The organism is Vibrio pacinii DSM 19139 (assembly GCF_000711795.1).
In the GTDB taxonomy this organism is placed as follows: Bacteria; Pseudomonadota; Gammaproteobacteria; order Enterobacterales; family Vibrionaceae; genus Vibrio; species Vibrio pacinii.
Genome location: NZ_JONH01000002.1, coordinates 288358 through 346028 on the forward strand (window position 1 = coordinate 288358; position 57671 = coordinate 346028).

Annotated in this window: 52 protein-coding genes (2 of these 52 only partly in view); 21 read left to right on the plus strand and 31 right to left on the minus strand. The window is 45.9% G+C overall.

Annotation, left to right across the window (positions count from 1 at the left end; all coding sequences use genetic code 11):
* The 15 genes from BS19_RS03545 to BS19_RS03615 all read right to left on the minus strand — a co-directional run.
* Nucleotides 1–1554, minus strand: the 5' portion of a protein-coding gene (locus BS19_RS03545; protein WP_038173371.1) for a SpoIIE family protein phosphatase. 144 nt of this gene lie to the left of the window's left edge; 1554 of the gene's 1698 nt are visible here — the first part of the coding sequence; the start codon lies at nt 1552–1554; its stop codon lies beyond the left edge, outside the window.
* 17 nt (nt 1555–1571) lie between these two features.
* A complete protein-coding gene (locus BS19_RS03550) occupies nt 1572–1871 on the minus strand; it encodes an STAS domain-containing protein (protein WP_038173372.1) in 300 nt (99 codons plus the stop codon).
* A gap of 46 nt (nt 1872–1917) precedes the next feature.
* Nucleotides 1918–3072, minus strand: a complete 1155-nt coding sequence (locus tag BS19_RS03555) for a methyl-accepting chemotaxis protein (protein ID WP_038173373.1) — start codon at nt 3070–3072, stop codon at nt 1918–1920.
* Between the two features lie 28 nt (nt 3073–3100).
* Entirely contained in the window at nt 3101–4138 is a 1038-nt protein-coding gene (locus tag BS19_RS03560; RefSeq protein WP_038173375.1) for a protein-glutamate methylesterase/protein-glutamine glutaminase, read from the minus strand.
* The gene (locus tag BS19_RS03565) at nt 4135–4782 is read right to left on the minus strand and encodes a chemotaxis protein CheD (protein ID WP_038173376.1); all 648 of its coding nucleotides are present in this window, start codon (nt 4780–4782) and stop codon (nt 4135–4137) included. Before BS19_RS03565 ends, BS19_RS03560 begins: the two co-directional genes overlap by 4 nt.
* Nucleotides 4783–4791: 9 nt before the next feature.
* The gene (locus BS19_RS03570; protein ID WP_038173377.1) at nt 4792–5643 is read right to left on the minus strand and encodes a CheR family methyltransferase; all 852 of its coding nucleotides are present in this window, start codon (nt 5641–5643) and stop codon (nt 4792–4794) included.
* Nucleotides 5628–8024 carry an aerotaxis transducer Aer2 gene (gene aer2 / locus BS19_RS03575; protein ID WP_038173379.1) on the minus strand — a complete coding sequence of 799 codons (2397 nt, stop codon included), beginning with the start codon at nt 8022–8024 and terminating at the stop codon, nt 5628–5630. The genes BS19_RS03570 and aer2 overlap by 16 nt, the downstream gene beginning before the upstream one ends.
* 68 nt (nt 8025–8092) lie before the next feature.
* Complete coding sequence (locus BS19_RS03580; RefSeq protein ID WP_038173380.1) at nt 8093–8557, minus strand: chemotaxis protein CheW; 465 nt, start codon at nt 8555–8557, stop codon at nt 8093–8095.
* Nucleotides 8554–9069, minus strand: a complete 516-nt coding sequence (locus tag BS19_RS03585) for a chemotaxis protein CheW (protein ID WP_038173578.1) — start codon at nt 9067–9069, stop codon at nt 8554–8556. The genes BS19_RS03580 and BS19_RS03585 overlap by 4 nt, the downstream gene beginning before the upstream one ends.
* Nucleotides 9070–9123: 54 nt before the next feature.
* Nucleotides 9124–11187 carry a chemotaxis protein CheA gene (locus BS19_RS03590; protein WP_038173381.1) on the minus strand — a complete coding sequence of 688 codons (2064 nt, stop codon included), beginning with the start codon at nt 11185–11187 and terminating at the stop codon, nt 9124–9126.
* A 52-nt stretch (nt 11188–11239) separates the two neighbouring features.
* On the minus strand, nt 11240–11599 hold the full coding sequence (locus tag BS19_RS03595) for a response regulator (protein ID WP_038173383.1): 360 nt from the start codon (nt 11597–11599) through the stop codon (nt 11240–11242).
* 14 nt (nt 11600–11613) lie between these two features.
* Complete coding sequence (locus tag BS19_RS03600) at nt 11614–11883, minus strand: STAS domain-containing protein (protein WP_038173384.1); 270 nt, start codon at nt 11881–11883, stop codon at nt 11614–11616.
* A gap of 351 nt (nt 11884–12234) precedes the next feature.
* A complete protein-coding gene (locus BS19_RS03605) occupies nt 12235–14277 on the minus strand; it encodes a tRNA(Met) cytidine acetyltransferase TmcA (protein ID WP_038173385.1) in 2043 nt (680 codons plus the stop codon).
* 89 nt (nt 14278–14366) lie between these two features.
* The gene (locus BS19_RS03610) at nt 14367–15338 is read right to left on the minus strand and encodes a ParB/RepB/Spo0J family partition protein (RefSeq protein ID WP_038173387.1); all 972 of its coding nucleotides are present in this window, start codon (nt 15336–15338) and stop codon (nt 14367–14369) included.
* Between the two features lie 7 nt (nt 15339–15345).
* Complete coding sequence (locus BS19_RS03615; RefSeq protein WP_038173389.1) at nt 15346–16563, minus strand: ParA family protein; 1218 nt, start codon at nt 16561–16563, stop codon at nt 15346–15348.
* A 1227-nt stretch (nt 16564–17790) separates the two neighbouring features.
* Here BS19_RS03615 and BS19_RS03620 point away from each other — a divergent pair.
* Nucleotides 17791–19761, plus strand: coding sequence for a replication initiator protein RctB domain-containing protein (locus tag BS19_RS03620; RefSeq protein WP_038173391.1), 1971 nt, complete (start codon nt 17791–17793; stop codon nt 19759–19761).
* Nucleotides 19762–20130: 369 nt separating this feature from the next.
* Here BS19_RS03620 and BS19_RS03625 read toward each other — a convergent pair whose 3' ends face one another.
* Nucleotides 20131–20604 carry a hypothetical protein gene (locus BS19_RS03625; RefSeq protein ID WP_038173392.1) on the minus strand — a complete coding sequence of 158 codons (474 nt, stop codon included), beginning with the start codon at nt 20602–20604 and terminating at the stop codon, nt 20131–20133.
* Nucleotides 20605–21007: 403 nt separating this feature from the next.
* On the opposite strand from BS19_RS03625, the gene BS19_RS03630 reads away from it, so the two are divergent.
* The 4 genes from BS19_RS03630 to BS19_RS03645 all read left to right on the plus strand — a co-directional run bounded on the left by BS19_RS03630 (nt 21008) and on the right by BS19_RS03645 (nt 23259).
* Nucleotides 21008–21205: a PA3496 family putative envelope integrity protein gene (locus BS19_RS03630; protein ID WP_038173393.1), complete on the plus strand. Its 198-nt coding sequence runs from the start codon at nt 21008–21010 to the stop codon at nt 21203–21205.
* Nucleotides 21206–21367: 162 nt separating this feature from the next.
* Nucleotides 21368–21577 carry a DUF3283 family protein gene (locus tag BS19_RS03635; RefSeq protein ID WP_038173394.1) on the plus strand — a complete coding sequence of 70 codons (210 nt, stop codon included), beginning with the start codon at nt 21368–21370 and terminating at the stop codon, nt 21575–21577.
* 92 nt (nt 21578–21669) lie between these two features.
* Nucleotides 21670–22386, plus strand: a complete 717-nt coding sequence (locus BS19_RS03640; protein ID WP_038173395.1) for a YebC/PmpR family DNA-binding transcriptional regulator — start codon at nt 21670–21672, stop codon at nt 22384–22386.
* Between the two features lie 141 nt (nt 22387–22527).
* Nucleotides 22528–23259: an SDR family oxidoreductase gene (locus BS19_RS03645; protein ID WP_038173396.1), complete on the plus strand. Its 732-nt coding sequence runs from the start codon at nt 22528–22530 to the stop codon at nt 23257–23259.
* A gap of 92 nt (nt 23260–23351) precedes the next feature.
* Here the strand turns inward: BS19_RS03645 and BS19_RS03650 are convergent, their stop codons facing one another.
* The 7 genes from BS19_RS03650 to BS19_RS03680 all read right to left on the minus strand — a co-directional run bounded on the left by BS19_RS03650 (nt 23352) and on the right by BS19_RS03680 (nt 31705).
* Nucleotides 23352–24008, minus strand: coding sequence for a cupin domain-containing protein (locus BS19_RS03650; RefSeq protein WP_038173397.1), 657 nt, complete (start codon nt 24006–24008; stop codon nt 23352–23354).
* A gap of 65 nt (nt 24009–24073) precedes the next feature.
* Nucleotides 24074–25321, minus strand: coding sequence for a leucine-rich repeat-containing protein kinase family protein (locus tag BS19_RS03655; protein ID WP_038173399.1), 1248 nt, complete (start codon nt 25319–25321; stop codon nt 24074–24076).
* A 104-nt stretch (nt 25322–25425) separates the two neighbouring features.
* Nucleotides 25426–26898, minus strand: a complete 1473-nt coding sequence (gtfA, locus tag BS19_RS03660; RefSeq protein ID WP_038173401.1) for a sucrose phosphorylase — start codon at nt 26896–26898, stop codon at nt 25426–25428.
* A 61-nt stretch (nt 26899–26959) separates the two neighbouring features.
* Nucleotides 26960–28051 (minus strand): ABC transporter ATP-binding protein, encoded by a 1092-nt coding sequence (locus tag BS19_RS03665; protein ID WP_038173402.1) that lies wholly within the window; start codon nt 28049–28051, stop codon nt 26960–26962.
* A 30-nt stretch (nt 28052–28081) separates the two neighbouring features.
* Nucleotides 28082–29266, minus strand: coding sequence for a carbohydrate ABC transporter permease (locus BS19_RS03670; protein ID WP_157631125.1), 1185 nt, complete (start codon nt 29264–29266; stop codon nt 28082–28084).
* On the minus strand, nt 29266–30276 hold the full coding sequence (locus BS19_RS03675) for a carbohydrate ABC transporter permease (RefSeq protein ID WP_038173403.1): 1011 nt from the start codon (nt 30274–30276) through the stop codon (nt 29266–29268). The genes BS19_RS03670 and BS19_RS03675 overlap by 1 nt, the downstream gene beginning before the upstream one ends.
* Nucleotides 30277–30352: 76 nt before the next feature.
* Entirely contained in the window at nt 30353–31705 is a 1353-nt protein-coding gene (locus BS19_RS03680; protein ID WP_038173404.1) for an ABC transporter substrate-binding protein, read from the minus strand.
* 340 nt (nt 31706–32045) lie between these two features.
* Between BS19_RS03680 and BS19_RS03685 the strand changes: the two genes are divergently transcribed.
* Together BS19_RS03685 and BS19_RS03690 are read left to right on the plus strand one after the other, a co-directional pair.
* Nucleotides 32046–33095 (plus strand): LacI family DNA-binding transcriptional regulator, encoded by a 1050-nt coding sequence (locus BS19_RS03685; RefSeq protein ID WP_038173405.1) that lies wholly within the window; start codon nt 32046–32048, stop codon nt 33093–33095.
* 9 nt (nt 33096–33104) lie between these two features.
* Entirely contained in the window at nt 33105–34790 is a 1686-nt protein-coding gene (locus BS19_RS03690) for a glycoside hydrolase family 13 protein (protein ID WP_038173406.1), read from the plus strand.
* A gap of 85 nt (nt 34791–34875) precedes the next feature.
* On the opposite strand, the gene BS19_RS03695 is transcribed toward BS19_RS03690, so the two are convergent.
* Nucleotides 34876–35781, minus strand: a complete 906-nt coding sequence (locus tag BS19_RS03695; protein ID WP_038173407.1) for a DMT family transporter — start codon at nt 35779–35781, stop codon at nt 34876–34878.
* A 122-nt stretch (nt 35782–35903) separates the two neighbouring features.
* On the opposite strand from BS19_RS03695, the gene BS19_RS03700 reads away from it, so the two are divergent.
* The 5 genes from BS19_RS03700 to BS19_RS03720 all read left to right on the plus strand — a co-directional run bounded on the left by BS19_RS03700 (nt 35904) and on the right by BS19_RS03720 (nt 40550).
* Nucleotides 35904–36386 carry a MarR family winged helix-turn-helix transcriptional regulator gene (locus tag BS19_RS03700; protein ID WP_038173408.1) on the plus strand — a complete coding sequence of 161 codons (483 nt, stop codon included), beginning with the start codon at nt 35904–35906 and terminating at the stop codon, nt 36384–36386.
* Nucleotides 36387–36417: 31 nt separating this feature from the next.
* Nucleotides 36418–37560, plus strand: a complete 1143-nt coding sequence (locus BS19_RS03705; RefSeq protein WP_038173409.1) for a sugar diacid recognition domain-containing protein — start codon at nt 36418–36420, stop codon at nt 37558–37560.
* A 135-nt stretch (nt 37561–37695) separates the two neighbouring features.
* Nucleotides 37696–38961, plus strand: coding sequence for a GntP family permease (locus BS19_RS03710; RefSeq protein WP_038173410.1), 1266 nt, complete (start codon nt 37696–37698; stop codon nt 38959–38961).
* A 9-nt stretch (nt 38962–38970) separates the two neighbouring features.
* Entirely contained in the window at nt 38971–40107 is a 1137-nt protein-coding gene (locus tag BS19_RS03715) for a glycerate kinase (protein WP_038173412.1), read from the plus strand.
* A 182-nt stretch (nt 40108–40289) separates the two neighbouring features.
* Complete coding sequence (locus BS19_RS03720) at nt 40290–40550, plus strand: DUF5062 family protein (RefSeq protein WP_038173413.1); 261 nt, start codon at nt 40290–40292, stop codon at nt 40548–40550.
* Nucleotides 40551–40684: 134 nt separating this feature from the next.
* Here BS19_RS03720 and BS19_RS03725 read toward each other — a convergent pair whose 3' ends face one another.
* Entirely contained in the window at nt 40685–41563 is an 879-nt protein-coding gene (locus BS19_RS03725; protein WP_038173414.1) for a LysR family transcriptional regulator, read from the minus strand.
* A gap of 92 nt (nt 41564–41655) precedes the next feature.
* Here BS19_RS03725 and BS19_RS03730 point away from each other — a divergent pair, with 92 nt between their 5' ends.
* Both BS19_RS03730 and BS19_RS03735 read left to right on the plus strand, forming a co-directional pair.
* A complete protein-coding gene (locus tag BS19_RS03730) occupies nt 41656–42618 on the plus strand; it encodes a nitrilase family protein (RefSeq protein ID WP_211252985.1) in 963 nt (320 codons plus the stop codon).
* 217 nt (nt 42619–42835) lie between these two features.
* Complete coding sequence (locus tag BS19_RS03735; RefSeq protein ID WP_038173417.1) at nt 42836–43294, plus strand: GNAT family N-acetyltransferase; 459 nt, start codon at nt 42836–42838, stop codon at nt 43292–43294.
* Between the two features lie 577 nt (nt 43295–43871).
* On the opposite strand, the gene BS19_RS03740 is transcribed toward BS19_RS03735, so the two are convergent.
* The gene (locus BS19_RS03740) at nt 43872–45389 is read right to left on the minus strand and encodes a serine hydrolase domain-containing protein (protein WP_038173419.1); all 1518 of its coding nucleotides are present in this window, start codon (nt 45387–45389) and stop codon (nt 43872–43874) included.
* A 399-nt stretch (nt 45390–45788) separates the two neighbouring features.
* Between BS19_RS03740 and BS19_RS03745 the strand changes: the two genes are divergently transcribed.
* Nucleotides 45789–46316, plus strand: a complete 528-nt coding sequence (locus tag BS19_RS03745; protein WP_051686486.1) for a NifB/NifX family molybdenum-iron cluster-binding protein — start codon at nt 45789–45791, stop codon at nt 46314–46316.
* Here BS19_RS03745 and BS19_RS03750 read toward each other — a convergent pair.
* On the minus strand, nt 46313–46594 hold the full coding sequence (locus BS19_RS03750) for a DUF134 domain-containing protein (RefSeq protein ID WP_038173421.1): 282 nt from the start codon (nt 46592–46594) through the stop codon (nt 46313–46315). The two genes, BS19_RS03745 and BS19_RS03750, sit on opposite strands and share 4 nt — an antisense overlap.
* Nucleotides 46595–46659: 65 nt before the next feature.
* On the opposite strand from BS19_RS03750, the gene BS19_RS03755 reads away from it, so the two are divergent.
* Complete coding sequence (locus tag BS19_RS03755) at nt 46660–47073, plus strand: PaaI family thioesterase (protein ID WP_038173422.1); 414 nt, start codon at nt 46660–46662, stop codon at nt 47071–47073.
* Between the two features lie 189 nt (nt 47074–47262).
* Here the strand turns inward: BS19_RS03755 and BS19_RS03760 are convergent, their stop codons facing one another.
* Entirely contained in the window at nt 47263–49110 is a 1848-nt protein-coding gene (locus BS19_RS03760) for a M3 family metallopeptidase (RefSeq protein WP_038173423.1), read from the minus strand.
* 342 nt (nt 49111–49452) lie between these two features.
* Here BS19_RS03760 and BS19_RS03765 point away from each other — a divergent pair, with 342 nt between their 5' ends.
* Together BS19_RS03765 and BS19_RS03770 are read left to right on the plus strand one after the other, a co-directional pair.
* Nucleotides 49453–50628, plus strand: a complete 1176-nt coding sequence (locus BS19_RS03765) for a lytic polysaccharide monooxygenase (protein ID WP_038173425.1) — start codon at nt 49453–49455, stop codon at nt 50626–50628.
* Between the two features lie 313 nt (nt 50629–50941).
* Nucleotides 50942–52654 (plus strand): S8 family peptidase, encoded by a 1713-nt coding sequence (locus tag BS19_RS03770; protein ID WP_038173427.1) that lies wholly within the window; start codon nt 50942–50944, stop codon nt 52652–52654.
* A gap of 48 nt (nt 52655–52702) precedes the next feature.
* Here BS19_RS03770 and BS19_RS03775 read toward each other — a convergent pair whose 3' ends face one another.
* The gene (locus tag BS19_RS03775) at nt 52703–53185 is read right to left on the minus strand and encodes an Lrp/AsnC family transcriptional regulator (RefSeq protein ID WP_038173428.1); all 483 of its coding nucleotides are present in this window, start codon (nt 53183–53185) and stop codon (nt 52703–52705) included.
* 119 nt (nt 53186–53304) lie between these two features.
* Between BS19_RS03775 and BS19_RS03780 the strand changes: the two genes are divergently transcribed.
* Nucleotides 53305–53904, plus strand: coding sequence for a LysE family translocator (locus BS19_RS03780; protein ID WP_038173429.1), 600 nt, complete (start codon nt 53305–53307; stop codon nt 53902–53904).
* Nucleotides 53905–54044: 140 nt separating this feature from the next.
* On the opposite strand, the gene BS19_RS03785 is transcribed toward BS19_RS03780, so the two are convergent.
* Together BS19_RS03785 and BS19_RS03790 are read right to left on the minus strand one after the other, a co-directional pair.
* Nucleotides 54045–54290: a DUF3297 family protein gene (locus BS19_RS03785; protein ID WP_038173430.1), complete on the minus strand. Its 246-nt coding sequence runs from the start codon at nt 54288–54290 to the stop codon at nt 54045–54047.
* A 90-nt stretch (nt 54291–54380) separates the two neighbouring features.
* On the minus strand, nt 54381–56366 hold the full coding sequence (locus BS19_RS03790; protein WP_038173431.1) for a U32 family peptidase: 1986 nt from the start codon (nt 56364–56366) through the stop codon (nt 54381–54383).
* A 204-nt stretch (nt 56367–56570) separates the two neighbouring features.
* Here BS19_RS03790 and BS19_RS03795 point away from each other — a divergent pair, with 204 nt between their 5' ends.
* Nucleotides 56571–56942: a GntR family transcriptional regulator gene (locus tag BS19_RS03795; protein WP_038173432.1), complete on the plus strand. Its 372-nt coding sequence runs from the start codon at nt 56571–56573 to the stop codon at nt 56940–56942.
* On the plus strand, nt 56939–57671 hold the 5' portion of the coding sequence (locus BS19_RS03800) for an ABC transporter ATP-binding protein (RefSeq protein WP_038173433.1). The gene runs 137 nt beyond the window's last position; only the first 733 of its 870 coding nucleotides appear in the window; it begins with the start codon at nt 56939–56941; the stop codon falls past the right edge of the window. The genes BS19_RS03795 and BS19_RS03800 overlap by 4 nt, the downstream gene beginning before the upstream one ends.

The following is a 57671-nucleotide window of genomic DNA, read 5'->3' on the forward strand; positions in this document are numbered from 1 at the left end:
GCTACCGCGTGTGCGATAGTCAAATCCTTCACCATTATGCTCTAGCTGCATGGTTAAACGTGCCTGAATGGGATCATAATCAATCATTAGCTCAACCCACATATCATCGCCGAGCTGCTTCAGCTTCTCTTCGCGGAGTTGGTAAAATAAGAAAAACCCATCCTGTTCCTCTTTAATTGACGAGTCCAATTTTAACAAACCATGCTCAATCGCGTTGGCAAACAATTCAGAAAGCACTGAGCAAACCAAATCAAGATGTACACCACCATGTAGTATACCGGTTAGAAATTTACGGACCTCTGTCATCACGCTAATACCACGCAACGCGCTGCCACAGAGCTTAAGTTTCGATTCGATGGGAATATGGTTAAGAACGACCTCATTCGGCGGTGAAATCTGGTTGTTAGCATTTGAAATAGGAAATGTCATGGCTAAGATAGATAAGTCATCACCTACCGTTTTATCAGCAAACTGACGAACTGAATCGTAAAGTGTTGGGATAATGGCGCGATTTTGTTTGAATACTTTCTCTAGCCGTTCTTGGCCAAACTGCTCGCCATGTTCATCAGAGGCTTCGATGACACCATCGGTATAACAGATAATTTGTTGCTCTGGCTCTAAACGGAAATTGACGATGTCTGCTTCAAATTCGTGCGGCTTAAGCACCCCAAGCGGCATGTGAGTTGACACCAGACGACGTACGATGTCACCTTTACGGTCAATCAAATACCCGTCAGGCAACCCTCCTCCCCACCAAGAAACTTCAAAGCCATTAGCACGTACTTCAAAAATACTCGCGGCGAGCATCATCCCCATCGGCAGAAAACGCACCAATACTTCATTCACTTCACGAGCAATTTCTCCCAACGACAAACCTTTTGATGCCATCGAAAAAAAAGCGCGGGTAGCCGGAATCGCGGAAATGGCGGCAGGCAGACCATGCCCGGTCGCATCAGCAATCATCACATAGACGCCACCATGAGGTCGATTGGCGACCACGATTAAATCCCCATTGAATACGGTTGAAGGGGTCGAAAGATAATTGATGCCATAGATATTTTGCACTTGGGCACTCATCTCAAGCATCAGATTCGAAAATATAGACTCGGCTATCGCATATTCATAACGCACTTGTTCATGAAATTGGCTTAGTTCATCACGCTGCTCCATCACTTGGTTGTGTATACGGACAATGCGGTAGTGAGCTTGAACTTTAGCCGTGATCACACTGCGTTCAATCGGCTTGAGAATAAAATCATCGCCATAATTTAAGCAGCGCTCAAACGACGCATGGTCGTCCAACACCGTTAAAAATATAATTGGCATATGTATATCAGGGAAAGCGAGTCGAATTTCTTGGGCAGTGGTAAAGCCATCTTTCACTGGCATCATGACATCAAGCAAAATAACATCTGGCAAAGACTCCATTTGCCTCATTGCCGCCACAACACCCTGACCATTTTCAAACGTTGTCACCTTCTCAGCGAGATGACTCAACATAAAACGACATAGTTCTCTGTTCGTTGCATGGTCGTCTACGATCATTACATGCATACGATCTCCTTAGTCATTTACTCAATATCAAATTTTTTATCGAATCGAGAAATTGTCAGTATTTTTCTCACTTGAGGTAATGTGTTGGTGATGCGTATCGTGCCATCTTGCTGGCCGAGATAATTGTGCATGTTGAGTAACATACCCAAACCTGCGCTATCGATGTAATCAACTTTACGCAGGTCGATAGTAAAACGAAATTCTTGACGATCACTGTAAGTACGGCGAAAGTCTTGAACCAGATTAAATCCGAAAGCTCCCTCTATCATTATCGTTATATGCTTTGCTGTAGAGTCTACTTGTGCTTCTACTGTCATAGTTTATTCCTCACCATCTGTCGTTTTTCGGCTAGCGATATTATTATTAGAACAGCTCTACCTCGCCTTCTTCGATACTATGCTGCGCCGCGGCTGGCGCATCACGACCAGAAATCTGCTGTCGTAGTTGGTTAACTTGCTGTGTGAATTCTTGGATTGACAACGATCCGTTGTCGTAACGCTGACAAAGCTCAGAGAGTGACTGTAGATAGCCAACACTATGCTTAGCATAATCGCCCTGTTGAGTGATGATGTCGGCAAATTGCAACGCGCGAATTCCGTTGTCAACTTGGACTCGCAGTCTGTCACCACTTGAACTGATCTTATACACTTCTTGCTCTACAGAGCGGTTCACCCGTTGAACCCCTTTCAACATCTCATCGACTTTTTCTTTAGATTCGATCGCTTCTGTCATGTCAATCGAAGCCATTTCTCCCACCGTTTTATTGGCTTCCTCAACCGTTTTTTGGGCGATATTAATTTCGGCCTCGATCTGTCCATTTAACTCTTCTGCTTTTACAGAAAGATTACGCACCTCTTGTGCCACGACGGCAAAGCCGCGTCCTGCGTCCCCTGCACGTGCAGCCTCTATCGCAGCATTCAATGCCAACAAATTGGTTTGCTCTGATAAACCTCGCACTTGTTCAAGTAGTTTAAACACCGTGCCTAGCTTGTCAGACATATCGTGAATACTGTGCACCGCAGAAATACTCTTTTCCGAAACATTGACCAGCGTATCGACAAATTGACGAATGATGGCTTCGGTTTTGGGCAACACATTACTGATATCGCTATCGCTGTCTTGATTACCGAGTAAATTCTCAACCAACTCTGAGGTAATTTTATTTTGCTCTTCGGCCAGTTGCTGTAAGGCAAAATAGCTTTCATTTAGCGTCTCAACAGATTCATCTACGACGCTGCGCTGATGATCAAGCGGTTCGATTAATTGATGAGAAATAAGATCCAGAGTCTGACTAATATCAAAACGAGAGATTTCTTTTTCGCTCGGCTCTATAACGACCGAACTTGCTTGCGTTTGTTGTTTTGGCATGACAAACCAAGGAATGGCTGCCGCAAGAATCATCATCGCGACATTGACGATAGAGGAGGCCATACTGAGTGCAATCAATAACAGCATAATTTGCAGACCGATAGCAGCCACATAGCGTTTTTTTACGTTAAGTTTGTTGTCTATTAGCATTTTTGCTTCCTTGACATAATGTAAGCAACTAACCATCCGGTGAAAGGTAATGAACGATTTGTTGTGCCACTTTGTTAATGTCGACAACCGACAGTGCTGCACCCATTTCGACTGCAACACGTGGCATCCCCCATACAACCGATGAGTCTTTGTCTTGTGCAATAGTTCTAGCGCCAAGTTGTTTCATGCGGAGCATTCCATGCGCACCGTCTTGGCCCATTCCCGTTAAGATGACGCCAATCGCCTTTGCGCCTACCGTTTCTGCGACAGCGTCAAACATGACATCCACCGACGGCTTGTGACGATTTACCGCAGGTCTGTCATCAAGTTGGCAATAAAGGTGACTGCCCCGTCGCAATACCGTTAAGTGTTTATCCCCAGGAGCGAGATACGCGCAACCATGAGTTAATGGTGCTTGAGTTGCCGTCAGCTCTTTGACTTCTATATCACTGTAATCATTTAAACGCTGAGCAAACGATGCGGAAAACTTCGCACTAATATGTTGCGTGATCACAATTGGAGGTAAACCTGATGGTAAGGAAGACAATACTTTTCTCACCGCTTCTGTTCCCCCGGTTGACGCGCCTATTGCGATCAACTCAATGTGATGATGATGCTTAGGTGCCACCAATTTTTCTGGGGCCGAAGGCATAACCGAAGTGACATTGGCACCTGCGGCAATCTTAATCTTATCGTTGACAAGGCTTTTGTAATTGAGCATCTCTGCGGTATTGTCTACCGATGGCTTGGGAAAGTAGTCGACAGCCCCCAATTCGAGAGCGGCAAGCGTGGCATCTGCTCCATGCTGAGTTAAAGTCGAAATCATCACCACAGGCATAGGGCGTAGACGCATTAAATTTTTTAAAAACTGGACCCCATTCATTTTCGGCATTTCGATATCTAACGTCAGTACATCGGGATTATGCTGTTTAATCAACTCCCGAGCTTGAAGCGGATCTTCCGCTGCCGCAACCACTTCCAGAGCAGGATCTGAGTTAATTAACTGTGACAACAACGCGCGATAGACTGGTGAGTCATCCACAATCAATACTCGTATCTTTTTCATAAAAATAACTCCACGTCATCAGACTGATGATGGCTCTGTTTATCAAGTTGGTCAGCGTATTGCTCTTCTTGATGTTGCAAACGATAAACTTCAATAAATGGAATTCGCTTTAACCATACTTGCCCACTAACAGGGTCAAAGAGTACTTTTCTTGGCTCTAATCCTCCCAAGTCTTGCGAGACAACCGTCATGCCTTCTTGTGCAACGTAATTGAGAACAAAGGCAATATTCTTTTCACCGATCATTGAATTGCGTCCCATCATTTGCGCGCCACCAAACAGCTTCAAGCGCAGCGACTTGCGTTGAGCACCGCGCTCAAGCATGGCATTAAATAACATTTCCATGGCGTAACTGCCGTAGCGAGATGCGGTCGATATAAGCTCTTCAGGCTGCCAAGATTTGAGCTGTGATTTGCTATCAAAAGGCAATAGAAAATGGTTCATCCCGCCAATATGCAGCTTAGAGTCCCAAATACATGCCGCGACACAAGAGCCTAAACCAGTTGCGATCAACTCATCCTCAGCGTCAGTACAATAGACACCACCAGGAAGCACTTTAACGATGTGTTTATCTTTTAGCGGGTGATAAAAACGGTTAAAGTGACTGTTTTCGTATTGTGGTGGTGCCAATTTTGAACCTAGCAAAATTGCCTCCTATTTTTTAACATAAATGGTATGGCCTAAGTGATGGAACAAATCCATATCCGCTGGCACACTTTCTGAGTGGCCTAAGAACAGCGCACCATTTGGCTTAAGCTGCTGATAGAATCGTTCGAGTAGCTGCCGCTGGGTATTTTTATCAAAGTAGATCATCACATTGCGGCAAGCGATCAGATCAAACGTCTGATCAAATTGCCAGTTCTGCAATAAATTAAGTTGGCGAAACTCGATCAACTGCTGCAAGCCGACTCTGCTCTTTATCTTGCCTTTTTGCGCGCCTGTCCCCTTAACAAAACATGGCTTAAGGTACTTCGCCGGAATACTCGACACCGCCGCTTTATCGTAAATACCAAGCTCTGCGTGGCTAAGTACCTTAGTATCAAGATCAGTCGCTAAGATTTTCACATCGTCGATATGATCCAACACCTTAGCCCAGTGAAGCGAAGCCACTAAGCTGTAAGGCTCTTCCCCCGTCGAACAACCCGCCGACCAAATACGCAATTTATTCAGCCCTTGTTGCTGCCACTCCTTAATCAATACCTTTTCGAGAAAATCAAAATGATGATATTCGCGAAAGAACTGAGTTTTATTGGTCGTCAAGCAGTTGATGAAATTCGCATGCTCTTGCGAATCTTGCTCAATGACTTGACGATAATCGCTAAAACGGCGTAGGCCTAACCGCCTTAATTGACGGCTAATACGCCCATACACCATGGTTCTTTTACGATCGGAAAAGTAGATGCCAACGTTCTTGTGCATGAACCACTGAATATATTTAAAATCTTTATCCGATAGCTCAAACTCATCTGGCACTGTCTTTTCGGATTGTGCTAGAACTCTTCCCATTCGTCCCCATCCTCTTCAAGCTTGAAGCTCGAATTTGCGACTTTTGGTGTTCTGATCTCTCTGATATTCGTATCTCGACTTGCTGAACCAGGTTTTGACTCAAACGTCGTCACATTCGTATCAGTGACAAAGAAGTTCATTAAATGAAGCAGTTGTTTACCTTCATCTTTGAGAGATTGGCTTGCAGCTGACGTTTGCTCGACCAAAGACGCATTTTGCTGTGTCATTTCATCCATAGTGGCAACCGCTCGGTTGATTTCATCAATACCTGTCGACTGCTCTTGGCTAGAAGAGGCGATTTGTGCAATCAGCTCAGTCACCTTCTCGACGGCATCGACGATTTCATTCAGTGTCGAACCTGACTCATCGACGAGGCGTGAACCTTCATCCACTTTTTCTACGCTGTCTTTAATCAAACCTTTAATTTCTTTTGCCGCTGCCGCGCTGCGCTGCGCTAGATTACGTACTTCACCCGCCACTACCGCAAAACCGCGGCCTTGCTCACCGGCTCTGGCTGCCTCGACAGCTGCATTCAGTGCCAATAAGTTGGTTTGGAATGCAATTTCATCAATGACACCGATAATGTCAGCAATCTTCTTGCTCGCGGTGTTAATTTCTGCCATCGCCGACACAGCCTGGCCGACCACTTCTCCACCTTTACTGGCTTTTTTCGCCGCATCGTCAGACAGTTCATTCGCACCACGGGCATTATCGGCATTTTGACGTACCGTTGCCGTCATCTGCTCCATACTTGCTGCGGTTTCTTCTAGGTTAGAGGCCTGAGCTTCAACGCGTTGACTCAAGTCGTTATTACCTTCGGCAATTTCCGTTGATGCAGTTGCCACGCGTGCCGATGATTGAGTGATTTTCTCAACCATATTGCGCAAATTCACAATCGAGGTATTCACCGCATGGGATAAGCGGGCAAATTCTCCGGTATTATCATCCGGCATGGTGATATTGAGATTGCCATCTGCAACTTGGCTCATCACATCAATACATTGGCCAAGGGGAGCAACCATGGTATCGAGAAGATTGTTAATACCGTTACCCAATTCACGCATAAAGCCGTTATACACACTGGTATCAATACGATCAGTCAATTCACCAGCAATAGCTTTTTGAATTAATGACTCGACCTGACGCTGGCCATCTTGCTGCTCGGTAATATCGATCCACTGCAGCGCTGGGCCAATATAGTTACCTTGGCTATCGTGCATCGCGATACAGGTTAAATTAAATTCCAGTCCCCCGACGCTAATGTTGGATGAAAAAGGTAACCGATCAGGATTGGCGATAATGTTACGTTGATGACCTGGATTCTTATGGAAAACATCGATATTTTTCCCAACCAAATTACTTGCATCAAAACTGGGTAAGACTTTTTGCAAATCACTTTCACGACTGCGCATTAAGTTCTCTAGAGAAGGATTCAAGTAGGTGATGATGCCTTCTTTATCAGCCATCATTAGGTTAGTCGTCATCCCTGCTACCGCAGAGGCTAAGCGACCAATTTCCTCTTCTTTAGCACGCTCTTGAGTCACGTCTCGCCACTCAAGTGTATTGCCAATATAATTGCCCGATGCGTCATGAATAGCAGCAACATTCAATTCGATCTTAAGATCTTGAATTTGAATGTCAGTGCTGAAAGGCAAGTTCGTTGGATCAGCAAGTAACGCTCGTTGATGAGCCGGATTACGGTGAAAATCATCAATACAACGCCCCATCAACCACTCTTCACTGGCAGTGAAACCTGTCCAAACACTACGCATCGTCGCTTCGTGAAGGCCAAATAGCTTCAGCGTTTCTTGGTTGATGTAGGTAATGAGAAAATCTCGGTCTATCATTACCATCGCAGTTTGAGCTTGATCAATCGCCGCTTGAAGACGACTCAATTCCTGTTCTTTGCGAATACTGTCGGTAACATCAGACCATTCAAGGGTATTACCGACGTAGTCACCAGACTCATCAATAATCGCTCCGACATTAAGCTCTATTTTGACGTCCTTAACATTAATCGTTGTCCTGTAAGGTAGGTTTCCCGGATTCGATAACAGCTGACGCTGATGACTAGGGTTGGCATGGAACAAGTCAATGCAATATCCCAATAAAAAGTCCTCAGAAGCCTTAAAGTTTGGCCATACGGATTGGAATAAGACTTCATGAGTTTTAAACAACTCAAGTGACTTGCTATTGAGATACGTGATGTTGAAATCACGGTCGATCATCATCAATGCCGTTTGTGCCGCATTGAGTGCAGAAAAAAGCTGACTTTTGCTTAAACCTTGATCTTCTTCGATGTCAAACTCCTGCGCGAGTGTGTCCTGCGTTGGGGCGACAAACTGAGTTTCAGGCGCAGTGTTTCTATTCCAAAATGCCATGAGTTACCTCTCACTGGTTATTTCATCTGACGTTGTACCAAAACGAATAAACTGTCATTACGTTGGCATTAAGCCCAACTCTCTTCCGTTTGGCTGGGTTGCGCGAGCTCTGCTGTATCAAACAAAGCTTGCATATTAATTAGGACCATATGTCCATTGGGTACCGAAACAATGCCTTGCACATATCGATGATCAACATCGACACTGACGTGCGGCGATGGCTTTATTTGCTCATTAGTCAGTGAATACACTTCTGACACCCCATCCACGATAATGCCTAGGGGATGCCGTTGCTGATCATTAAGTACAATCACAACCGTTGTTGCGTTGATTTCGGCGGCAGATAAACCAAAGCGTAATCTCAAGTCAACAATCGGTATGTACTCGCCACGAATTTCCAGTACGCCTTGCATATAGTTAGGAGAATTGGGCACCTTCCTCACCGGTGTCCAGCCCCTGACCTCTCTGACATCGAGAATGGGCACGGCATACTCCTCGTCTTCAAGCAAAAAACTGAGGAATTCCTTAGTCATATTGGGTTCCTTAAAATCCGCTCAATATTGAGCAGTTCATCCGTATCAAGCAGAGACATTACACGCTCGCCAACATTTACAATGCCTTGTAGGTATGGCGTAACCAGTGAATCGCCAACACTCGGCGAAAGCACATTGTCCCCCTGACTCACGACATCACTGACCGCATCGACCACCAGTCCCATCATTTTGTCATCGTTATCACCACTGGAACGCAATACAATCACCACGGTGGTTGGCAGATATTGACACTCTCCGACCGAAAACCTTGCTCGAAGATCAATGACCGGAACGATCATGCCACGCAGGTTGATCACGCCCAGCACAAAACTCGGTGAACGTGGAATAGGCGTTGGTTTCTCCCACACACGGATCTCTTCAACATCTTTAATATCAACACCATAGAGTTCATTAGCTAACTCAAAACTCAAAAAGTCGGCATTTTCACTGACTTCATTACTCACGGCTTCGTTAAGAGCGTCCACATCGGTAAGGTGAGCCTGCGACGACATCGCGTTGTGCTCCGGTTGAGGTTTATCTATGCTGATGCTGTCCATCGCAACTCCCTAAGCGGCCAAACCATTGTGTGAGGAATCATTACTACGATGAGTAAAGCCGGTAATCAAACCTTGAATATCTAAAATCAGTGATACCGAACCATCACCTAAAATGGTGGCACCAGAAATTCCGGCGACCTTACTGTAGTTAGATTCGAGGCTCTTAATCACAACCTGTTGCTGATCAAGCAGCTCATCAAGCAGCAAGCCGACGCGATTCCCCGCCGCTTCGACAAAGCAGATCAGCTGTCGGTCAAGCTTTCCGCTAACGCCCATCTCTAGTTCATCTTGCAGACGCAAAATGGGGATGTTCTCGTCGCGCAGACGGTAAAGTTCAACGCCTCCTGAAGCTAACTTAATGCTCTCAGGGTCGATTTGTATCGACTCGACAATAGTGAGCAAAGGAATCACGTAGACTTCGCCACCCACTTTAACCAACTGACCATCTAAGATGGCTAATGTCAGTGGCAAACTAATGATAAAACGACTACCTCGCCCTAGCTCAGACTCCACTTCAATGTGACCACTTAGCTCTTCGATGTTGCGTCGAACAACATCCATCCCGACCCCACGCCCTGAAATATCAGAGACTTGTTCTGCGGTCGAAAATCCGGGAGCAAAAATAAGATTCATCAGTTGCTTGTCAGAAAACTCTTCGCGGCGAGAGTCACTCGGCAATACACCTTTTTCCAGCGCTTTGTTCCACAACTTGTCGCAATCGAGACCGGCGCCATCGTCACTGATTTCAATAACAATCGAACCACCTTGATGGTATGCGTTGAGCTCTATCGTCCCAGCAGAGGGTTTACCTTTTTCAACTCGAACAGCGGGAGCTTCTATACCGTGGTCAATGCCATTTCTGACTAGATGAACTAAAGGGTCAACAATGCGCTCTAACACGGTTTTATCTAATTCGGTTTGTTCACCCTTTATTTTCAGGTCTACTTTTTTATCAAGTCGACCAGAAAGATCGCGAATCAAACGAGGGAAACGACTAAAAGCAAAGCTAACTGGCAACATACGAATATTGAGTACGTTCTCTTGCAGATCTTTACTATTTTGCAGCAATTGTTCGAGACCGGACTTGAGGTTATCCAGTTTATCCAAGGAAAAATCGTTGCCAATTTCTGTCAGCATCGATTGGGTAATGACCAATTCCCCGACCAAGTTAATTAAGCTGTCCACTTTATCAATATCGACGCGAATTGAACTGACACTAGATTCGGGTTTGGTCGTTTTCTGCCCTGGCTTAGTCACCATGTTTTGCTCAGTCGGAGCAAGACTGTCTGCCACAACCTCTTGCTTAACTAATGGTTCTACGCCAGATTCTGCGGGGGAAAGGTCAAGACGTTCAATTGTGAGATCGCATTCATCTTCAACCCATTCAAATATCTCGGTTATCTGTTCTCGTTCAATAGAAGCGCCAAGCGTTGCAGACCAACTCAAATAACAAAGTTCAGATTCAATCGCTTCTATCTCGGGTAAACGAGAGCAGTCAACTTGGATCACGCAACTCTCATCAAGCTCATTCAACTCCCTTAATATCCTTAATGGGTCATTGCCACTAAAAAACATCTCTTGGTGAGGGACAAAATGAATCAGCCATGGCTGCTCACTGGCATCGGTTTCAACAGCGTCGGATGGTTCGGCATTACTGGCCGTTACCTCGTCAGTGGATGACGCAGGTTCATCAAGCAGTGCCACCAGGTCTTGCGTAACTTGCTGCTTGAGCTCGGTATTAACCTCACTCCCCAGTTCATGACCTTCAAGCATATTGTGAATACAGTCGCCACTTTTGAGCAGCAAGTCGACCGTTTGCGCAGTGAGATGACGCTGATGATTACGTACCAAATCTAGGTAGGCTTCAACACTATGAGTAAACTCACTGATGTCGAGGAGGTTAAACGTCCCTGCTCCACCTTTTATAGAGTGTGCAGCACGAAAAATAGTATTGATCGACTCGTCATCGACCTGATCGACCTGCAAATTCAGCAGTATTTCTTCAAGCACATTAAGATTTTCACGACATTCTTCGTAAAACATCTTGCGCAGTTGTTCCATGTCTAAAGCCATTGTTCGCCCTACCGTGTGACGTTGTCGTGACGACTTATAATATTTTTCGAGGTTAAATCACGCGTTTTAATGTTTTTAGTAGCGTGTCAGGATTAAATGGTTTTACTAACCAGCCCGTCGCACCAGCAGACTTACCTTGTTGTTTTTTTTCAGTACTGGCTTCGGTGGTCAACATTAAAATTGGAATAAACTTGTATTGAGGCTTTTCACGTAATGCCTTAACCAGTTCAAATCCCCCCATGTTAGGCATATTGACGTCAGAAATAACGACATCAAATTTAGCGCTTGTCACTTTACTTAAAGCATCGCGACCATCGTTCGCTGTCTCGACCTCATATCCTGCATCTCGCAGAGTGTGGCTCACCATTTGGCGAATCGAAACAGAGTCATCCACAGCAAGAATTTTTGTCATATCCTTTCTCCAACTTAGTGATGAATATCAAGCTGATTATTTAGTCCAAGAGTCGTAATACTTTCGACGAGAAGTTCCGTCGGATGCAGTAGGTGAATAGTTACTTGATTGGATTTGGCACTAAGAAACAACGCTGTGAGCGCCTGCAAGCCAGCCGCATCGACTCGCTTAACGTTCGACGCATCTATTGCTAGTGAACCGTCGCTGGTTAACCAACGTTGATATAAATTGGTGCTATCAAGAACCGTTGAAATATCAAGGTTCTCGGGTAATAAATATTCCATTTCATCACCGTGCTACTTTATTATTATTCCTAACCACATACTAAGCATGTTGCTTATTATCCAGTGTAGGAACAATTCAACAATACGCAAGCCGGTACAATAGACATATTGGGGGAACTGCCCCTCATCATATACATAGTTATAACTATTTTTATTTATTAATTAGACAGTTAGATTGAGTTTTTTATCTAATAAAAATTTATGTTATTGATACATATAGTGTTTGATTTCGTCGTATATAAATCATTCTGGAGACATGAAACGAGGATAAGGAAAGGATTGATTTACACTGTAAAATCCGCCGATTCTGGGGCCGTTATGTTCATTTTACAGTGTAAATCATCAAATGAATTAATCACCTGATTGTGACTGAACTTGTTGGATAAGTGATTGCAACTCGCTTCGAAAGGTCAGTTCAGCCTGTTTCCGTCCCGCTAGCTTTAACCGTTCAGCACATTGTGTCCAACAGTGCCTTTGTACCACACGATAAATAAACAGTGGGCTTGCTTGCTGTAATATTTGCGGGCACTGTTTCCACCATAAATCGAGTATAGGAGCGACACTATCAAAGCTTGCTCCACCTTGAATATAGTTTTGTATAAGGCCCTGCGCGCTAGGAAAATCAACGGAAGCATTATAATTGCTGAACAAACTACGGACGACATCAATCTCAAGTGACGCAAAATTTTCACTCAACGCATAACATAACGTTTGTCGATATAATTGTTCCGCTTGTTGTCGCCAGATTGGCGCTCCGTACAGCATAACAATCGAATGACACCCACTCGCCTGATCACGTTGAGTCCCCAACCTGACCGGGAAGAAGTCACTTTGACGCCAAAATCGAACCAGTTCTTCGGTTGCTCCAAAGCTGGTGGAGTAATAGTCGAAGTCGGTCTGCTGAATCAATTGCGTGAGCATCTTGTGTCCAATGCCGTTGCCCTGCAATTGCGGATGGACCGCGATGCGCATGATTCGCAAGCTGTGTTGCTCGGCAGCGATCGCAATACCTAACTGATTGGCCAAGGTTACAGGAACCAAATGACCTTTAGGGCGACGTTTGCCACGTTGGATTTGCTCAATAAGAGTGTTGTCGAGCCTTCCTTCTTCAACCGTCAATAGGCAACCTATACACACTTGCTGTTCAAAACAGCCATACAGTTGAATCGCGTCATCAGCGAGTAGCAACATCAGATCATTCGGGGTGGTCTGATAATGCGCATTAACGAGCAACGCAAAACAAGCGCGCAGTAACTCTGGTTGTTCCATCAAGGTTAATTTGTCGAGACGAGTTAAATGAACATCTCCAGAGACAGATGACACAGGGCTAAGTTCAGCGTTCAATAGAAAACTATCGAAGAGCCACTGCTCTAGCGGATCGTTGACGTTCCATCGGATGGGTTGGTCAAGATGAATAAAGACGCTGCCAGGACGTTGCGCTTTAAGCCAAGATTGAAACTTAAGCGTAAAACCCCGTCCACAGCCTTCGTAGCCATGAATAGTGGTAGAAAATACCACTCGATGATAAGACTCAACCATGGCTTGAAGCATCGGAATTGGAATAGCGGATGCTTCATCAACGAGCAAAAAATCACTCTCAACGTTGCGTGATAACAAGTCATCAGGTGCAACAAACTCAAGAGTAGAGCGTTCAAACTTAATAGAGCGATTGGTCAACTGAGCTTCTGGCAACAGCCGTGCCGCATGTTCAAAGACGGGTTTCACGGCTGCTAGCGAAGGCGCGGTCAAAACAATATGGATATTTCGACTTTGCATCAGCTGAGCGGCTGCCATGCCTAGCGCACTGCTTTTACCACGCCCGCGATCGGCCGTCATCACTAATGGCCGTTTACGATGTCCTTCAACGACATTGATGATTTTATCTATCGCTTGTTGCTGTTGTGAATAGGATTGGAATCCACTCGACACCGCGTTAGGTGGTAATGTTTTAGGAGACAATGCTTCAGGTATGGCAGGTATCGCTGCATTAGGGGTTAAAACCAACAAGCTTTCCAATGCACGCGTCAGCCATTGCTCTGCAGGGGTGATTGGCTGGGCTTGGCTAGCAATCACAATCACTAGTCCCCCGCCCCGAACACAACCTGTCGCGGCGCTGAGACTGTTAGCGTCAACCCCATCTCGAATGTCACACAACAATACTCGACACTCTTGGCCTAGCAGTTGATGACCTTTATTGAAAGCGACCTGCTTGGCAGCTAGGTGATGACTTTCACCACCAAGACAAAATAGCTCGTCCGACTTTAGCGGTTGGATTAAGGTTGCGATAGCTTGATTCTGCCACTGTTCCCTTCCTTTAAGCACGACCCCAAATCGATGGTTTCGCTGCAAGGCACGAGTAAGAAGCTGCGAGAAAAACAGTTTGATCGGATTCATTGAAAGTAGCATGGCGATTGGATTTTGTTGGGCTTTATTATGGCACAAAAAAAGCCGCTAAAAAGCGGCTATGATCTGGGAGAGATCGATTAATTGAGTTTTTGCGCGACCAAGTCGAGAATCTCGTTCATCAAGGTATCGTCAACTTTTTTAAGGTTAAGCGTTAAGCTCGTACCTTTACGCGAGTAGCTCGCACGACCTTTAATCAACTCAGTTTTTGCCACAGCGCCTTTCTTGGTAGGTGCGAGTTGTTCAATCCAAGCTTCAATAGTTTCACTGACTTCTTTAGTAATGCGTGCGACCCCTTGAGATTCGCTACGCTGCCAAACAAATCCGTCTTTAGTGCGACACTTTTCTAATAGCTGCGTGCGTTGGCCTTGATCGAGACAATTGTATTGCTTGTGCAATTTAACGATAGTCGGGCGACCCAGATCGGCAACATTCGGGTAAGCTTGCAAAAGCTCCAATGGCAAATCGGCCGCTTTCAAGGCACCGCTGACTAATGCTTCGCTGCATTGAAACATCTTGGCTAACGCTTTTTGGTCCTCAGCTTCGCCACTTTCAAGCCTTGCCAGCATCTCTTTGCCTTTCTCGTATAAAGAGAGCGGTTTATGGGCATTAGCTACGTCTGATAGAAACTTAGCGTGTTTTGAGCTAATGTTCTCGCCAACGTAGATAAGGAATTCTTGCTCAGCCAACAGACAAGACATACGACGACGGCTGCCATCGAGCACTTCAATCTTGCCGTCTTGGCGTTTACGACCAACGGCTGGATACTGCTGACCTCGTTCGCGGAGTGTAACTAAGACATCAGACAAGGCATGTTCGTTAAGAAATGACTGTTCACGCGCATTCTCAGCAAACACAACGGTTTGCTCAGTGATTTGGTCTGCGGGAATTCGAACCAACTCAAACTGCACTTTACTTTCACCCGCAACGGCTAGCTCAATAACTTGTGTCTGCTCTTTAGCGGCCTGCTGTGCTTCTTGTGGCGTCGTTACATTACGCTTGTTCGCTTTGCCAAATAATCTGGCGTTCAAATCTGAAGTTTTAATAGCCATTTTTTAATTACCCCTGATTTAATGATGACCAATGACTATGCAATACACGTTCGAGTTCTAAAGCACTTTTTTGAACCGCATCTTGCGCCGTCGCCAGAGTTTTCTTACCACCTTCAAAGTCACCAGTTGTAAGGTCAAACACTGTGCTATAAGTATCGGCACAGGTTTCAAACGCGCGACTACGTGGAATCGTCGCCATCATCACTTGATCACCAAGCAAATAGTTCATTTCGGTCAATACAGCGACTTGTTTTTTATTATCGTCTTCAAACATCGTTGGCATTAGACGAGCAAACTCCAGTCCTTGCCAGTCGTCTGGGAACATTTCATATACCGTCGGTAAATGTTGGAAGAAGTTCACCGTTGATGCCCAATCAAGACGCTTAGCTGCACAAGGAATCAGTAACGCGTTTGAGGCGTACATTGCATTCCAAACTAAGGGGTCAACGTGCGGACCAGTATCGATCATAATGACATCGAATTCGTCGGCAATCTTATCGATTAACTTCTCTTTAAGCAGCTTGACAATATCAAGCGACTGGTTTTTAGACAGATGCTGCCATGCCTCAGCATTAAACATTGCGTCTTCAGGGAAAGCTGACACTGTTTTCAAATTTGGGTATTGCGTCGGTAGCAATACGTTCTTTTGTAAGAACTCTTTGTCGATCTCAACACCATCAGGAACATTGTCGAGCATAACGTCTACCGCTGAGTAGATATTGTCATGGTCATTTAGACTAATCTGAGGGTTTAAAAACAAACGCAATGAACCTTGTGGATCCAAATCGATTAAACAAATACGGTAGCGCTTATCTAGATTTAATGCTAAACAGGCCGCCAAATGAACCGCTGTCATCGACTTGCCTGTCCCACCCTTCTGATTCTGAACATTAATAATCCATGGTTTATTGTCACCATTTTTTTTACGTTCATAGAATTTAGGGATACCAGCAGCATCCATCAGCATATGGGCTTCTTGCAAAGAGATAGAATAGTGGTTGGCGTTATTTTTAGTAAATTGATGGCCATCCGCTTCAAGCTTGCTAATTGCGTCATCGAGCTTGCGGCGTGTTAATCCCGATCGAGTTTCCATTAATGCTTTCGACATTGGAGGAAAATGTTCATCGCTGCGCTCTTCTAATACGATTTCGATACGATCAGCCTGAACCTGGGCTGTTTGTTCTGCTAGCTGAATGAGACTCGCAATGGTTTGTTCTCGTTTCATTTGCCAAATTCCGTTGTTATTGAACTGATGCAATTGTACAGCATTTACAATTACATACAATAAAAAGGTGAACATACAATTATCGAGCAAAATCACACTAAATATAAAATTGACATAAATTTAATGTTCAATGGACAAAATGAAGTCAATTTATAGTCTAAAAAACGTCGGGATTGCTAACAATAATAAACCAGATTTAAAATGTCACAGCGTCACATATTTACATTGTAAATAAAAAGCATCATTGAACAAGATTTACTCGGAACGATTAAGATTCATCACTAATTTACGGATGGTGCCGTTTCGATTTGAACGTACCTAGTAGTGACAGTAGATATCAGTCATCGTGCGTATTTGGCTCATCAGGGTAGGGCAGTGACCTAAAACACGGAACAATGATCAAGAGGGTACTCGTGATCATGCTTTCGAAGCGATGAGTCCTACTAGGAACGATGATCAAGGTTGATTTACACGATGATGAGTGATCGCTTTCGGTCCACAGACAAGATCAATGATCGGAAAAATGATCAAGTGTATATGCGTCCCGGAAGCATGCAAAATATCAACTAATTTACGGTTGAATGTATATGGATTCTGACTTTAGCCAAAATATGCTCGTTCTACCTTGAATATTGAACAGCAATCGAAATATTAGCCGTCGTCTGCCCAATAACATGATCATGCTTTCGGACATTTAAATGAATATGCGATGATGTGGATAAAAACATCACATTGTTTTTCGATAGGAAATATGCTGAATTAAACAGCAAACAGGGTTAAAATAGCACTCTCCTTGATCATTGTTTCGTGATTAAAAGTCGCCGTTCCCTTTTTGATGACAATGATTCAAGTGACCTTACTCGCCAAGTCTGTGGATAAAATGTGCAAGAGTGATGATCATGCTTTCTAGATTACATTGATCATTGATTCAGGCTTTTAATGATCATCGTTTCCAACATTTTTGATCATGCTTTCAGTGACTTAATGATCATGCTTACGGTAAAGTCATGATCATGCTTTCCAACCTTAAAAAAAATAGTCTTTTAAAGACAACAACTTACAACCAGATCACTAGCCGGATCATTAGATCATATAATCATTTAAGATCATATTAATCAGAAAGATCAGTTATTTAAAAGCAACAAATTTTTCTTTATTTATGATCTTTTTTTCTTTATTCTTTCGGAACTATAGCGATATTACGGCTACTGTGACACGGATCTAATAATGAGCTCAGAAGAAAAACTACTGATCAAAGCGCCAAGAAGCCACAAAGATGGACATTTGTTTGAAGTGTCAGAATCTGCGGTCAATTGGATCGAGCAATACCAGCACTTCAAAGGCGTGACGAAAAGTATCGTTGAACTTCTGAACTTAATTTCTTTACGAGGATTTAGTAGCAAAGATGGTTTGGTCTCGACCACTGAATTAATTAATGCCACCGACGGTCAAGTCACTCGCGCCGCTATCCAACAACGACTCAGAGCAGCCGTTACCATTGGCCTGTTCAAGCAGATCCCGGTACGTTTCGAGCAAGGCCTTGCAGGCAAAACCATGCTGCACCAGTTTGTAAACCCTAACCAATTGATCTCCGTGTTAGGCGCCACCAGCTTGGTGACAGAATCGGTTAAGCTCAATGAAAAGCAAAAACGTTCCAAGGCATTAGCGCAAACCCAAGTCAACAAACGCCTGCTCAATGAACACGGTCTGAATACGCCACCTGCGATGAAAGACGAGGCGGATCAGTTTGTCGTTTCTCCAACCAACTGGGCTGGGATTATTGATCAAGCGTTAGCGCCACCGCGAACTCGAAAAAGTTATCAGAAAAGCATGGTCTCGATCTCGGGGACTCGTGCCGTGATCGAAACACGATCATCAAAAAGTATCATGACCGTGGATGATCTGATGACGCTGTTTGCGTTGTTCACATTGACCGTTCAATATCACGAACATCACCAGCATCAATACCAGCTTGATGGTACTCATGTACCCAATAAAACGCCGCTCTACATCACCGATATCTTGTCCCTACGTGGCAAAAAAGACAGTGGTCCGGCACGTGATTCAATCCGTGATAGTATTGATCGTATCGAATTTACCGATTTTCAACTGCATGAACTCACTGGGCGTTGGTTAAGTGAGAACATGCCAGAAGGCTTCAAGAGCGATCGCTTCCGTTTTATAGCCCGTACCATTACCGCATCGGAAGAGGCACCTACAGAAGGCGCTGACGGCGAAATACGCATTAAACCGAACCTATACATTCTGGTTTGGGAACCCTCATTCTACGAAGAGCTACTCACCCGTGATTATTTCTTCTTGTTCCCACCTGAAATTCTAAAGCAACACACGCTAGTATTTCAGTTGTACAGCTATTTTCGTAGCCGTATGTCACGCCGCCATACCGACTCGATGTTACTCAGTGAATTGAATCAGAAGTTAGCTCGCAATATCGAATGGCGTCGCTTCTCAATGGATCTGATCCGAGAACTGAAGAAGCTGTCAGACAATAAAGGATCTGATGAGTTATTTGTGGTTAATCTGTGGGGTTACCATTTGACCATTTTGACCTTGCTCGATGGCGACAAAATTAAAGATTATCAATTTGATATCAAGTGTGATGCAGACGAAGTGTTAAGGTACTCTCGAGCGCGCATGACCAATGCGGGGAAACGCAACATGGCGCCAACGTTGCCTAACCCTCTGCGCAATGAAATGGTCTCGAAACAGCAGCTCGAAGAGATGTCGCAAATCATCGACGGTGAGTTTGAGCCTATTCAGCGTAAAGAGCGCTCTCCACGTGGCAAATTAGGCCGCCGAGTCAAACAACGAAAACACTTGGTTGAGATCAACGCTGACGAGATCACCATAACCTTATCCAAATACACCTCCTCAGAGGCCCTAGAACGCTCTATAACGGCTTTAGCAGCCATGACTGGGCACACTCATGCCTCAATCCAAGAAGAGTGCCTGGAGCTTATAGACAAGCTTGATTTCTTACGAGTCGGTGAGCACGTCGTTCCCTACGAAACTTTGAGTAAAATGGTTGAACTGTACAATGGCCAAAGTGAGAACAAGCATTTGTCGATTGAGCGATTGATCGCCGGCCTCGCGGTTAGACGAAAAGTGTGCAAACAGGTTTTTGAAGGCCACCTTGATGAGACGGTATTTAGGGCGTTAGACGAAGTGGCGGTTTAACCACTAACATCATCGATCAGTGAAAAAGCCAGTGAGATTTGTCGCTGGCTTTTTTGCTTATGCCACCACTCGAAACACGCTGTTACACTCTTGGTTAGATCAGACAAAGGAACGACATTCCTCTGACAACGGGCTGACAATGATGAGCTGAAGCTTGGTTATTATTTATCCCGAATAGACAACCTTTTGTCCTTTCTGATAAATGAGGGATAGGATTGTCCCTGATAGATTGGCTCATATTGTTACATTCATTCTGAATAGTTTGCGAGTTCTCTGAACTCGCTTTTTTTTGTCTAAAATTCAGGTCTTACAGACGTTTTCGAACAATCTAAAACATAATCATGCCTTGATCATTGTTCCGTATTGCTGTTAATGGACGATCCATGCCCCTTGATCATTGTTGCGGGATTCATTCCAAGCAAGGCTTTGGCTGAAACGTACGTGTGCTTCGATCAATTGCTTTGATTCAGTTTGCCAATGATCTTCCGGACGTTGATTGCAAAACTCCAAACTCATCACCACCAAAAGCTGCAAGCGTTTCATTGCCCAATCTTTGACAACTAATTCATATTGATTCGAACTTGCCAATTGTTGCAACTGCGCGCTAGCGAGTTGAAGAAACTGATAGGCTTTGATTGGTTGGCTATCATGACAACGCTTGAATATTCTCAGACAACCGTCTAACCACAATGCCATGGCTTCGCTTTGCTCATCACTGACCGCGTCTAGCCAGAGTGTATGAGGAGTTGCGAGCAGTAAACACTCAAGTGATGGTTCTTGATCATGCTTTCGGGTCTGGTGCCAGTTCATCATATTTTCTAACCAACGTTCTAGCTCGCTCATACTCTCAATCCTCATTGATGCGCTTCTTGCAACCTTGTTGAATTACAGACGTCAGCATTGTTTTGTCAATAGATATAGTGTGGCTTGAGAAAAGTGACTTCGCCACTGCACATTGAGTTAGTAAGAGAATATCGAGTGGAGTTTGACTAAGAGAGTTGTTAGAAACGCGCGCTGGTAACACTTAAGCGGCAGAAAATGAGACGTTGATCGCTTTGATTTGGCTCGGGGTAATCTTGTGAATGTACTGCGCAATAGCAGTGGGCGCAAAGCTTATTTATACAAAAAACACTAAGAGTTATCGAACTACTAGCACAATCACATTATCGAGCTAAAATTCTTAACAAGGGGTGGTAGATTTTGCTACAGATTAGTTGTCCCTTGCATGGTTTGTTCGGAGGTATTTATGTCCATTAATTCTATTGACCATGATGAAATGAGTAAAATTGCTAGCACGTGGGACTTCACGGAAGAAGTAGAGCAAAAATCGCCAACTAAACAAGTTAAGTCTGCCGAAGCTCGTCGTCGTATCGAAGCATTAAGAGAGATTCGAGAAAGCGGCTTGACTATTGAAGAGGCGAAAGAACTGGGTATTTTGCACTAGTTTTGAACTCATACACAAATACTAGAGGGCGGTAGTGGATTACCACCCTTTATTTTTACCATTTTTTTGATCTATTCCGTAGCACACATAGGGATTGGCTCTCTACAATAGGCGCTTGTGTGGTATATTCCCTCCCCATATTTTGCAGATGAGAGCCTTGGTATGTCGATTAACCTGTCTACTCTTCCGCCGAGCGAGAAAAACAAGATAGAGCTTGATAAGCAAGCGTCGTTTTTGGTTTGGAAACTCCGAGAAGCGAAAGCGATGCCTGATGAAATTGATCAGCAAGCAGCGAGAATTGCCGATGACGCAGAAAAAGTGTCATTCTTAGAGTCTGTTGAAAAATATAAACGAGTAATGGGCGTGGCGTAATTCGCTTTATTCCTCTGCAAAGCGAGAAATTGAAATGTGCTCGCATTTTGCTAAAATCCTTCGCGTTAAATTGAATTAGAGAGAAGATCCCGATGGGAAGAAGTTTTGAAGTGCGCAAAGCCTCTATGGCAAAAACTGCAGGCGCAAAAATTAAAGTTTATTCCAAATACGGTAAAGAAATTTACATGTGCGCGAAAAACGGTGGTCCAGATCCAGACATGAACTTGTCTCTGAAGCACCTGATCACGAAAGCGAAAAAAGACCAAGTCCCAGCGCATGTTATCGATAAAGCGATCGATAAAGCGACTGGTGGTGGTGGTGAAGACTACCAACCAGCTCGCTATGAAGGTTTTGGCCCTGGTGGCGTAAGTGTTATCGTTGACTGTCTGACTGATAACGGCAACCGTACTTTCCAAGATGTACGCCAATGCTTTGTTAAAACGGGCGCGAAAATTGGTGTTGAAGGTGCTGTTTCTCACATGTTCGATCACCAAGCGGTATTCCAATTCAAAGGCGATGATGATGAAGTCATTCTAGAAACGCTAATGATGGAAGACGTTGATGTCACTGATGTTGAACTAGAAGATGGCGTGATCACGGTATTCGCTCCTCACACTGAGTTCTTCAAAACGAAAACAGCGTTGAATAGCGCCTACCCAGACTTAACGATGGATGTCGAAGAGATTACTTTTGTTCCTCAGACTCACACACCAGTTGCTGGTGACGATGCAGAGAAGTTCCAAAAGTTCCTTGATCTTCTTGATGACTGTGATGACGTACAGCAGGTTTATCATAACGCCGAGCTGTAATCGCCATATTGCTTTATAAAACCGAGCCTTAGCGCTCGGTTTTTTTATATCTTCATACTGAACACTAGGGTAGTAAACGGTTAGTCACGGTTGATTTTACAGTGTAAAGTGGGACGACAAAGGAATGTTGAAGGAACAATAATGAACAACGTTGTGATAGTGACGGGGGCGGGTCGAGGTATTGGCGCTGAAACGGCCAAGCTGCTTGCCGGGCAGGGGTATTTGGTTTGTGTCAATTACCTAAATAATCATATTCGGGCTCAACAGGTGGTCGAGCAGATTACTCAGTCGGGAGGGCGGGCCTTTGCTTTTCAAGCGGATGTGTCTGATCAAGCGCAAGTTGAGGCGATGTTTACTGAAGTGAGAGCTTGCTATGGCATGGTGACTCATCTGGTAAACAATGCCGGGATTCTCTTTGACCAATCGACGCTGTGTGACATTGATGTTGCTCGTTTTAAGCGAGTGATGAACTCCAATGTAGTGAGCTGCTTCTTGTGTTGTAAAACGTTTATCAACCAACTTGATGGTGTAGGGGCTATTGTCAATGTCTCTTCTGCTGCATCCCGTACAGGCGCGCCATTTGAATATGTTGATTACGCCGCTTCCAAGGGCGCGATGGACTCGTTGACGAAAGGCCTATCTCTAGAGTTGGCTGAGCGAGGTGTTCGAGTCAATAGCGTAAGACCTGGGTGTATTTATACGGAAATGCATGCCGATGGTGGCGAGCCGGGACGTGTTGATCGATTGGCTGAATTTATCCCGCTTAAGCGCGGTGGAACGGCGCTTGAAGTGGCTAATGCCATTGCTTGGCTACTCTCAGACGAGGCCTCATATGTCACAGGCTCGTTCATTGACATTGCTGGCGGGCGATAGGCATTGTCCCTATTAGACGCCTCTTGTGCGTAACAAGAGGCGCTATAAAGACACAGAACTCAACAGCAGCCAAAACTAAGAGAAGACAATGACTAAGGCGTGAGAGGCAAATGTCCGGTTTTGACCAGTATGATCGTTTCTTGGTCAACAAAGGGGAAATGTTCACTCATATGTGGGCTACGAATCCAACTCCCTATCGGATAAACGCCGTGTTCATCAGCAAATTCTCCAGATAGCACAAAAATCTCTTCACCGCCGAAATGACGATGAGACTGAAATCTCTCTCCTGCTGGCCACTTAACTAAAGCTACGTGCTCATGTTCAAAGTCATGCAGTGGCATGACTTGTAAACCGCCCATGCCTGCTAGCCATTGCTGGTGATGAGTATTGAGTCTGATAGTCGCGCTATCGCGTTTATCAAACTGATTGAGTTTGACTAAGATGACGCAGCCCTCAAGACTGAATGGTGCATGATGGCTGCCTGGTGGATTACGTAAATAACTGCCCGCTGGATAGTCGCCATGTTCGTCAGAAAACACGCCTTCAAGCACGAAGATCTCCTCGCCCATCGGATGATAGTGCGTGTTAAAACGAGATCCCGCATCATAACGCACCACGCTGGTTGTATGGCCTGATTCTGCTTCTTCTCGCTCTAATGGTTTACGCCACACACCCTTGGCAGGACTGGCAACCCAATCTAATTGTTGCGTTTCTATCACCACGCGCTGGGAAAAATCCATGTTGTGCATACAAAACCTTATTCATTTGGTGACCATACGGTATCCATTGTAGCAAAATAATCACCACTCGATCACTACTGGGCAATACGCATTAAATTATGCACATAGTGGTAAGTCTCACTGTCGATATCGCGCGGGTCACATACAGAAAGTAAATCTTGGATAAAATGACCTAAGGCTCTTGCTTCCACTTTACGTACACCTTGTTGCTGACACTTAGGTAAGTAGTCGTATACGGAAGCGGCACCAAAGTCGCCAAAGATCATCTCGGCGTGATGATTAATTAACACATTGTGCGCGTACAAATCACCGTGACAGACCTTATTGTCGTGAAGATGACTAAATACTGCCAGCATCTGGCTGACGATATGTTCTATTTGAACAATGCTTAGGGTCAACTCTGGCTTGAAGACATCACGGGTGCAGGTAGCTAATGTTGGCGGTAGACCTAAGTTAAAGTATTGGTCAGGAATCAGTTCCATGATCAGCGCTAAATAACCTGGTTGATTGACTTGAGCAATAGACTTCACCAAGTTGTTATGTTGCCCAGCTTTCAAGCAAGCTTGAAGTTCATCTTGAGGATAGCCATCGCTGGTCACCTCGCCTTTAAACACTTTGACCGCAACCTCATTGGGGAAGGGAGTATCGCCGTTGAGCCAATTAGCATGAGAGATAACGCCCGATGCACCTTGTCCAAGAACGTGATTGATTGAGTAAGCGTCTGAACTCACTTCAGGCACACTGTTTTGCTGCGCGAGTTGTTCGCAAAACGGGTTGCCGGCAAATGCCATCCAAGCGAGTTTCGGCAGTTTCAACAGTACATCAGGGAAAATTTCTAACTGATTTGCAGACAATCTAACGAGCTCTAGATTGTGTAGATGTTTAAAACTGGTCGGTAACGCTTTAATTTGGTTGCCCGCTAAAGCGAGTTTTTGTAGGCGAGGTCGATAGCCTAAAGACTCGGGCAACTGAACAATTTGGTTGTCAGTGAGAATCAACCAGCGGAGCGGTTTCGGCAGCGACTCTTCTGCTACGCGCACTATCTGATTGCTTTTAAACCCGACCATTTCCAGCTTTTCACAGCGTCCCAATACAAGTGGAAGGTGAGTAAAACGGTTATTCGATGCGAATAGGATTTTGAGCTGAGGAAGATCAGCGAGCCATTGAGGCAAGTCGTTGAGTTGGTTATTGGAGACATCAAGAATTTCTAACGTGTCGGCCAGAGTTAAAATCTCTTGCGGTAATTGTGTTAATTGCTCAGATAGTTGAAGGCGCTGAATGCCTTTTAATTGACCATTCTTTAGTTGTTTTACTGTGTGCAAACCGTCTGCCTATTGTCACGCATGGAAGGGAAAGAGCGCGTATTCTACGCAGCAACGGCGCGAATGGCGAGTCACGTTTCAACCTCTGTGCCGTGAATCAAGCCTCAGTCGTTAAGCAGATGCTTCAAATCGATCTCTTGTCTCTTGCCATCCAATGCATGACGGATCACTGCGCTTTGGTTGGCAAGATCCACCGTTAATTCAATCTGGTTGTGATTGTCGCGCCAACTTAACTCGAGTTGCTGTTGCGTGCCGGCTAGATGAAATTGACCATTAAACGCGGGGTGGGTGTTACGCAGTTTAATTAGCTCAATCAGCCCTTTAACGACAGGTAGCGCTAACTGCTGATGGATTTTGTCTTGATCGAGGTAAGGACGATTGATATCGCGCCCCTCCTGAGTCTGTGCGAGAAGATCGATATCATTATGCATTGCTAGCAGACCAGCATAATAGACCTGAGGCACTCCTGGGCTAAAAAACTGAATCGCCCGAGCCACCAGATAGTGAAAATCATTGCTTGCCAGTGCATCGTAGTAGCTGCAATTGACTTGATAAAGGTCGAGATTATTGGCGGCCGAGCCTGTTGCTAAGCGACTCTGTCCGCCACTGTTGTGATGAATCGACTCGACCAGTTGATTGATTTGTTCTTCGTTGAGTAAACCCGGCTTGTCACCTTGAGGGCCCGCATCGATGATGCCGATGCCGTCATGAGTATCGAGTACCGTTAAGCAATTACGCGGCGCGATTTTTAGCCAGGCAATCAGAGCGTCAAAGTCATTCGCTAACAGCGCATGTAACACCAGCGGTGGCAGCGCAAAGTCATAGACTCGATGAACGCGTTTCGCGACCTCAATTTGCGTTTGGTAGTGGCTGTGAATTTCCGCAACGGTCTCCATCCCGAGTTGATTAGCTCGCTGAGACAGCTTATCGATAAACTCGAAGGTTTCATCCAACATAAAGCAGCTGGTATCGGGACGTTTGATGGCATAGCCTGCGGCATCAAGGCGAATGATTTTGATGCCATTGTCGGCAAACAGTGACAGGATCTGTTCTAAGTAGGCTTGGCCTTGAGGGTGCTCGACATTGATATCAATTTGGTTATCAGTAAAGGTGGTCCAGAAGTTGATTTTCTGGCTTGATTTGAGCATTTTGGCGCTGAAGCAGCGGCTAGGGCGAGGGCGGTAGATCGCTTCGGCCTGATGGTCGGTAATTCCATCAGGAAAGACGTCTTGCTGTTTGAGAAACAGGGGCCAATATTGAGATTGCTTGCCATTGTCGATCACGTCCAAAAATTGGGGAGACTGCGCCGATGCGTGGTTGACGATGAGATCGGCCATGATCTGGCAATGATCACTCAATTGCTTCACGTCTTGCCATGATCCTAAGCGAGAGTCGACCTCGGCATGATTGATGGGATCAAACCCAGCATCACTGCCATCGATCGGATAAAAAAATGGTAGCAGGTGTACACCAGCAAAAAGTTCATCTAACTCATGGCTTAAAAGCTGAGTGAGGCCGTTAAGATCAGAGCCTGTGAGTCGGTCAACATAGGTAATCAATTGAACTTTGTTGTGCATGGTAAACCTCGCGCAAGAAGGCAAGCCCCATTGTCAAAGCTCGCCATTAACAGAGATAGAATTAAAGGTACTTAAGTGAGATTCCGTCTTGGTTGAACAGGTGAATTTTCTCAACATTGGCTTTAAGGTGGATTTGCTCGCCGCGATGGAAGTCTAAAATTCCGGGCAGTTTGGCCACGATCGTTTCATCATGACCTGCAACATTAATATGCAGTAATGTCACTTCACCCAATGACTCAACAAACAGTACCGTGCCTGACATCAACGCATCGTCAGTGGTTGCGACAAGGAAATCTTCTGGTCGAACCCCCAATCTGAGAGTGCTGCCTTTGAGTGTTGCTTGAGCGGCAATTGGTACGTCAATGGTTAGGCCGCTCTGTGCTTCAACCGTGCAACTATCGCCAGCCTCCAGCAAGGTTGCTGAACTAAGATTCATTGCTGGCGAGCCAATAAACTGAGCGACAAACACATTGGCCGGATTGGTATAGAGTTCGAGTGGTGTACCGATTTGCTCAATTTTCCCTGCTGATAGCACCACAATACGATCGGCTAAGGTCATGGCCTCGACCTGATCATGAGTGACGTAGATCATCGTCGTCTGGTCGAGCTCTTCCTTGAGGTTGGCGATCTCGATACGTGTTTGTACCCTAAGCGCAGCATCAAGATTAGATAATGGCTCATCAAATAAAAAGACTTTTGGCTGACGAACAATTGCCCGCCCAATCGCGACCCGCTGACGCTGACCACCCGAGAGCGCTTTGGGTAAACGATCAAGGTAAGGCTCAAGTTGCAGCATGCGCGCGGCTTCCATTACTCGGTCATGAATGGCATCTTTCGACTCTTTTGCAATCCGCATCGCAAAGGCCATGTTGTCGTAAACGGTCATATGTGGGTAGAGCGCATAGGTCTGAAACACCATCGCAATGCCACGCATCGCGGCAGGCAGATCGTTGACGCGCGCGCCTTCAATAAAAAGGTCACCCGAGGTTATTTCTTCAAGCCCGGCAATCATGCGCAGCAAGGTCGATTTACCGCACCCTGATGGGCCGACAAACACCACGAACTCACCTTGTTTGATGTCGAGGTCGATGCCGTGTAATACCTGAGTGTTGCCGTATGATTTAGTTACGTTAGTTAAAGCTAATCCTGTCATATCATTATTCTCATCATTGGCTAACGGCTGCTATTTGACAGAGCCTGAAAGAAGTCCACGAACTAAGTAGCGTTGTAAGGTGAAAAAGACCGCCAAAGGAACCGCAATAGAGACAAAGGCCGAGGCGGTGAGAATTTCCCAGTTGCCCCCTCGCGAGCCAAGCAGTTCACGCAAACGTGCGGTCAGCACAATATGCTCTTCACCAGTACCAAGGAACACCGTTGCCACCAATAAGTCATTCCACACCCACAAGAACTGGAAAATGGCGAAAGAAGCGAGGGCAGGGAACGACAGGGGTAATACGATGCGCATAAAAATTTCAAAATCGGTTGCGCCGTCTACTCGCGCCGATTCGATGATTTCACGTGGCAGACTCGAGATATAGTTACGCAGTAAATAGATCGCCAGCGGCAAGCCAAAACCGGTATGCGCAAGCCAGATACCAAGATAGGTTTTGGCGCCAACGCCAAACAAGGCGCCGATGTCGTTATAGAGCCGTAACAGTGGGATAAGTGACATTTGCAGTGGCACAACCAACAAGCCGACCACCAGCGCGATAAGCAGGTTTCGTCCTGGCATTTTCATCCATGACAATGCATAGGCCGCGTAGGCTGCGATAAGAATGGGAATGATGGTTGCTGGAATGGTCACGGTCAGCGAGTTAATAAACGATCGACCAATGCCTTCAGCGGTGAGCACTTCTTGGTAATTGTCGAGGCCAAATTTTGGCGGCACGATCGCAGTAAAGAAGATGCGCTTACCACGCGAGCCTTTAAATGGCTCGGCAGAAATCATCTGGTATTCACCAGTCTCTGAAACGGTGAGGGTACCGTCGCCACGCATGTCGGCGACCTCTCCGGGTTGGTAACGGGTAGGTTCACGTGATGAAAAGCCAAACGCGCTGACCGTGGTAGGTTGTCCTTCTATTAACAGTTGGCCAGATAATACATAGACATCGCCTTGTTTTACTTGCGTGTCGGCGCCACCAGTTCGCTCGATTAAGTTTTGTTGGGATGAGGTTAAAGATGTCCACCAGCCTGACAGAGCCAATTGATCTTTGTCGCGGAAAGAGGAAATAAACAGCCCTGCGGTAGGCAGTGTCCACAAAATCACGATGATCAGCACTGAAAAATGCATCAGTAGTGTCAGCGGTGAGCGTCTGAGTTTACTCAGGCCAAAGGGGGCTTTTTTAGTGTCAGTGGTTAAGCTTGGCATTAACGATCCTCCATCTGAGCACTTGCTTGGCGCATATTCCACACCATGACAGGGATAACAGCGACCATGATGATCACGGCAATAGCGGCACCGCGGCCAAAATCACCACCGCCACGGAACATCCAGTCAAACATCATGTTAGCCAGTACCTGAGTGCTCCATTGACCGTTGGTCATGGCTAACACAATATCGAATACCTTGAGTACCAAAATAGTGATCGTGGTCCACACCACCGCGATGGTGCCCCAAATTTGTGGGATCAGGATTTTAAAGAAGATCTGCACGCCATTGGCGCCATCAAGGACCGCCGCTTCGACGGTTTCTTCGGGAATACCGCGCAGCGCAGCTGAGAGGATCACCATGGCGAATCCGGTCTGGATCCAGACAAGGATCACCATTAGAAAAAAGTTATTCCAAAAAGGTAGGGTTACCCACGCTTGCGCTGAACCGCCAAAAAGCTCCACCAACGCATTAAGAATACCAATCTGCTCAGAGCCGGGGGCGCGGTAATCATAGACAAACTTCCAAATAATCGACGCGCCGATAAATGAAATCGCCATCGGCATAAAAATCAAACTTTTGGCGATGTTGCCCCAACTGACTTTATCGGTAAGAGCGGCAATGACTAAGCCAAAAAAGGTTGAGGCGGCAGGAACAACCAGTAGCCAGAGTAGATTGTTAAACAGTGACTCGCGAAATTCTGGATCATTAAATAGCCAAGTGTAATTGGCCAAACCCACATATTTATCGCCATTTCTGTCATGCAGTGAGAGCACAATTGACTCAAATACCGGATAGACAAGGTAAAGACCTAAAAAGCACAGCGCAGGGCCAAGAAACAACCAAGGACGAACAGAAGCGGCGCGACGTAGGTTACGCGCCATGGTTTGGCTGGAAACATTTCGGGTCGGGAAAATGATGGTTAGCAACCAGTTGCTGCCAACGAAATAGACCACGCAACTTGCGACGCCTAATACCATGATAAATAAAGAGGAGTAGAGCTGTTCCATCGTGGCCTCACCTAGTCTACAAATTGAACTAACACAAAGCCGATAGAAGAAGTTCCTATCGGCTTTAGAGCGCGGATTATTTCAATGCATCCCAAGTGGCTTGCACATCGTTGGCGACATCTTGCGCAGCTTTGCCGCCACTGTAATCGACCATGCCTGTCCAAAAAGCACCTGCGCCGATCTTGCCTGGCATCAAGTCTGAACCATCAAAGCGGAAAGTGGTGGCTCGAAGTAAAATCTCGCCCTGTTTTTTGAGCGTGTCATTGCCGTAAGCTTCGACGTTCGCCCCTTTATGTGGGGTTAAGAACCCTGATTGCGCCATCCAAATTTCATGGGCAATTGGTGACTGGAGAAATTCCATAAAGGCGCGAGTAGCTGGGGAGTCTTTGGTAATACTCCACATCGTTCCAGCGCCAAGCACAGGTTTACCCAATGGTTTTGATTCGTAGGACGGGAAGTAGAAGAAGTCGACATCGGTGCCGAGCTCTGTGCCTTCAGGAAAGAAGCTTGGGATAAACGAAGCTTGGCGGTGCATGTAACATTTTACCGGAGAGGTAAACATCCCTTTGGGTGAATCGCGGAAGTCGGTTGCGGCCACGGCGCGTGATCCGCCATCGACATAGGCATCATTACGCACGAACCAACCAAACTCTTCGATGGCGTTAACCACTTTGGCGTCGTTAAATTTGAGCTCGTTGGTCACCCATTTATCGTAGTCAGCGGGCGATTGAGTGCGAAGCATCATGTCTTCAACCCAATCGGTTGCAGGCCATCCAGTTGCACCACCTGAGCCTAAACCAACACACCAAGGCGTTTCGCCATCTTTAACGATTTGTTGGGTGAGCGCTTTTAACTCTTCCATGGTTTGCGGTACGTCATAACCTGCGTCTTCAAAGTTTTCAGGTACATACCAAACCAAAGATTTCAGGTCGACTTTATAGAAAAATCCGTACAGCGCCTCTTTGCCGTCTTTACCTTTGAATGTGCCAAGGTCAACCCAAGACGACCCCGCGGCATAATTGTCATTCAGCCAGTCCGCCGTTTTTGGCTCAAGTGGTGTTAAGAAACCTTTGGAGGCCAGATCCGCAGCTAAGCCAGGCTGGGGGAAAATAGCAATGTTCGGCGCACTGCCAGCCTGAACATCAATCGCAATTTGCTGCTCAAAAGAGTCTGACCCCGAGTAATTTACCGTTGCGCCTGTGGCTTGCTCAAAGTAGGCGAACACGCTTTCAACGAGCTCTTTATCTTCGGTTAACCATGGGCCAAAAATGGTCACTTGTTGCCCTTTTAAATCTTGGCTTTTAAGGGCTTCATAGCTCTGCCAATTAAAGCGGGCATCTTCGCCGGGAGCGTATTTTAAGTCGGCAGCTAGAGTCGGGAAAGATAAGACTGCGACTGCAATTGAACTAGCAAGTAGAGTGGTTTTCATTGGTCAGACTCCGTGTATTCAGATACTTAGTAAGCGTTTCTTGTTGTATAACCGAGCGTCTTGTACCTAATCGTGATAGTGATTTATTAGGCTCATGTCTTAATCGATTAAGCTATCAGTAATCAAAATAGGAGTTGACGCTAAAGTTGCTCGTTTTTTGCGCGCTTGTTGTGCCTTCGATCAAACTTTAAGCCGAAGTTTTGTATGAAATATGACCGCACTCACACTCACTTAATGCTGATTTTTGCGCGAGTACTTATTTTTACTTAATCGTTTTAGACTTTGGGTAAAGATTAACTATCTTTGCCTATAGTTGTTGCGTAATGGACGATTTCAAACGATGCAAAACAAAAAGCCAACACTTAAAACAGTAGCTGAACATCTCGCGGTTTCAACCGCAACGGTGTCGAATGCGTTTAATCGTCCTAACCAGCTGTCCAAAGCGCTGCGCGACAAGATTTTATTTGAATGTGAACGGCTTGGTTACACCGGGCCAAGCAACGCAGCGCGCAGCTTAAGAACAGGCAAAACCAGTGTGATCGGTGTGTTGCTGGCGGATAATCTGGCGTATAACTTTACCGATCCTGTCGCCAGTGAGTTTCTGACTGGCATTTCCAAAGTGCTTGATGCCGCGCACGTCAATATGTTGTTGCTGCCTTCAAAAAGTGAGAATTATCAAAACACTCAGGTCGAGAGTATTCCTGACAGCTTTATCGTTTATGGCAAACCGATCGACACCAATGTGATTACCCATATTGTGCGTCAGCATAAACCTGTAGTTGCGGTGGATTTTTGTCTGCCGAACTTTCCATCGATTAATATTGATAATCAACATGCGGCTTATCAAGTCGCCAAACACGCGATTCACCGCCCGGATGACAACGTGATCATTCTCGGTCTGCGTTTGGAGCCCTCGACGTCGCTTTGTCTCACCAGCTTTAATCATCTTTATTCCAGTGAAGAGTCAGTGTCACGTTGCCGCTTTGAAGGCTACAAACAAGCAATGCAAGAGCGCGGCAATCTGCTCAGTGTTGAAAAGGTGTGGCAGATTCATGATCTTGAGATCTCGAGCCTAAAAACCATGCTACGTGGCACGTTAACGGCTCCGGAAAAAGTCGATGTATTGTTGTGTATGAGCGATAAAATCGCCCTGGCGGCGCTTGATGTTGCCAATGAAATTGGCCTGACCATGCCGGACGATATTCGCATTGTTGGCTTTGATGGCATTCCCATTGCAGAGCGGGTTGGACTGACGACTATTGAGCAGCCGATCATGCAAAAAGGGCAACTGGCGGCGCAGATGGCGTTGGGTCAAATAGCGCCAGATTCGATTCAGCTTGAGAGTAAATTAGTGATTCGAGCCAGCAGTGAACGTTTTCCTAATCAGTAAGGAGGCACTATGAACAACCAGCAGTTGGCGAAGCGTTGGTGGCACAACGCCGTTGTGTATCAGATTTATCCGCGCAGTTTTAATGATTCAAATGGCGATGGCATTGGTGATATCAAAGGCATCATCGAAAAACTGGATTATATTCGCGAGCTTGGGGCTAATGTGATTTGGCTGAGCCCAGTTTACCAGTCGCCAATGGATGATAATGGCTACGACATCTCTGATTATCAGAGCATCGCGCCCGAGTTTGGCACCATGCAAGATATGGACAGGTTAATTGCCGAAGCGGATAAGCGCGGCATCAAAATTATGATGGATCTGGTGGTCAATCATACCTCTGATGAGCATCCTTGGTTTGTCGAGTCTCGCCGTTCAAAAGACAGCCCTAAGCGTGACTGGTACATCTGGAAAGATCCCAAATCGGATGGCAGTGAGCCAAATAACTGGGAGTCGTTCTTTAAGCCTAAAGCTTGGACGCTAGATGAAACAACAGGTCAGTATTACCTGCATATATTTAGCGATAAACAACCTGATTTGAATTGGGCCAATCCTGAAGTGCGTGAAGCCGTTTACGAGATGATGCATTTTTGGCTTAAAAAAGGTCTTGGCGGCTTCCGTATGGACGTGATCAATATGATTGGCAAACCGTCAGATTACCCAGATGCGACGATTTTTGATCAAGGTGTTGCAGGATGGGAACATTGGTCAAACAATTTATTGGTTCACCAGTACTTGCGGGAAATGCATGACAAAGTACTGAAACATTATGATATTTTGACCGTGGGTGAAACGCCTTTTACCACCACATTGGACGGCCGTTTTTACTCCAATCCGGCGCGTAATGAGATCAGTATGATTTTTCAGTTCGAGCATGTCAGCATTGACCGAGAAGAGCACAACGCGGTCAAAAAAGATTTCGATCTGGTGCAATACAAAGAGATCATGACGCGCTGGCAAGAGGATTTGTACCAAAAAGGTTGGAACAGCCTGTACTGGAGTAACCACGATCAGCCGCGTACGGTATCACGTTATGGGTGCGACTCAGCTCAGTATCGAGTTGTCAGTGCAAAAATGCTGGCGACGGTACTGCACATGATGAGCGGCACGCCGTACATCTATCAGGGCGAAGAGATCGGTATGACCAACAAACACTTCAATAGTATCGATGAATTCAACGACTTGATGGCGAAGTTCCATTATCAAAAGATGATCGCGCGTGGTGTGAGTGATCAAGACTCTATCGCATTTCTGAATGATTTTTCTCGAGATCACGCTCGGGTCCCCATTCAGTGGAATAACCAAGCCAATGCCGGTTTCACGTCAGGTACGCCATGGTTGCCACTTAATGATAACTATCAGCACATCAATGCCGAGCAAGCGGTCAGTGATGCGGATTCTATTTATCACCATTACCGTCAGTTAATTGCTCTGCGCCAAGGCGACGACTATGGTGATGTGATTGTTTACGGCGCGCACCAGCTACTCGACCCAGATGACCGCGAAGTTTACGCCTATCGACGCGAGCACCAAGGCAAAACTCTGCTGACGATTGCTAATTTCACTGACAAGTCGCTAGAGAGAAGTTATCAAGGTAAAGTCACAAACCAGCTTATTAACAATGGTGTAGGCGTTGTCGATGACTTAATAAACCTGCAACTTCAGCCTTACCAAGCGCTGGTGGTTGAAATCGTCTAAACGGCGCGCGTATAAGACAAAATAAAATGCCATGGCTTAACAACCATGGCATTTTTACACTGTAAACAGAGGCGATCGATTGAGTTTATTTGGCTTTTTGTGCGCACGGTGTCAGGCGCATTTTTTTTGCTCTTAGCCTAGTCAATACTTGCGGTAGTAGTGACATCGCAATCATGCTCATCATTAAGCTGTATTGAAATAGGCTGAACGATTCGCCCAGTAACAGCAAGCCTGTGACGATCCCTGCAATCGGATTGGCAATACCGCCAAAGGTAAAGTCGACCACAGACATGCGTTGTAATAACCACACATACAAACCGTATCCGAGCGCAGTATTGAGTATGACCAGCCAGCTCAAGCCAACAAGATTGAGCATCGATAAATGGCTCAATATTTTGCTGTATTGTTCAGGAGCGATCACGGCTTGTAGGCCAGAGGCGACAGATAAAATCGCACCACCAAGAATCAATTGCCAAGTCAATACCGTCCACCAATGGATGCGATTGCCCAATGATTTGGTCAAGGTACTGCCGATAACGATACAGGTAATCGCACCTAGCATCGCGATAAGTCCGATAGGGTTAAGGCTGATTGAACTAGGATCAAACAACATCCACGCCAATGCGATTAATGCCACCCCACTTAACGATTGAACATTATTTGGTCGCTGTTTACCGCGGAGCCAATGATAGAGCATGGCAAATACCGGAACCGACACCATACCTACGCCGGCAATGGCTGACGGTAGATTTAAGGCCATCACAAAAATTAAACCAAAGAAGGTGGCAATATTAATCAGCCCAAGTCTGAGCAAGATTGGCCAATCGCTTTTTTGCGGCAAACTTGGCTTGATTGCCAGTAGCAGCAATCCGGCCGGTAAAGCTCGAATGGCACCAAGCAGCAACGGCGGCCAATCTGTCAGGGCATATTGTGTCACCGCGTAGGTGGTTCCCCACAAAAACGCAGGGATCATAGCAAGTAATACATTCATGTTAATTATCTTTATGTGAAGATAGTTTGATTAAAATGTACGCTTAAAGTTGCTGCTTGTAAAGTATCTTTATATTAAGATAACTCATCTATTGTTGTTAATACCTGTGGAGATTAAACGAAATGGATGCGATTGACCGCGTTGTAGGCCAATGGGCGGCAGAGAAACCAACGTTAGAAACAGAACCCATGGCGATCATGGGGCGCCTGATGCGCGTGGCGAAGTATATGGAAGCTGAAGTCGCTCAGTTGCATAAATGTCACGACCTTAAGCCAGGGGAGTTTGATGTTTTGGCGACTTTGCGTCGTAGTGGTCAGCCTTACCGCCTGACGCCTTCTGAGTTGATGGGCTCGATGATGCTGACTTCAGGGGCGATGACCAACCGACTCGATAAACTGGAATCTAAAGGGTTGATTGCTAGGGCGCATAGCCAGTCTGATCGTCGCAGTGTAACGGTCGAGCTATCGGCTGCCGGACTGGCGCTGATCGACACCTTGATAGAACAACACGCCGCAGTGCAAGCCAGTTTGGTTTTAGGGCTGAATAGCGAACAAAAAGCGCAGCTCAATCAAACTCTTAAAGCTTGCCTAGCGCAGTACGAATAACCTTGTCCACCTGTCTAATGGAATCGGTGTTATGCAGTTAAATAGCTTGATCGCTCGGCAAATTGTCGAGCGAGCGACAAACATCATTAAATATCCTGTGAATGTGATGGATGAAAATGGCCAGATCATTGGATCAAGCGATCCATCGCGTTTATATCGGACTCATGAAGGGGCTTTGCTCGCTATTCACGACAACCGCACCCTTGAAATTAACCACAGTGTCGCCAGTACGCTCAGTGGTGTTAAAGAAGGGATTAATCTACCGATTGTGTATCAAGACAGTGTGATTGGTGTGGTGGGCATCTCGGGTAAGCCTGAACAAGTGCGAAATTATGGTGAGTTGGTCAAGATGACGGCGGAGCTGATTGTCGAGCAAGCGGCGTTAATGGCACAGATCCAGTGGAATAAACGCCACCGTGAAGAGCTGTTATTGCAACTTATTCAAGGGTCGACCCTCAATGAAAATCAGCTGCTATCGATAGCCGAGCGGCTCGATCTTGATTTATCTCAGCCGCGGGTTGCCGCAACAGTCAAGGTGATTCCAAAACCCGGAGAGCCACTAACTTTGGAGCAATTGCAACAATTAGTCCATCTGTTGGAGTACCCAGAAAGAGACAATATTGTCGGCATTGTTTCTGTGTCGATGAACGAGGTTGTCGTGCTAAAGCCGGTGACGGTGGTGGAGGGGACGTGGAATAAAACGGAGGAGAAAAAACGGGCCAAGCGTTTGCTCAAACGGATTGCTCAACAGGCCGACTTCTCTGTCAAAATCGCCATGGGAGAGTATTTTGCTGGGCTTGGCGGGTTATCTCGATCTTATGCCACTGCCAAAGCGACCTTAGCGTGCAATGCAGAGAGTAAAGAGTCGATCCTGTTTTATCAGCAGCACAAGCTATCGGTATTGATTGATGGGCTGAAACAAGACGACTGGCGACGAGAGCAGTTGACGCACCCGCTCGATAAGTTGGGTGAGAAAGACGCAAAAGGTGTGCTGCTTAAAACCCTCAAGGAATTTTTTGCTCAGGATTGCGATCTGGCTCAAACCTGTGCAGCTCTCCATATTCATCGCAATACGCTACGCTATCGCCTAGAAAAGATAGAACAAATTACTGGTTTATTTATCAATAAGTTAGATCATAAAGTTCAACTCTATCTAGCGATAAAATGCTTATAGTTTGACTATCTAAATTGTGCGTTTGCACAATTACCATCCCCCTTGTGTGGGAGAAATTTGTTATTTTGCATAAAGAATTTCACGCTAACTGCTTCTACTCTGCAGGCAGTTAACGAAATAAACGGAAACAGCAAAATGATAGAAGTCTCTACGCTCGGAGCCTTGACGGCCTTAGTCGTCGCCATTGCTCTGATCCTCAAAAAAGTACCGCCTGCGTATGGCATGATTATCGGTGCGCTTATCGGTGGTGTTGTCGGCGGCGTATCGCTTACAGATACCGTGTCACTAATGATCGGTGGTGCGCAAGGTATTGTGACTGCCGTGCTGCGTATTCTTGCTGCTGGTGTATTGGCTGGCGTATTGATTGAATCTGGCGCCGCGACCTCGATAGCGGAAACCATCGTTAAAAAAGTCGGTGAAACGCGCGCGTTGTTAGCACTTGCTATCGCTACGATGATTTTGACTGCAGTGGGTGTGTTTGTCGATGTCGCCGTTATTACGGTTGCGCCGATTGCTCTCGCGATTGCCCGCCGCGCAAATATCTCTAAAACGGCGATTCTGTTGGCCATGGTCGGTGGTGGTAAAGCGGGTAACGTGATGTCACCCAACCCAAATGCTATTGCCGCGGCCGATGCGTTTAATGTGCCTCTTACCTCGGTGATGGCGGCAGGAGTGCTCCCAGGTTTATGTGGTTTGCTGCTGGCGTATTTCATCGCTAAAAAATTGGTTAACAAAGGCACTAAGGTCGAGGCCAGTGAGGTTGTCGAAGTTGACCACTCACGTTTGCCAGCTTTTAAGGCGGCCATTGTGGCTCCTTTGGTGGCGATTGCGTTGTTGTCATTGCGCCCGATTGCAGGAATTAACGTTGATCCGCTTATCGCGTTGCCGCTTGGTGGCTTACTTGGCGCAGTGGTGATGGGTCGATTTGCTGATACAAACCACTTCGCGGTTGCCGGTCTTAGCCGCATGGCACCAGTGGCGGTCATGCTACTGGGCACCGGTACACTTGCCGGCATCATTGCTAACTCGGGTTTAAAAGATGGCCTTATTGATGTGTTAACGGCATCAGGCTTGCCATCGTTCGTCTTAGCACCTGTTTCTGGTGCGATGATGGCATTGGCGACTGCCTCAACAACGGCGGGCACGGCTGTGGCGGCGAGCGTCTTTAGCAGCACCATTTTAGAGCTGGGTGTGCCAGCATTGGCGGGGGCGGCGATGATTCACTCGGGTGCGACGGTCCTTGATCATATGCCACACGGCAGCTTCTTCCATGCCACAGGCGGCGCGGTACACATGGATATTCGTGAGCGTCTCAAGCTAATCCCTTATGAATCGGCGGTAGGTCTAATGATCGCCTTTGTTTCAACCATGATGTTTGGCGTATTTGGCCTGTTTGTTTAAGGATTTCTTATGAAAATTGTAATTGCTCCAGATTCTTACAAAGAGAGCCTCACTGCGATGGAAGTGGCGAAGGCGATTGAAAACGGCTTTAAGCAAGTCTTCCCACAGGCGAACTGCATTAAATTGCCAATGGCCGACGGTGGAGAAGGAACGGTTCAATCCTTAGTTGATGCCACTGGGGGAGAGATTGTTAACGCGTTGGTCACAGGCCCACTAGGTCAAACGGTAGAAGGCTTTTATGGCTTACTTGGCGAAGGCACGACGGCAGTGATCGAAATGGCGGCGGCCTCGGGCTTACACCTAGTTGAGCCAGCGCAGCGTAACCCTCTTTTGACCACCACCTACGGCACTGGCGAGCTGATTAAAGCGGCGCTAGATGCTGGGGTGACACACATAATTGTCGGTATTGGTGGCAGTGCGACCAACGACGGCGGCATGGGGATGGCGCAGGCGCTCGGCGCACGTTTTATCGATAGCAATGGCGCAGAGCTCGGTTTTGGCGGCGGTGCATTGGCTCAACTGGCTAGTATTGATTTATCTGGTTTAGACCCACGTTTGGCCGCGATTAAACTCGAAGTCGCTTGTGATGTTGATAACCCGTTGTGCGGTATAAAAGGCGCATCGCACGTGTTTGGACCACAAAAAGGTGCGACGCCAGAAATGGTCGCTCAGCTTGATGCAAACCTTGCCCATTACGCGCAAGTGATTCGCCAAACCAATGGAAAAGAGGTGATTGGCCAAGCGGGCGCAGGGGCAGCGGGCGGTTTAGGCGCTGCGCTATTGGGCCTCTTTGACGCCGATCTTCGCCCTGGCATCAACATTGTTATGGACGCGGTGAACCTTTGTGAAGTGGTGAAAGATGCCGATTTGGTGATCACTGGTGAAGGTCGCATTGATAGCCAGACGATTCATGGTAAAACACCGGTTGGTGTGGCGCGCACAGCGAAAATGTATGATTTGCCAGTGATTGGTATCGCCGGCAGTATCGCTAAAGATTGCCACGTGGTGCATGATCATGGGATTGACGCTGTTTACAGTGTGGTGCTCGGTGCAACCGATTTGCCCACCGCACTGAAAGAAGCGGCGTTTAACGTTGAAATGACCTCGCGCAATGTGGCCGCCACATTGGCAATGACGTTTAAGTAAGCCTTGCGCTTCACTCTGACTAACGGTCGCTATTTAGCGGCCGTTTTTTGATCGCCAAGCTTAAATACAGGGATATTTAGGCTCGATAATCTAGCAGCTTAACGAATCTGAAAGTGACACAAGCAAGTGAAGCCTTCAATTTGGTATACTGACCATTCTACTGATATTAAGGGTGACAATGTATGTCAAAAACCGCGAAACTCTTGAATGAAGACAAGTTGGTAAAAAAGGCATTAGAGGTTGGTGTCAAGATGGCAAAGATGCAGGGGTTTGACTTACCTATGTCGCCACAACCGGTTAAAGTTAAAGCGATTTATCTATTTTTGGTTGGTGCAAAACAAATTACACCACTGCCAGAGAGTAAATTAGACGGTGCCAGTATCAAACATCGTTTAGCACTATGGATACATAACGCCCTGCCTGATAATGATCCTTTAAAATAGGCACTACTCGTATCAACTGTCTGTCGTTACAGCGGTGGAATGAATAACAAAGGCGAGCCAACAGGTTCGCTAAACTTAACCCTAACCCTAACCGTTATCAATCGATGATAGCGGCAAAGAAGCATGTGATTCAATTAAGGGCGTAGGGCTCGATTCTGCTCTACAAATTGAATAAAGTTATCTCTCGCAAGGTTCTCTAACTGTTCATTCCAAATTAGACCAACATCCCACGAGCTATTTTCTCCTGAAAGTTCCCAAAAAGCGACGTGTTCATTCGCAATATTCTTGACACTTGCTGGAACAATAGTGAAGCCCAAATTTGCCGATACCAGCGCCAACAGTGTTTGAATATCATCAGCCTCTTGAGCAACGTTCAGTTTTTTCTCATGCTCTCCCAATAACATGTTTATTTGTTGGCTTAGACCCATGCCTCGTTCAGGATTGAGCTGTAAATAATCGATTGAATCTAACGAATACCACAATTTGTTTTTGTCTATGATTTGGCTGTTATGCGTCGCTATTACTAGGTAATCTCTCGAGAGCTTCATCCCTTTCAGCGGGGTAATAGCAGGAAGTCGACTAAAACTGAGCTGAAGTTCTCCTGAAAGCAACGCCTCCGACTGGTTTTGAGATGGTATATCGTTGAGTGAAATATGGATTTCTGGGTACTTTTTTTTGAATTTAGCTATGTAACTTGGTGCCAGATGGTAAGAAGAGATACCAAAACCTATATTGAGATTTCCTGCAATTCCCTTGGCGACTCGTTGGGTTAAAGATTTATAAGACTCAAAATTCGACACAATACGTTGCGCTTCAGGTAAAAGAGCAACTCCTGCCGCAGTAAGACTGGCACCTTGTCTTCCTCTTTCAAATAATACTACCCCACAAAAAGCCTCAAGACGTTGAATCTTCTTAGTTAAAGCTGACTGAGTGATATGTAAGTGCTCTGAAGCTACTCGATAGTTACCATCTTCTGCTAATTGGCAGAATGTGCGTAAATCACCAAAATCCATTCCATTTGCTCATTAAATGTAGGAATTTTATTCATTATACGGAATTAAAAGAGCTTTTTAAAATGATTGATATTCACTAAGTAAAAGGAACAATCATGAAAGATATCCGTGTTGCTACTGTTCAATTTAACCACCATGCGAACGATAAAAATTACAACTTATCGCTCATTCAAAGTTACGTAGAAAAGGCGGCTAAACAAGAGGTGAAAATCATCGCCTTCCCTGAAATGTGTGTGACTGGTTACTGGCATGTTTCGAAACTTCAAAAGTCAGAGATCTATGATTTGTCAGAATTCATCCCACAAGGGGAAACTACTCAACGTTTGCTAAAAATGTCTGAAAAATACCAGCTCAGCATTGGTGCAGGTTTAATTGAAAAGGATGAGGACGGAAATCTTTATAACTCTTACGTAATGGCAATGCCTGATGGTCAGATAGCCAAACACAGAAAGCTGCATACGTTTGTCAGTGAACACATGAGTAGTGGGAATGAATATACTGTATTTGATACACCACATGGATGCAGGGTGGGGATTCTTATTTGCTGGGACAATAATTTGGTAGAGAATGCACGAATTACAGCATTAAAAGGTGCCGATATCCTAGTCGCTCCTCATCAAACAGGTGGAACCAACTCACGCAGCCCAAATGCGATGGGGTTGATTGATCCCCAACTTTGGCATAACCGCAAGCAAGATCCAGAGTCGATTCGTTCTGAAATGCAAAGTTCAAAAGGAAGAAAATGGTTAATGCGTTGGCTACCCTCGCGTGCTCATGACAATGGCATGTTCCTGATCTTTAGCAACGGTGTTGGGGTTGATATGAATGAAGTTAGAACGGGTAATGCAATGGTACTCAATCCTTACGGAGAAATTATCGCAGAAACTGATAGCGTTGATAACGATATGGTTATTGCAGATCTGAATGCAGAACAACTAGATATGTGTACAGGTAAACGCTGGATCAGAGGTCGTAGACCTAATCTCTACAATCCCCTAACAGTTGAAGGGAACGAATTAACGCCTTATCACGCGAGGTTTTCGGATCAAAAGTAGATGGACCAACTGTTCTGAACAGTCGCGATGCTAATAATGTGTTGGCCTTAACTTAACTAGAGGTTTTATACTTGTTTTAAATCGAACATACCAACGTTTAAGAGTGGTTCCAAACGCTGTCACAGCTTAAATAGCTGAGGTCGGTGGTAGTGTTGCCCACTACTTAGTTGGCCATTAAGTGCTTAAATGCCCCCATTCATCAATTGAAGGATTAATTTTGATTATTAGAGAAGCAAACGTAGACGATATTTCGCGATTACTATATTTAGAACAATGTGTTATAGACGCTGAAAGACCATATAACTCTTCTTTAAAAGATAAGTCAGCGCACTATTACGATATAGAAAAGCTTATCTCATGCTATAACTCGCATCTGTTGGTTGTAGAGGTAGACTGCGAGATTGTTGGCACAGGTTATGCTCAAATACGTGACTCTAAGCCCTCTTTAAAGCATGAGCAACATTGTTATCTAGGTTTTATGTATGTATCTCCAAGCTATCGAGGTCAAGGGATTAATTCTAAGCTAGTAAGAAAATTAATTGATTGGAGTAAGGGAAGGGGTATATCCGATTTTTATCTTGATGTGTATTCAGAGAATGACTCAGCGATTAAAGCTTATGAAAAAGTTGGTTTTAAAGGCGGGTTATTAGAAATGAAGCTTTGTCTTACAGAGTGAGGCAATGCACCTTAATAACCCCCCTTGCAAGGGAATAACACAATGCATGGAACTAAGTTACTGAAAGAGAATGGTTGTGCAAATATTTCAATGGTAAAGAAATAAATACTAATTCAAATCGGGTCGTTAGTTCACTTAAGGCAATGCAATTTTTAGTGCTTTGGAGAGAAAGTGAGCGATTGAAACTCATGCTTCGTTTGGCATCAGAAAATCTATCGAAAACTCATAAAGTGAGATTGATGTGATTTGCTTTTGGTAACGCGGAATGGGGCATAAATGTTTGTATTATTTCCCGTTCTTCATGATGATGGTGAAATACTTCATCGGAGCACTGCCTCGCAATCTGCAATGTAGGAAAAGTTAAACAGTGGTCAGGAGTCTCCCACCAGTGGCCTGGTGGAGCTCGATGTAATAAAGATTGCTAACTGGTTGGCTAATAACAACGGCCTTGGTTGAAAAACTTGTTACAGTCTATCAACCAAGGCGTTACGCTTTTTCAATTGCCTTCAATAAGCTCTGCTCTTTGCGGTGCTTTCAAATCTTCGGCAACTGTTGTCAGCGTGAATTGATATGTCTTCTACTCATCCTGCTTATCGAATACCGATCCGGAGAGCGAGAACTCGTCAACCGCACCTTCACCGCGAATAAAGATTCTGTGGTTGAAGCGCACGTAGTTGAGCTCGCCAGACGGGTCTTTGAGCAATTCTCCAAGCGATCCCTTATTTGGGCCTTCGGTGATGATAAAATAACCCTCGGCCGTGTTGGCCACATTGGCAGGCGCGGGATCCGCTCCCTTGGTCAATGCGGAGAACTGAACAAACACATATTTGTCGCCCTCTTTGCGGATCTCGATGTTTTGGGAATTCCCCTTGAAAACGCCGACGAAGGGGTCGAGCACAGACGGTTCAACGCCCGCTGCGATCGGAGACTTAGCCTCAATTTTCGTAAAGGCTTTGACCATTGCGTTGGCAACTTTTTTGTAGGCCTCGACTCCGCGATCACTGTGAACCAAAACCACCACGGCAAAGTCGTGATCCGGGATCAGCTGCAGAAAAGAACGCGTGCCGGGCCAATTCCCCCCATGGCTAGGGCTGGTGACCCCATCGTAGTCGTGGACGAACCATGTCAGTCCAGTAAAGTCGCCGGTCTCAGCCTCGACTGCTGGAGCGTGGGCATAGTCCAGTGCTTTTTTAGACAGCAACTGCTTGCCGGAGGCGTCTTTACCGTCTAACTGAAAGCGGGCGTATTTAAGCATGTCGGTAACCGTAGACCGAATTCCGCCTGAGGCTGCAGACTCTCTTATCATCGGAATGTAGTACGGCTTGAGATCACTGATGCTGCCTTCCCCGTAGATCGGCGGATGACCCCAGGCGTAATTTTTAGCCGGCGGGGTGGTGTCGTAATTAAAGGATGACGCATCCATGCCGAGCGGATCTAACAGGTTCTCTTCGATCAGGGTCTCGATCGGCTTTCCGCCGACATGCGATACTACATGGGTTGCAAAGGTGATACTGGTGTTGTTGTACATCCAGGTTTGATCGAACGGATAGATCTGCTGGGCGTAAGCCCCTTGGAGCATGACCTTTTCGGATATCGATCCACCCGGAGGAACAGGAAGGAACCCATGGTCGCCATACCAGCCAGCACGATGATGGAACAGGTCAACAACCCGCGCTTTCGACGTCGCCACGGGATCCGCAACCCTCCACCACGGCAGAATGTCGACAATGCGCTTGTCTAAATCCAGAATGCCCTGTTCGGACTGCTGCATGGCCAACGTTGAAAGGAAAGTTTTTGTCACAGAGCCAATTTGAAATTGCGTATCAGGGGTAACGGCCTCGTCGGTGCCTACCTTGGTGATACCGAGTCCGGCGCTATAGGTGTTGCCTCCATGGATGACACCGACTGCTAGTCCCGGTATGTGCTTTTCTTTCATAAGCTCAGCCGCTTCGGCAACGACGGCATTGAAGGCTGCTTGGCCCTCTTCCTTTGTCATTTTATTATTTTGATGTGCTAATGCCGGTTGCATTGCCAATAACGACGAAATGATTACGCTAGGTAATAGTTTCATTTTTCTCTTACTGATTTTTTCCATATTTCTTCTCGTTTAAATCAATAAAGGACAGAGCTTTTTGCGCCGACAAACCTTGATGGTCTGCCAACAACAAAAAATCCACTACGGTTTGAAATCATAGTCAGCCAAAAGCCGTTTTGAATACCTATATGACAATGCGGCCTTTCTTGAACTTTCGGTTGGTAATAAATATCTTAGCCTAAGAAAAAAGAATTTTGATTGTAAAATGTCGCATAATTTTGAAAGCCTTACTTATTGACTCTTTCGGATAACTTAAACTTGGTAAAACTATAGGCAAACAAGACAAGAGCAATACTTGCCACTATCGCTATATGGAAGCTAATTTCTCACATGTGGTTATTGGCATATGCTAATAATTGGCGGTATAGTCCCTTTATCACCTTGATAATGGATCTCACTATGTTATTTGCCATTCCTAGCCGCGAATCTTCTCTTTCTAATCACTTTGCCAAAGCTCCTCAGATCATGCTTTGGGATAGCGAAACCAATAGCAAACGCATTCTCGATCTACCCCAATCTTCGGCTTGTTGCGGACATAAGAAGTATTGGAGCAAAGTTGTGCAAGACAATCAGGTGGATGCTGTCGTGGTGCGTCTAATTGGCACCAATATGCTTAACACCTTGTTTAAGCTCAATGTGCGGGTATTGAGTGCACCACGAGGGTTTGATCTAGAGGCCTTTGATGCGGGCCAACTGACTCCTGTCACTCAAATGGAGTTTGCTCGTCCTTCGGTCAAGAAAAATAAAACCAGTTGTTCAGCACACAACACCACGCATTCTCCCTTGAGTGGTATGTGCTTGTCATCGAATAAAGGGCAGACTTCAGGCCAACAAGTGCCAATTAACAAGCTTTCGCCAAGAGTGATGTGTCGCCCTGCTAAGATTTTGAAATTAACCGTACGCACCATGCTCTTTGACCAGAACTAGGGTTCGCGACTAAACATGAGTGCCTGACCATGAACTAAACTCTGAGCCACTTTGGCTCGCGCTCGTTTTACGATATTGCCAAATGTTTGCCTAGAGACTCCCATACGAGTCGCTGCTTCTAATTGACTTAGAGATTCTAGATCGGCCAAGCGTAACGCCTCGAGTTCTTCTGCTAACAGTTCAATTTTATTGAGTTTGGAAAGTGGCACTCCATTGGGTTTAAAGCATTCGTATGGCGCTTTACCGCATATTTTTCGCTCTATTTTTGGTCTCGCCACGTTGTTTCTACCTTTTACATTAATTTGTCTAGGCTCAATGATATTCTTTAACCTAACGGTATGTTATGTCTATTCACACACCTAAAAATCACCAACAATGTGCGATTTGCTGCCGACCTTTTTTCAACCACCATACTGCGATTCAATTTATCTTAATGTCAGATGGGGGTGTGCAGGGCGAAATTGTACCAACAGAAAAAGTACAAGGCTACCAAGGTGTCATGCAGGGCGGTGCAATTACCACCTTGCACGATTCGGCCATGACCCATTGCTTATTTTCTCGTGACGTTTGCGCAATGACAGCGCGACTTGATGTTCGCTTTATCAAGCCCATTCCTCTTAATACAGTCATTCAGGTTCAGGCCCATTGCTTAAAAAGCAAGCGAGGAATGTATCTACTGCAAAGCAACATTTATGTCGATGGTCAGTGTTACTCAAAGGCTGAAGCGAAATTTATGCAATTCCTAGATAATAGATAGGGCTGAGTATGGAGGCTCATTTTGGGCGTGAACTTGCCAGAACCAGAACCAGAGAGAATGGAGTACTCTCGGTCAAATTTGCGGTGCCGATTTTAAAATCGTGGCTGTTTTTAATTCATCTACCGACATCTTCAGCGACGCGCTATATTTGAAACGGTCGCCAATTGCGACCGTTTCTCGTTAAGTGACTTAGCAGCCGTAATTTTGATAGATGTAGCGTTCAAACTGCTGACACATGTGTTGATCTGAACGGGTGTTGTTGGCCAGTTCGTTGTTGCCATCGACTACTTTAATCGTGGCATTCAAAGGGGCTGGCTCGGCTCTTTGACGTGTGGCTAACTGATCGATTTTCTGTTGTTGCTGCAACCAGGCTTGCTGTGGTGATAAGTTACATTCATCAGCAAGGTACTTGGCGTTAAAACCTTCACCCGTCAGACTAACGATGGTGTCGTTATGTGAGCGTTGGTTACCCGCATGCCAGTAATGTTTTGCCAGCAAAGGGCCAATTTCTGGGTTGTCAGTCAGGTAGCCAAACTTATCTAAGAAATAGGCGCGAGTTTGGTAGACCGCCATGTGCGCAAGCAAGTAACCGTGATAAGCACAAGACGCCTCATCAGACAGTAAATGAGGAATAGCCATCAGTGGGCGTGGGCTACACTCTAGGCCTAAAATCCGTTTTTCACAGTCGCGGGCGAGCGCGGTAATTTTCTCAGGGGTAAGGTCGCCATCACTCATCTGGTACAGCGCGGATTCAAAGTAAGGCACAACCAAGATACTGCGCTCTTGATAGGCTTTAAAAGGCTGATTACTGTTGATCATCGCTTGGATGATCTCGTCTGGTACCGGATTACCTTTGGCATCTAACGCGTATTGTTTGAGCCAGTCGGCGTCGTTTAACAAGCTATCGCAGAACATCGACTGGGTTTCGGCGTAGGCCATCGAGGTTGGCGCAAACTCTTGCGAGAAGCACGGCGCATTCATTTTTACGTTGGCAAAGTGCGCGGCGTGCCCACCTTCATGGAATAGAGTATTGATACCATCATAACCACTGCCCACTTGATCGGGCTTGGCATTGCTGGTGAAGTTGACCTTAGCGGCCACCCACTCGTTTTGATTGTAAAATGACGGAATCGGCCCGTGACAGAAGCCATTTGGGTATTTGCCTTTTCTGTCGAGTAGATCCAGCGTCAGTTCGGCGCCAGAATAATCAATATTTAAACGACCAAACGATTCTACCCAGCGACGCAAAGATTTTGAGAACGGCACGTAAGGGTCAAGCTCTCGCATCACATCGCCAGAGTAGGAGTAGACAAAATTGTGCCCTCTGAGTGCATCCAACCCTTTCTCTTGGGCGAGCTTTCCCAAACTGGTGAGATTGGTTTCGCGGGTGCGCTGCTCAAAATCATCCAAAATGCTAAACAGCTGTTTCGATGTCATTTTTTCTGTTTTAACAACCGAGTACTCAAAGAAATTGCTGTAGCCCAATGAGCGAGCAAACTGGTTACGTAGTTTAACCAGTTCAATCAATCCGTTATGCAATAACCATTGCTCAAGATCGAGCAGAGCTTGGTGAGCAGATCGACGAACGCTTTCATGGTTATTGGTACGAATCGTTGACGCCAGTACTGGCAGAGAGCCTTCGGTGACATCGCCATGTTCATTGCTGAAGGTTAAGACGTGTTTTTGCTTCTTCTCAAATAGATCGGTTTCAAAAGCGATCAATTCGTTTTTCAGCTGCTGCGCTTGTTCACCTTCGATAGCATGCGCTTGAAACGTCGCTAACCAGCCTTTTAGGCCCGTTTGAGTGCTGTGCCTTTGCTCGTGATCGGTGATGTGCTCTGCGGCTTCAAGTTGCTGTTTAATTGCGCTAATTTGCGTGGCGTCACTTAGAAAATGGGTCCATTCCGTTTGCGCTTGAGTTGAGCCTTCGTGGTCATCACTGATGCCCATATAGGTCTGCCAAAAGAAGTCTTCTTTGCTGCGGTGGATGGTGAGATAACGTTGATTGAGATCGTTTAAATATTCGGTCGCGGTCATTTGGATCCTTCAAATGGTGGCTTAACTGGAGCCTGAATTATGCCATGCTTCGGCGATGATTAGGAATCTAGATGAGTATTCACCAACTCATAAGTCGTAAACAATGTTCTACGTCAGCAGCTTTCGGTCTGAGTGAACGGCGATGCAGTAGCAAACAGAATTTGAAGTGACTCGAAAGAGTGTGCGTGTGGCAGCGGTTTTCGACAAAAATGTTGGAAAGCAGGCAAAGATCTAACAATTCATCTGGCATATAGGGCGCATAAAACACGTTTATCCTGCTAGCTTTGAGTGGCAAACCAAATAATTGTTGGTTGGCGAGTTGGCTAAATATAAGGATAAAACATGAAAATATATACCTCTTTATCACTACTTGGGCTCAGCACTTTAGCGGGGCTTAGTACGTTTCACGTCAGTGCCCATGGTTGGGTCGAATTTCCTAACGCACGGCAAAACATCTGTTACCAAGATGGTGGTTTCTGGACCAATGAGATTCCTAATCCAGCGTGTCAGGCAGCGTTTGATCAATCCGGTGCTTATCCGTTTGTGCAACGCAGCGAAGTGTCAGCCAATGTGGCGAACTACCGCGATATGGCACACGTGCAAGCGATAGTTCGAGATGGTGAGCTATGCTCGGCGGGCGATTCAGCTAAAGCTGGGCTTAATGTTGTTTCTTCTCACTGGCAACGCACCGATGTCGCGTTAGATGAGAACAATCAAATAGATTTCGTTTTCTATGGCAAAGCGCCACATAACCCTTCTTATTGGCAATTTTACCTGACTAAGGCAAATTACGACTCAAGTCAGCCGCTCACATGGAATGACCTCGAATTAATTGATAGCGCGGGCAACATTGCGATTGATGAGCAAAAACGTTATCGCACCAAGGTGACTTTCCCTGCAGGGCGCTCTGGTGACGCCATTTTGTATACGCGCTGGCAGCGTGTGGATGCTGCGGGAGAAGGATTTTATAACTGCAGTGATATCACTTTACGTGGGAGTGGCACCCCTCCAACTGACCCAACAGACCCAAGCGATCCGGCGAACAATCTGACCGCACTGGGCTATTTTGTCCCCCAAGGTTTTGGTCCGGTAGAGGCGGGCGATACGATTCGTTTTCGAACCTTTGACGCAAGCGGCGCTGAAATAGTCGATCTCTCTTTAGCGATCAGTGCGAATAACACGACGACGTGGGCGGCGGAGATGGCCGATCAATTTAACTCGCAACAAAACGGTGATTGGTATGTGGGGATTTGGCATCAAGAAATGAAGCACTATATGTTTGATAGCAACAACATCTATGCCAATCAGGTGTTAGCTCCCAATGATTCGTTTAGCTATGCATTGTCGTTGATCAAGGCCGGCACACCACCACCAACCGAACCAGATAACTTATGGCGTAAAGAGGCGGTGTACAACGCAGGCGATGTCGTCACCCACAACGGCCGTGAGTGGACGGCGCAATGGTGGACCACAGGCGAAGAGCCGGGAAGCACGGGCGAGTGGGGCGTGTGGCGTTAGTTTTCGATTCATATCAAGCCAAGCGGCTGACCTGTTCGGTTAGCCGCTTTTTTTGCACCTAGAGTGACTATAACGTGCAAAGTAAAGTCCAGTGTTTATTGTCTAATCTATTGATTACAAATAACTTTCAGTATGTCGGTTGGTATTAATTATCAATAGGTTTGTTAATAGAATGTGTCTCAAACTTTAGCGAAAAAAAACCGTCCTCAGTGAGATCTTGCTATAAATAAATTGATTTCATGAATGCTATTCAATGTGTTGCAATTTATCTTTTGTGCGCTTTTTAAGCACAAATAAATAGGATGTAACAATAATGAACAATGGATATAAACTTTCTGCTGTCACGTTAGCTATTTTGGCTTCTGCGTCAGTGTCTGCCAACGTCAGTGGCAACCCAGCTCCCGTCAACTCGCCCGTCATTACCAATGTCAAAGGGACCATCGTTGAAGACTACACGCCGCAAGCGCCCGCACTCGGTATGTTCACGATGCGTATGATGAGCGACAGCGCTGACAATCGTGGAGACTGGTTTAATTTCTCGGCTAATGATTCAAGTGTCCAAGGTGTCGGTGCAGACTATGTGTACGACTACCTGTTGCCACCGCTTATGCCACAGCCAGTGATTGTGGCTGTGTTAGATTCAGGTGTTGATGTTGAACATCAAGATTTAAAGAACAAACTATGGACTAACCAAGACGAAATTCCCAACAACGGCATTGATGATGATGGCAACGGCTATGTAGATGATGTTCACGGCTGGAACTTCCTTGGTAACTCACTCGGCATCAACGTTGACCATGACACACTTGAAGTCACCCGCGAATACAAAAAGTATGTGGATCTGCAACAAAATGGTCACTGGATTCCACCGAAAAAACGTATCTACTACCAAGAGGTGGAAAAAGACTACCTTGAGTCGGTCGAATACAACCAAAATGCGCTTGATCAAGTTCAACTTGCGACTGAGCAGGCCAATCAATACCAGCAGCAAATACTCGACTTGGTTGAGCATGATGATTTCACCGTGGCTGGTCTGCAAATCTTGCTGTCCAATGCAAATCCTGATGTGGTCAGTGCGACGCAAAACTTGTTAGCGGTTTTCGATAACTGGTATTCATTTGACTACCTAGAGTCGCGCCGCAGCCGTTATCAAGACGCTTTGGATTATCACTATAATCTCGATTTTGATCCTCGTGCTGACATCGTGTTTGACGACATCAACAATCCTTGGGAAAAAGGCTATGGTAACAACGATGTGAAGGGTCCAGTCGGTTCTCACGGAACGCACGTCGCGGGCATCATTGCCGCCGAGCGTGGTAATGGCGTCGGTATTGATGGGGTGGCTGACTACGCACAAATCATGGCTGTGCGTGTGGTGCCAAATGGTGATGAGCGCGATAAAGACATTGCCAATGCAGTGCGCTATGCGGTTGATAATGGAGCTAAAATCATCAATATGAGCTTTGGCAAGAGCTACTCTCCGCGCAAATACATCGTAGATCACGCGTTTCGCTATGCGGCGCGTAAAGGCGTGCTGATTGTCCATTCTGCTGGTAACAGCCGCAATGATAACGATATCAAACCAAGCTTTCCAAACCGCTACTCAGTTCACTATCGCTCTAAGCCAATCTCAACGTGGCTGGATGTTGGCGCATCGGCGAAATATGCCGATAACCAGCTAGTGGCAAGCTTTAGTAACTTTGGTAAAGACTCGGTTGACTTGTTTGCTCCGGGCTACCGGATCTTGTCGACCACGCCAGGTGATACCTATGGCGCGAAAAGTGGCACTAGTATGGCCGCCCCCGTTGTTTCAGGTGTCGCCGCACTGATTTTGTCACGCTATCCAGACTTGTCGGCTACCGAGCTTAAAGCGTTGTTAATGAACAAAGCTCGTACGTACCCACAGCTTTTGGTCAACAAGCCATCGAGCCCAGCTGATTTAGTGCCGTTTAGTGACTTATCGATCACTGGTGGTATCGTTGATGCCGAAGCGGTTTTTGAAACGTTGCAAGGGCAAGGCCACTAAGGCGTGGCATTAAACCTAGAAACCTACAAGGCTGCGTTTGCAGCCTTTTTAACCAATCGGCAGTTGAAAGGTACTTTTGATCTCTTTAACTGATATATTGGACTGAATCGCACTGACGCCTTTCACGCGGCGCATCGAGCTGATGCGTTCAAAGTATTCGTCTAAATCCTGCGCTACGACCTGCACAATATAGTCAGCGCCGCCTGCGATGCAGTGACACATAAGAATCCAATTGTTCTCTGCGACAAAGTCCTCAAACGGCTCGGTATTTTCTACCTCATGGCTACCCAAGGTGACAAGCGTAAATCCCGAGACTTGAAAGCCAAGTTTCTTTCGATTGAGCCGCGCGGCATAACCTTCGATGTAACCTTCATCTTCCATGCGTTTCCAGCGTCGCCAGCACGGCGTTTCACTTAAGTTGACCGTTTCGGCGAGCTTGCTGTTACTCATGCGGCCATCGCGTTGAATATGGCTGAGAATGGAGAGGTCGGTGTTATCTAGAATAAATTTGGTGGATTCTTTCTTTTTCATACTGGTTTTAGAAATATCTTGCTCATTGATGGCTAAATCATAACGTAGATAGCAACTTTATTCCTGCCTAGTTAAGTAGACTGTTGTGAAATTTAAATCATAACCTTAAGAGGGAGCCAATGAGTGCTCAACTGATGACCGCGTTTCTGCTGTTTTCGATATCCATTTCAATGACGCCTGGGGCAGGCAACATTGCGCTGATCGGGCTGTCCAGCCGTTACGGCTTTAGCGCGACATTGCCATTTGTATTGGGTAATGCGGCTGGGGTTATCGCTATTTTGGTTGGAGCCAGCGTGGGTTTAGTCGGACTGTTTAACCTTTATCCCGACGTCTATACCCTATTAAAGTGGTTGGGTGCTGCGTACTTGCTTTATATGGCTTGGGGTATCGCTAACATGGAACTCGATGGCAACAAGGTGGTAAAGAAATCAGGCTTTACCTCCGGGGTGCTGGTGCAGATCCTCAACCCTAAAGGTTGGGTGGCTTCGCTCACGGTATTTTCTCAGTTTGTTTCACCGACCGACGATTACCTAATGCAGGTGGTGGTTATTATTAGCGTGATGGTTGTGACGGGGGGGCTTGGTATGCTCGCTTGGGCCTATTTTGGCACTATACTCAATCGGTTGGTGCAAGCGCCGCATAAAATGGCCTGGGTGAACCGTGGTTTTGGCGGTAGTCTTGCGCTGGTGGCTTTATTTGTCGTCAGTCAGCCAGCGTAAACACGCTCGTTGAGTCGATTATTGAACTCGCTTTCAGCCCACAACCGCGCTATTTGGCACTGCGGTTGTGTTGCCTTTTAACTAAAAAAGCCTGCGTCGTGGCAGGCTTTTTATCGTCTTGAGGGCAAGAAGCTGTCGACTTAGACGTAGTACGCTTCTACTGTTCCTTTAAGTTGGATCAGCATTGGGTTGCCGTAGCGATCTTTTGCTTTTGGCGAGGCAATTTTAACCCAACCTTCGCTAATACAATACTCTTCAACGTCAGTGCGCTCTTTACCGTTAATACGAATACCGATCTGGTGATCGAAGCACTCTTTAACAAAGAAAGGGCTGCGAGGGTTACCCGCTAGGCGGTCTGGAAGCGCTAGTTTAGTCGTATCGTTCATATTTTGAGACCTTGAAGTCATTAAAAAAAGTGCGCCATTGTAGTCATAGCTTGGCTGGCATTCAAGTACTGGCTGACTTCTAATTGGCGTTTACAGCCCTTTGTGATACTGAGCATTTTCGGTTGGACAAATGACCTGATCTAAGTCGGTGTCGACATGAGCTTGCGAGAGAAAGCCGAGAAATGTCTCAATTAACATCACTTTGCTGACTGACAGTTTGGTTTCTGTTTGGATATCACGTAGGTCAATCAACACATCGGTAAACTGTTGTGGTAAGTCGCGCAGCAACGCTAAGTTTAGAACATGTTGCTTAGCGTAGAGCGAGTTGTGGCTGCCTTTGTGTTTTTGTATCACGTAAGAAGCGTCTTTTAAGTTGATGATTGAAGTGTGTTTCTCGCAGCGCTTTAAGCAGCCTTTATTAACTTTGAGTTTGCGACACCCTGCCGTCGTTTGAAACAGGCATTGGCGGCTAGTTAGTAAGGTGTTGGGGTGATAAATGCTGTAATAACTGCGCATGCCGGTTGGCCGTTTAATATGACGCATCTGCTTCATATTCAGTTCGTTTGAAATGAAGGCACCACTGGCGGCAAACTCTTGTTGCAAACATTTGAGCGCGTATGAGTTGGTGGTATTCATCTGCGGCCCTGCTATCCAGTTTAATCCTAGCTGTTGGGCCAACATGCCGACCCCTGAGTTATTGGTTATTAAAAGTGCTGGCCTGATGGAGACTAACAATTCTCGTGCAGCTTGGAAGTCATCACCTATTAAGATGGCTGGAAAGTAAGGTTTCAGATGGGGGTGTGTTTGGAACAGCTCAATCATCGCACTCAGCTCGGCTGCCAAGCCCATCGGCAGTTGGTAGTAGAGCTCAATGTCATTGTGTCGGCATAGTGTCACATCTGTTTTGCTAGCAATAAGCACCGACAGTTTTGGTGGTGTGATTACCGGTTCCGCTTGCGGTAATGTGGCCAAAATGGGCATGCAGGTTGCCCCTTTTAAGCGCCGATTGGCAGCGGGATCGGATGTGATGTCAAAAGACGCGGTTTTCTGCGCCACGTTCTGGATGATGGTGGTTTTATCATCGTAGAGTTTCTTTTTGACTCGCTGCACATCTTCAACACTTTGGCACTTTTCAATATGGGTAAAGTGGTTGACTGCATGATCTCTTGGGTTATCAATGTACATGTCTCGGCCAATGTTGCCGTGAAGAAAAGCGTTAGAGAAATCGCGGTTGAATACCGTGTACAGTGCGCGGGTATCATGGCAAAGTTTCACCCCCTGACACAAGCGGTCGATTTGTTCACGCCACTTGTCGACCACAGTAAAAACGTAGTGTGATTTCTTGATTCTTCCTTCCACTTTGAGTGAGTAAACTCCCGCATCGGCAAGGGCGGCTAAATCACTAAACGCAGAGTTATCTTTCAGGTTGAGTGGGTAGTTGCTGCCCGTTTGGGTGGTTTGATATTGATCTCGACAAGGTTGGCTACAACGACCGCGATTGCCAGACGCCCCATTGCGCGCCGAACTGATGTAACAGATACCTGAGAAGCCAATACAGTAAGAGCCGTGAACAAACACTTCCATCATGACATTGTGTTGGCGACCAAACTCAGCCAACGGTTTGATCTCATTGAGATTTAGCTCTCGAGACAAGTTTACCCGACTGGCGGTCAGTTGATTTAAAAATTCAATCTGGCCTTCATTATGCGTATTGAGTTGAGTAGAAGCGTGCACATCTAGATTGGGAAAGTGATGTTTAAGGATATAAGCTAAGCCAAGATCTTGCACAATCACACCATCAATTTGAGTGGTATTGAGTTGATTAAGCAAACGAACAATGGCTGGAATTTCACTCTCGAGAATCAGTACGTTAAGCGTAATGAAGATCTTACATTGGTGCTGGTGGGCTAAGTTGATCACACCGTTTAAGTTGTCTAGGGTGAGGTTGGTGGCCCGATTACGCGCATTAAAACGATCCAAACCACAGTAAATGGCGTCTGCCCCTGCGGCAATGGCGGCTTTAATCGACTCTAGATCACCACCTGGTGCTAACAACTCAAACTGATCGCGTGTCACTACTCATCTCTTACTTGAACAAAAAAATAGGCAGGTATCTTATGCGCTTCTGCTTATCAATGTAGTGGAAGTTAAGCCTTTATTAATCTGAATCAACAAATGGGCTCAGATCTGAAAAGATGTGTTTAGGGTTGCATTTGTCTTTAATTGCTATAGTGTTATATCTATATATAACACCAACTCGAAATCAATAGGGTATCGACCATGACAGATTGGAACGAAACACAGCCTATATTTCGTCAACTTGCTGACAGGATCATCGAGCAAATTTTGCAAGGTGTGTGGCAAGAAGGTCAGGCGTTACCGTCAGTTCGATCGGTCGCGGCAGATATGAAAATTAATCATCTTACCGTGATGAAAGGTTATCAACTGCTGGTCGACGAAGGATTGGTTGAAAAGAAACGAGGCCAAGGGATGTTCGTTGCACTGGGCGCATTAACTCAACTTAAAGCGACACAGAAGCAAGCGTTTATTGAGCAACAAATTCCATCGATAGCGAAGAAGTTGCAACAACTGGACATTCCATTAGACGAATTTATTGTGCAGTTAAAGCAGCACGTTGAGGGTGAATCATGAGTGTATTAATTGATGTTAGGCAGGTTTCTAAGCAGTATTCTGGCGGCTCTAAACAGCAAAGAGAAGCGCTAAAAGACATCAGTTTTGAATTGAAAGCGGGGCAAGTGCTTGGCTTACTCGGACATAACGGCGCTGGCAAGTCGACTTTAATCAAGAGTTTGCTTGGTGCCCACCACTATCAAGGTGAGATCAGCGTACTTGGGCTCGAACCAGTGACGCAGCGAGCGAAAGTGATGCAGCATCTTGCTTATATTTCGGATGTTAATGTGTTGCCCGAGTGGATGACCGTTCAGCAGTTGTTGCGTTATACCTCTGGGGTACACCCGAGCTTTGACGTCAGCAAAGCTAACTCTGTGCTTGAAAAAACCGATATCAGGCTGAATAGCAAAATTAAGTCGTTATCCAAAGGGATGAAAGTTCAACTCCATTTAGCCATAGTGATTTCAACCGATACTAAGGTTCTGATTCTTGATGAGCCGACCCTCGGCCTTGACTTGGTCTATCGCGATACCTTTTATCGCCATCTGCTTGAGTGGTTCCATGATGGTGAGCGTGCCTTGATCATTGCCAGCCACGAGGTGTCGGAAATTGAACACCTGTTAACTGATGTGTTGATTCTGAAGCATGGTCAGGTTGTGTTACAGTCCGACATGGACAGCTTGGCGCAAGACTATGTGGTAGTAGAAACCAGTGATGATCATCATGCTGGGATTGAAGCTTTAAAGCCTC

Excerpts from the sequence above, each read along its gene's own strand:
- BS19_RS03760 (WP_038173423.1), bottom strand. The coding sequence starts at position 49,110 with ATGACCGCGACCGAATATTTAAACGATCTCAATCAACGTTATCTCACC.
- BS19_RS03710 (WP_038173410.1), top strand. The coding sequence starts at position 37,696 with ATGATAGAAGTCTCTACGCTCGGAGCCTTGACGGCCTTAGTCGTCGCC.
- BS19_RS03615 (WP_038173389.1), bottom strand. The coding sequence starts at position 16,563 with ATGAAACGAGAACAAACCATTGCGAGTCTCATTCAGCTAGCAGAACAA.
- BS19_RS03560 (WP_038173375.1), bottom strand. The coding sequence starts at position 4,138 with ATGAAAAAGATACGAGTATTGATTGTGGATGACTCACCAGTCTATCGC.
- BS19_RS03580 (WP_038173380.1), bottom strand. The coding sequence starts at position 8,557 with ATGACTAAGGAATTCCTCAGTTTTTTGCTTGAAGACGAGGAGTATGCC.
- BS19_RS03550 (WP_038173372.1), bottom strand. The coding sequence starts at position 1,871 with ATGACAGTAGAAGCACAAGTAGACTCTACAGCAAAGCATATAACGATA.
- BS19_RS03585 (WP_038173578.1), bottom strand. The coding sequence starts at position 9,069 with ATGTCGTCGCAGGCTCACCTTACCGATGTGGACGCTCTTAACGAAGCC.
- BS19_RS03785 (WP_038173430.1), bottom strand. The coding sequence starts at position 54,290 with ATGAACGATACGACTAAACTAGCGCTTCCAGACCGCCTAGCGGGTAAC.
- BS19_RS03600 (WP_038173384.1), bottom strand. The coding sequence starts at position 11,883 with ATGGAATATTTATTACCCGAGAACCTTGATATTTCAACGGTTCTTGAT.
- BS19_RS03695 (WP_038173407.1), bottom strand. The coding sequence starts at position 35,781 with ATGAATGTATTACTTGCTATGATCCCTGCGTTTTTGTGGGGAACCACC.
- BS19_RS03680 (WP_038173404.1), bottom strand. The coding sequence starts at position 31,705 with ATGAAAACCACTCTACTTGCTAGTTCAATTGCAGTCGCAGTCTTATCT.
- BS19_RS03690 (WP_038173406.1), top strand. The coding sequence starts at position 33,105 with ATGAACAACCAGCAGTTGGCGAAGCGTTGGTGGCACAACGCCGTTGTG.
- aer2 (WP_038173379.1), bottom strand. The coding sequence starts at position 8,024 with ATGGCATTTTGGAATAGAAACACTGCGCCTGAAACTCAGTTTGTCGCC.
- BS19_RS03595 (WP_038173383.1), bottom strand. The coding sequence starts at position 11,599 with ATGACAAAAATTCTTGCTGTGGATGACTCTGTTTCGATTCGCCAAATG.
- BS19_RS03740 (WP_038173419.1), bottom strand. The coding sequence starts at position 45,389 with ATGGAAAAAATCAGTAAGAGAAAAATGAAACTATTACCTAGCGTAATC.
- BS19_RS03555 (WP_038173373.1), bottom strand. The coding sequence starts at position 3,072 with ATGCTAATAGACAACAAACTTAACGTAAAAAAACGCTATGTGGCTGCT.
- BS19_RS03685 (WP_038173405.1), top strand. The coding sequence starts at position 32,046 with ATGCAAAACAAAAAGCCAACACTTAAAACAGTAGCTGAACATCTCGCG.
- BS19_RS03625 (WP_038173392.1), bottom strand. The coding sequence starts at position 20,604 with ATGAGCGAGCTAGAACGTTGGTTAGAAAATATGATGAACTGGCACCAG.
- BS19_RS03570 (WP_038173377.1), bottom strand. The coding sequence starts at position 5,643 with ATGGGAAGAGTTCTAGCACAATCCGAAAAGACAGTGCCAGATGAGTTT.
- BS19_RS03775 (WP_038173428.1), bottom strand. The coding sequence starts at position 53,185 with ATGAAAAAGAAAGAATCCACCAAATTTATTCTAGATAACACCGACCTC.
- BS19_RS03720 (WP_038173413.1), top strand. The coding sequence starts at position 40,290 with ATGTCAAAAACCGCGAAACTCTTGAATGAAGACAAGTTGGTAAAAAAG.
- BS19_RS03630 (WP_038173393.1), top strand. The coding sequence starts at position 21,008 with ATGTCCATTAATTCTATTGACCATGATGAAATGAGTAAAATTGCTAGC.
- BS19_RS03670 (WP_157631125.1), bottom strand. The coding sequence starts at position 29,266 with ATGCCAAGCTTAACCACTGACACTAAAAAAGCCCCCTTTGGCCTGAGT.
- BS19_RS03725 (WP_038173414.1), bottom strand. The coding sequence starts at position 41,563 with ATGGATTTTGGTGATTTACGCACATTCTGCCAATTAGCAGAAGATGGT.
- BS19_RS03765 (WP_038173425.1), top strand. The coding sequence starts at position 49,453 with ATGAAAATATATACCTCTTTATCACTACTTGGGCTCAGCACTTTAGCG.
- BS19_RS03635 (WP_038173394.1), top strand. The coding sequence starts at position 21,368 with ATGTCGATTAACCTGTCTACTCTTCCGCCGAGCGAGAAAAACAAGATA.
- BS19_RS03745 (WP_051686486.1), top strand. The coding sequence starts at position 45,789 with ATGTTATTTGCCATTCCTAGCCGCGAATCTTCTCTTTCTAATCACTTT.
- BS19_RS03780 (WP_038173429.1), top strand. The coding sequence starts at position 53,305 with ATGAGTGCTCAACTGATGACCGCGTTTCTGCTGTTTTCGATATCCATT.
- BS19_RS03700 (WP_038173408.1), top strand. The coding sequence starts at position 35,904 with ATGGATGCGATTGACCGCGTTGTAGGCCAATGGGCGGCAGAGAAACCA.
- BS19_RS03650 (WP_038173397.1), bottom strand. The coding sequence starts at position 24,008 with ATGCACAACATGGATTTTTCCCAGCGCGTGGTGATAGAAACGCAACAA.
- BS19_RS03715 (WP_038173412.1), top strand. The coding sequence starts at position 38,971 with ATGAAAATTGTAATTGCTCCAGATTCTTACAAAGAGAGCCTCACTGCG.
- BS19_RS03795 (WP_038173432.1), top strand. The coding sequence starts at position 56,571 with ATGACAGATTGGAACGAAACACAGCCTATATTTCGTCAACTTGCTGAC.
- BS19_RS03665 (WP_038173402.1), bottom strand. The coding sequence starts at position 28,051 with ATGACAGGATTAGCTTTAACTAACGTAACTAAATCATACGGCAACACT.
- BS19_RS03705 (WP_038173409.1), top strand. The coding sequence starts at position 36,418 with ATGCAGTTAAATAGCTTGATCGCTCGGCAAATTGTCGAGCGAGCGACA.
- BS19_RS03590 (WP_038173381.1), bottom strand. The coding sequence starts at position 11,187 with ATGGCTTTAGACATGGAACAACTGCGCAAGATGTTTTACGAAGAATGT.
- gtfA (WP_038173401.1), bottom strand. The coding sequence starts at position 26,898 with ATGCACAACAAAGTTCAATTGATTACCTATGTTGACCGACTCACAGGC.
- BS19_RS03610 (WP_038173387.1), bottom strand. The coding sequence starts at position 15,338 with ATGGCTATTAAAACTTCAGATTTGAACGCCAGATTATTTGGCAAAGCG.
- BS19_RS03605 (WP_038173385.1), bottom strand. The coding sequence starts at position 14,277 with ATGAATCCGATCAAACTGTTTTTCTCGCAGCTTCTTACTCGTGCCTTG.
- BS19_RS03620 (WP_038173391.1), top strand. The coding sequence starts at position 17,791 with ATGAGCTCAGAAGAAAAACTACTGATCAAAGCGCCAAGAAGCCACAAA.
- BS19_RS03640 (WP_038173395.1), top strand. The coding sequence starts at position 21,670 with ATGGGAAGAAGTTTTGAAGTGCGCAAAGCCTCTATGGCAAAAACTGCA.
- BS19_RS03645 (WP_038173396.1), top strand. The coding sequence starts at position 22,528 with ATGAACAACGTTGTGATAGTGACGGGGGCGGGTCGAGGTATTGGCGCT.
- BS19_RS03770 (WP_038173427.1), top strand. The coding sequence starts at position 50,942 with ATGAACAATGGATATAAACTTTCTGCTGTCACGTTAGCTATTTTGGCT.
- BS19_RS03755 (WP_038173422.1), top strand. The coding sequence starts at position 46,660 with ATGTCTATTCACACACCTAAAAATCACCAACAATGTGCGATTTGCTGC.
- BS19_RS03675 (WP_038173403.1), bottom strand. The coding sequence starts at position 30,276 with ATGGAACAGCTCTACTCCTCTTTATTTATCATGGTATTAGGCGTCGCA.